This is a genomic window from Maricaulis sp. W15 (assembly GCF_001924955.1).
Lineage (GTDB): Bacteria > Pseudomonadota > Alphaproteobacteria > Caulobacterales > Maricaulaceae > Maricaulis > Maricaulis maris.
In genome coordinates this window covers 57,672-113,313 of record NZ_LQXG01000019.1, presented here as the reverse complement: position 1 = coordinate 113,313, position 55,642 = coordinate 57,672, and the positions used below count along the sequence as shown (strand labels likewise).

The following is a 55,642-nucleotide window of genomic DNA, read 5'->3' as shown; positions in this document are numbered from 1 at the left end:
TGTCGGCTTCGTCGTCAATGGCTGGGGCCAGGACGCGGTGCCGTATTCGCTCGGCTATGTGAACCTGCCCGGCTTCGCCCTGCTGGCCGGCGCCGCTTTCTTCGTTGCCCCGCTCGGCGCCAGGCTGGCGCATTCGCTGCCGGAAAAGACCCTCAAGCGCTGTTTCGCGGTTGGCCTGGTGATTGTCGGCGTCATGCTGGTGCGCGAGGCCTGGCTGGCGGCGGGCTGACAGCGACCGGTTACTCCGACCGCAGGATCAGCTGGTTGCGGCGGATCTCGATGACATCGAAGCGTTCCAGCACAGTCATGCCGAGCAGGGATCGATCGCCACCACGCATCACATGCGCCGATACCCGCTCGAACGTGCGTCCGGGCAGCGCCAGCGAGCGGATCTCGACGGCGGCGGCCATCGACCGGCCGGCGGCGGTCGAGGTCGGGATGGTGAAGTCGAGCCGATCGGTGCGAATGCCGACACGTCGGGCATCGTCCAGCGAGAGGGCGACACCCGTGGCGCCGGTATCGACCAGAAAGGTGACCTCGGTCCCGTTGATCTCGGTATCGATGTAGAAATGCCCGTCGAACTGACGCTCCAGCACGATCGCACCATCGCGCAGCTGCACGCCGCCCTGGCTGCGACGGGCACTGCCGGCGTCGACCGGTGCGGCGCCCCACAGGTCCTCGTATTGCCAGTCCGAATAGTCACGATCGAGAATGGCGACACTGCATGCCGCGACGCTGATTGACACCCAGGCAATGAGATTGCGGTGACGGGTGCGGTCCGCAGCGAGGGCAGAGCCGAGCAGGGCAAGGCCCAAAAGCGTCAGGACGACCGCCATGAAGACGCTTCGGAGCAGTGGCTCGACTTCGGTCCACAAGGGCCAGCTGAGCACACGCAGGACGACCAGCGCGATGGCAAGGACAAGCGCGGGCAGGGCGAAGCGGACGATCAGCTGACGCATCATGTCAATCCCGTGCAGTCTTGCGCGCTGCGGCATAGGCCGCCTCACGCTGCGGCAAAGCCGCCATCACCGCCGCGCGCTCGTCATCACTGTAACGCGTCCAGCGACCCAGCTCCTCCAGGGTCCGGAAACAGCCGACACATAATTGTGCTTTGGGATCAACGAAGCAGACCTGAACACAGGGCGTCTTGATCGGGGTCGGGACGGGCATTTGTGTCATGCGCTGCAGCATTCCGCCTGTGACCGGTTGAGGCAAGTGCTTGCCGCCGCAGGGGCGGGCGGAATATGGTCCCGTTTTGACCGGCCGGGGACTTTCATGGACGACCTTCTCCTGCAGGGGCGCAGCTTTGCGGGCCTGTTTCTTCTTGCAGGCATTGCCTGGCTCCTGGGACCGCGCAAACGCTTTCCTGTCATCCTGCTCGTCGGGGCCATCGGCCTGCAGCTGGTCATCGCCACGCTTCTCTACACGGTCGCGCCCTTCCGCGCCTTCCTGCAATCGCTGACCGGTGTCGTCGCCGTGCTGCAGGAGGTGACTAATGAGGGGGCGCAATTCGTCTTTGGCTATCTCGCTGGCGCCGAAGCCCCGTGGGTGACCGATCCGGCCGGCGGCTCCGGCTTCCTCTTTGCCTTCCAGGCCCTGCCCATGGTCATCGTGCTCTCGGCCCTGTCGGCCCTGCTGTGGCGTTGGCGTGTTCTTGAAGTCCTGGTGCGGGCCTTTGCCTATGCCTTCCAGCGTCTGCTCAACCTGTCCGGCTCGGCCAGTCTCGGCGCCGCCGCCAACATCTTCCTGGGCATGACGGAGAGCCCGGTCCTCATCCGGCCGCGCCTGCCTGATATGAGCCGCTCCGACCTCTTTTTGATCATGACGGTCGGCTTTTCCACCGTCGCCGGCTCGGTGATGGCGCTCTATGTCTCGCAGCTTTCCGGCATCATTGACGGCGCGGCCGGCCATATCTTCACCGCCTCGCTGATCTCGGTGCCTGCTGCGGTTCTGCTGTCGCGCCTGATGATGCCGGCCGAAGCCATGACGCCCGAGGCCGAGGCCAAGGAAAAAGTGCCGACCCAGATCTATCACTCCTCGATGGATGCGCTGACAACCGGCGTGTCGGACGGGATGCGGCTCTATTTCAACATCATCTTCATGCTGCTGGTCTTCACCGCCCTGGTCGCCCTGCTCAACGTTATGCTGGGGCTCTTCCCGGACGTGTTCGGCGCCGGTCTGTCGGTCGACCGCATACTGGGCTGGCTGTTCGCGCCCATCGTCTGGCTGGCCGGCGTGCCGTGGTCGGAAGCAACCCAGGCCGGCTCCCTGATGGGTCTCAAGACGGCCCTGAACGAAGTCTATGCCTATGACCGCCTGGCCCAGATCGGCGATGAGCTCTCGCCGCGCACCGGTCTGATCATGACCTATGCCCTGTGCGGCTTCGCCAATTTCTCCAGCGTCGGCATCCTGACCGGCGGCCTGGTGGCGATTGCCCCCTCACGCCGCGAGGACATCCTCCAGCTGGCACCGAAAGCGCTGATCTCCGGCACGCTGGCAACGCTGATGACGGGCGCCGCGATTGGCGTGCTGCCGCAGGGCTTGTTCGGGTAGTTGGATACCCATTTGTCGTCCCTGTCGAATGTCCGGCCTTCGCCGGGCGTCCATCAGGGATGACAATCGAAGACCGCACCGAACACAGACTCATTTTTCCCGGCCGCAGCCCCGCAAAAGCGGGGCGGAGAGCCGGGACCAACCAATCTGTCCGGCAAGCGATGAGTCTCCCGTCGGTCCCGGATGGCGCGTCGCGCCTCCGGGAAAAATGGGTTGGGATTGGCGCCCGTTTTCTTCCCCACAGCGTGGGGAAGTGGGCTCGGATTCGCATCGCGAAGCCGAGGTCGATGGGGCCGAGCATAGCGAGGAGGGGCCGCATGCTGCCCACGGCGCCACCTCTCCGTCTTGTCGCTCCGCGCCAAGCCACCTCCCCACGATGTGGGGAGGAAAGGCGCGCTCAATCCCCCCGCGTCGGCCGGCGAAATCGAGCGGGTAGCGCTTGCCGGCCAACTGCAGTGTGGTCGCCAGAGGCGGCCGGTCGGTGAGGGGCGCGAGGGACATCAAAACTCAATTATGGGTTGTCTATTGCTGCGGTTTGCAACAAGCTTGCATTCATTCCCTGATCTGGTGGAAAGGGCTGCGCCGTGCGAAATCTTGTGGCACCGACCTTGATCGCCGCCGGCCTTGCCGCGTGCGCGAGCTCTCCCGACGTCGAACAAGACATGATGACGCTTGATTGGGCGCGGACAGTGATCGTCTGCGATGGCCCGGTCATTGATCCGCAGTCGCCGGGTCGGTTTTCCATGCGGACATCTGTTCCCGCGAATTTGCGCGGGCAAATGGAGCTTCCATTCGGCCGTGCCGGCCGCTTGGCGCTGCAGCGTCAGGTGGAAGCAACAGAAAACGTTGACGTCGGCGAGGTGGAGCTTCACCTGAGCCGGTATGATGACGATGGTGACGCAGTTTTTGAGGTCAGCCTGTCCGCCACCACGCCAAGCGGTCGTCAAAGCTGGCTGATGCGTTTTGACGCCTTGCCTATGAACTCAGACGAGGCGCACGCGGAGCGGAGCATGACGGCCTTGGACGCCCCCTATGTGCTGTCCACCGAAGGGGTTCTCACCCGTCTGGACAATGGTCTGGCACACGAGTGGCCAGATGCGGAGGAGATGTTGGTTTCATTCGGAGAAATCTGCGCGGCTCTGTCCCAGAGCCAGGTGGGGTCAGTGGATGCTTCCTAGCTGATCTAATCCCCCCGCGCCGGCCAAAGCCGGCTGCGCAACCAGCCCACCGTCGAATTTCTCGCCAGGGACTGCCGGTAGGCCGTGTCCATGAAGCGGTCGAGGCCTTCCGCGTCGGCGAACAGGTCGGAGCGGGTTTTCATCGGGGCGTCGGGGTCGATGCGTTTGATCACCTTTGCCGGATTGCCGGCGACGATGGTCCAGGGTTCGACGTCCTTGGTCACCACCGAGCGGGCACCGACGACGGAATGATCGCCAATGGTGACGCCCTTGCCGACAAAGGCGCCATCGCCGATCCAGACATTCTTGCCCAGCTTCACCGGTCTGAACTCCGGCTGCGGGTCGACGCGGTCATGGATGGAATGCCAGTCGCAATCGGTGATGGTGACCTTGTTGGCGATCAGGCAGGCATCGCCGATCTCGATCTCGCCGGCCGCCAGAATACGCGTACCCGGTGCCAGGAAGACATGATCGCCCAGGCTGATCCGTCCGGCCTGGGTCTGCGGCGACCAGACCGTGAGGCGGACCTGGTCGGCCTTGTTGGCGATGACGTGGAGATAATCGCCGACGGTGATATTGGGGCCGAAGACTTCCAGCGCCCAGGGCTGGACGATCTTGGGTTCCCTGCCGATTTCAGCAAAGTGCGGCCACACGAAATGGCGTGCCCAGGCGTTCTCGAACTGCTCCCAGGCCTGGTGCATCCAATAAGGGCGATGGTCGCGGCGCATGGCGGTGTCCCGGTTGGGTGGGTCGGAGGCGGGCTGGCATTGCGGCTTGCCGCAGCGGCCCGCGAAGGCAAGTGTTTCGTCGACATGAGACAATAAGGGACCGGCCCTGTCTTGCCTGCGATGCAGGTCGGAGGTCAGGGCCGGAGCGTTGCGGTGACTTACAAGGTTGAATTGGATGCAGCGGCGGTCACCGCCTATCTCGACGCGGTCTTCCCGCAATGGAATCAGGGCGGGATCCGGTTCGGCATTGATGCCATCGAGCCGGGACGGGCGCGGGTGTCGGCCGAGGCCCGGGCCGAGCATTTGCGGCCGGGCGGAACCGTGTCGGGGCCGACCCTCTTCACCCTCGCCGATTTCGCTGCCTACGCTGTCATTCTCGGCCATGTCGGCAAGCAGGCGCTGGCGGTGACGACCAATCTCAACATCAATTTCCTGCGCAAGGCACCGCCCGGCCCGGTCACAGGCGAGTGTCGCCTGCTCAAACTGGGTTCGCGACTGGCGGTGACCGAATGTGATATCATGGCGGACGGTACAGACGACTTGATCGCCCATGCCAGTGCGACCTATTCCCTGCCGCCCAAGACCAGCTGAGGCCCAAGCCCGATGACCGATACGCCTGACACCGAGCCCACCGGCCCCGATCCGATCGAGGATATCATCCTGGCGCTGGTCGCTGCCGCGCCGGAAAACCGCTCGGTCTCGCCCGCCGATGTCGCCAAGGCAGTCGATCCGGAGCGTTTCAATCGCAAATTCGGCCATGTCCGCCAGGCCGCCATTCGTCTGGCCAAGGCTGGCAAGGTGACGATCCTGCGCAAGGGCAAGCCGGTCGAGGATCCGGAGACTTTCAAGGGTGTCTGGCGGATTGGCCGCGCCTGATCTCGACACGCTGCTGGCGGATATCCGCGCCTGCCGGGTCTGTGCGGGAGAGATGCCGCACGAACCACGTCCGGTCATCCAGGCCCATCCGGACGCCCGCATCATGCTGGTCGGGCAAGCGCCGGGCACGCGCGTGCATGCGTCCGGAAAACCCTTCACCGACCCGTCCGGCGACCGTCTTCGTGACTGGCTGCAGATGGACGAGGCGACCTTCTACGACCCCACAAAACTCGCCATCGTTCCTATGGGCTTTTGCTTCCCCGGTCTTGACGCCAAGGGGGGGGACCTGCCGCCGCGCCGCGAATGCGCGCCGCTGTGGCAAAAGCGGGTGCGCGAGCAACTCCCCAATATCGGGCTGACGCTGCTTGTGGGGCAGTACGCGCAGCGCTTCTGGCTGGGTTCGCAGGCGCACAAGACACTCACCGAAACCGTGCGCCATGCGGACCGCTATGCGCCCGATTTTCTGCCGCTCCCGCACCCGTCGTGGCGAAATAGTGCCTGGTTGCGCAAAAACCCCTGGTTTGGGGAAATAATTCTCCCGATGCTGCGATGCCGCATAAAAGATTTGTTACCGTGACCACGTTTCGGGGTGTTTTCGAGCGCTTGTGTGTTGTCGTCTGAAAGGGTATTCCGGCGCCCGAAATCGTGACCCCGTCACAGGTGGTCGCTACAGCTGAATAAAAGGGTTTGCTGCTTATGAGCGTTCTCGAGCATCCGTCTTTCGACAATCACGAGAAAATTCTCTTCGCGACCGACGAAGTGACCGGGCTGAAAGCCGTGATCGGTGTCCATTCCACGGTCAGCGGTCCGGCCTGCGGCGGTTGCCGCATGTGGTCCTATCCCAGCTCCGACGCCGCCCTCCAGGACGTGCTGCGCCTGTCCCAGGGCATGAGCTACAAGAATATCATGGCCGATCTGCCGATCGGAGGTGGCAAATCCGTGATCATGAAGCCGGAAGGCTCGTTTGACCGCCGCGCCCTGTTTGAAGCCTTTGGCCGCGCTGTTGAAAGTCTCAATGGCCAGTACATCACGGCCGAGGATGTCGGCGTAAGTCCTGACGACATGATGGCGGTTCGCGCCTCGACGGCGCATGTGGTTGGCCTGCCGGAAGGCAAGGCCGCCTCGGGTGACCCGTCGCCGGTGACCGCCGAGGGCGTGTTCCGTGGCATGAAGGTCTGCATCGAGCGCGGACTGGGCAAGTCCGACCTCTCCGGCGTCAAGGTCGCCATCCAGGGCGCCTCGGGCCATGTCGCGACCTATCTCGCCGGTCATCTCGCCAAGGCGGGTGCCGAGCTCTTCATCACCGATATCAACCAGGACGGCCTCGAGCGCCTGAAGGCGGAATACGGCGCCACGATTGTCGGTCTCGACGAGATCTACGACCAGAATGTCGACGTTTTTGCCCCGTGTGCGCTGGGCGCGATCATCAATCCGGACACGATTGACCGCATCAAGGCGAAGATCATCGCCGGCGCTGCCAACAATCAGCTCGCAACCCGTGAAATGGGCGCCGAACTGCTCAAACGCGGCATGATCTACGCGCCGGACTATGTCCTCAATGCCGGTGGCATCATCAATGTGATGGGCGAAATTGCCGGCGACTTCAATCCGGAATGGGTCAAGGGCAAGCTGATCGGTCTGGAAAAGACCCTCGGCGAAATCCTCGACCAGTCGGACCGCGAAGGCCGCCCCTCCAACCTCATCGCTGACGAAATTGCCCGTCAGCGCATCGAGGAAAAGCGCGCCGCCAAGCTGGGCAAAGCCGCTTAAGTCACACTGAAAGACGCTTGCGCTGAAACGCCCCTGCCGGATGGTGGGGGCGTTTTGCTGTGTGGGGGGGTATAGAGCCCCTTTGTCGTCCCTGATGGATGCTCGGCGAAGGCCGGGCGCAAGTTGGGGACCTATGTGGTGCTAAGTCGCGCTTAGCGCGGTATCATCCATACATCCCTTGTCAGCCAGCGGGCCGCATCCGGTTCTCTCGGCAAGGGATGTATGGACAGGTCTGCGCCTACGCGCTCGTCGCCACAACCCGCACATAAGCCGGATCCAACTCGACATTCACCCGATCGCCTTCGCGGATCGGCGACGGGGCCGGCGTTTGTGCCGTCCACTCTCCGGCTTCGCTGGCAAAGCGATGCGTCAGGTGCGGCCCGGCAGAGCGGCGGCGGGTAATGGTGCAGGGGCCATCGGGATCAAGGCTCAGCGCGAAGGCGCGCGGGCGGATCAGCACAGCGACCGGCTGGCCTTCGTCGAACCCGTTGGCATCGACGGGTCCGAAGGGTGTTTCGGCCTGACCGGCTGTGACGCGTGCCTCGATAATCTCGACATCACCCAGCAGCTTGGCGGCCGTAGCGCTGACCGGACTCATCCAGACCTCGTCGGGCGGGCCGGTCTGGATGATGCGGCCGCCATCCATCAATGCCAGCTCGTCGGCGACGGCCATCGCCTCTTCAGCGTCATGGGTGACGATGAGGGCGGTGGTGCCGGCGACACGCAGCGTGTCGACCGTGCGTTCGCGCAACTCGCCGCGCAGGCGCCGGTCGAGGCCGGAGAAGGGTTCGTCCAGCAGTACGACAGCCGGTTGCGGCGCGAGGGCGCGGGCCAGGGCAACACGTTGCTGTTCGCCGCCGGAAAGCTCGTGCGGATAGGCCTTGGCCTTGTGGCCGAGTTCGGCGGCCTCCAGTTGGGCCAGGGCTCGCGCCGTCTTGTCCGATCCTATCAGGCCGAAGGCGACATTGGCCAGCGCCGTCATGTGCGGGAAAAGGGCATAGTCCTGGAACACCATCCCGACCCGGCGCGCTTCCGGGGCGACATGGGTGGCCGCGTCATTCCAGATCGTGTCGCCGAGGCAGATCGAACCCGCCTCCAGGCGTTCCAGTCCGGCGATGGCGCGCAGAAGGGTGGATTTGCCGCTGCCTGAGGGACCCAGCAGCGCCGTGATGCGTCCGGCATGCAGGTCGAGGTCGGCGCCAGCCAAAGCGGCGTGGTCGGCCCGGTAGCGGCGTTCTGCGCCGCGAATGCTCAAAACTGTCGGGGCGTCCGTCATGCAGTTTCCCTCGGGCGGCACCCTACCGCGCCTGTCGGGATAGGTAGCGGGCCACGAAGATCATGGGAAGCAGGGCGACCAGCGGAATGAGGAGCGAGGGCAGGGCCGCCTCACCCAGACGTTCATCACTGGCGAAATTATGGGCGATGATGGCCAGTGTGTCGTAGTTGAACGGGCGCAGGATCATGGTCGCCGGCAATTCCTTGAGCACTTCGACGAAGACCAGCAGGCCGGCGGATGTGACCCCGGCGGCGATCAGCGGCCAGTGTACGCTGCCGACCCGGCGGCCGCGACTGGCGCCCAGAGTCCGTGCCGCGCCGTCCAGTGACGGTGTGACACGGGCGAGGGCGGTTTCGGCCGGGCTGATGGCGGCGGCGGCAAAGCGCGAAAGATAGGCAAAGACCAGCGCGCCGCCGGTGGCGGTCAGCAGGATCGGGAAGACCTCGCCGGTCAGGGCGCGCCAGGCCGGGTCGAGCAGGGCTTGTGTACCCGACAGGAGCGCGATCACGCCGACGGCTGCGACGGCACCGGGCACGGCATAGCCGAGGCCGGCGGCGCGCGCGGCCAGTGTGGCGATGGCGGTGCGGCTGCGCAGGGCGTAGGCGGTGGCCAGTCCGAGCGCGGCGGCGATCACGGCGGTGATCAAGGCCAGTGTGAGCGAGTGCAGGCTGGCGGCGGCGAGGCCGGGCGCCGTATCGGTGTGCAGGGCCAGCCAGGCGAGACGGCCGAGCGGGACGACCATGCCCAGCACCAGCGGGGTCAGGCAGGCGAGCAGCGCCAGCAGGCCGTGACCGGCACCCAGTTGCAGGCGCGGTGCCGGCTTGTGGCGGCCGGCCGCATTGACGCTGCGGGCGCGGCGGCGCTGGGCGCGTTCCAGCCCGAACACGAAAATCGCGATGACCACGAGGACCAGCGACAGGCGGGCGGCGTCGACCAGCGAGCCGGCGCCGCTCCAGGCCCGGATCAGCCCGATCGACAGCGTCGGGGCGCCGAGATGCGAAACGGTGCCATAGTCAGCCAGGCTTTCCATCACCACCAGGGCCAGGCCGGCGGCAATGGCCGGCCGCGCCATCGGCAGGGAGGTGCGCCAGAAGGCGGTCAGCGGCCCGGCCCCGAGCGTGCGGGCGGCGTGATAGGCGTCGGCGGACTGGCCGGCGAAGGTGTCGCGCGCCAACAGGAAGACATAGGGGTAGAGCACGAGGGCAAACATCAGCCCGGCGCCCCAGCTGCCACGAATGGTCGGGAAGAGACCACCCGTCATCGCCTGCAGCGGGCCACCGGCATGGCTGAGGTCGAGCCAGGCATAGGCGGCGACATAGGCGGGCACGGCGAGCGGCAGGATCAACACCCAGGCCAGCGTTCTGCGGCCGACAAATTCGGTGCGGGCGATCAGCCAGCCCAGCCCCGTCCCGATCAGCCCGGCTCCGCCGGCCGCGATCAGGGCGACAATGGCGGAGGTGGCCAGATAGATCGGCAGGCGGGTGCCGGCGAGGTGTTGGAGATAATCCCCGGTCTCACCGCTCAGTGCGATCCAGGCGACCGCCAGCACCGGGGCGGCGCAGATAGCAGCCGCCAGCACTGCCAGGCCGACTGTGCGGCCTGGCAGGCGGACATGACTGCGCAGGAAATGCGCCGGTGCCGGCATGCTTATTGCCAGCCGATCCGGTCGAAAATGCGTTGGGCGGTCTCGTTATTGTCGCCCAGTTCCGAGACGTTCAGCGTGTCTTCGTTGAAGGGCAGCATGGCGGCCAGTGTCGGATTGTCCCAGCTGACATCCGTGCGTACCGGGATTTCATTCGTCATCTCGGCAAAGGCGCGCTGGGCGTCATCGCTGAAGAAGAATTCGATCAGCGTCCGGGCTTCCTCAGGATGCGGCGCGTTGACCGCAATGCCGGCGCCGGAAACATTGACGTGGGCGCCGGTCGTGTCCTGGTTCGGGAAGAACAGGGTCACCGCGGCGGCGGCGGCCTGGGCGGCCGGATCGTCGGAATTGACCATCATCGCATAGTAATAATGGTTCAGGATGGCGACGTCGCACTCACCGGCGGCAATGCCGTTGATCTGGGTGCGGTCACCGCCCTGCGGCTCGCGGGCCATGTTGTCGACAATGCCCTGGGCCCAGGCCTGGGCATCCTCTTCGCCCAGATGGGCAACGAGGGATGCGAGCAGCGACTGGTTGTAGGCATTGCCGCTCTCGCGGACGCAGATACGGCCTTCCCAGCGCGGATCGGCGAGGTCTTCATAGGTCGCGATCTCGCCGGGCTGAACGCGGTCGTTCGAGTAGGCGATCACGCGGGAGCGCTTGGCAAAGCTGACCCAATAACCTTCCGGATCGATCAGGTTGGCCGGGATGTCGATGTCCAGATCAGAGAAGTCGGAGGCGGCGAACAGGCCGGCCTGTTCGGCCCGGTGCAGGCGGGCAGCGTCGACGGTGATGATGACATCGGCCGGGCTGCGCTCGCCATCGGCACGAACCCGTTCAATCAGTTGATCGCCACTGGCGGCGACCAGATTGACCTCGATGCCGGTCTGTTCGGTGAATGCGGCATAGATCGCGGCGTCGCTGGAATAATGGCGCGCGCTGTAGACATTGACGACACGGGCCGTGTCGCCGTCTTCAGTGGCCGGTTGGGAACAGGCTGCCAGCGCGGCGCTCGCCGCCAATGCGAGGAATTTCACGGATTTCATATCACACCCATTCTGCTTGGTTGCCGACAGTCTTCTCATCAATGAGAATGCTTCGCAAGAAATCCGTGCAGACTGGGGCAGTGCCAAGGCGGCGCACCCCCCTCCGCAGCGGCGGGAATGGACAGAATCGCACTGCCGCAGTGGCGATCACAAGCGCGATTCCGGAGATCGTGACGGTAGGGAAGGTAGGAAATGGTGGGCGATACTGGGATTGAACCAGTGACCCCCTCGGTGTGAACGAGGTGCTCTCCCGCTGAGCTAATCGCCCGGTGTTTCCGGAAAGCGACCGTATAAGCAGGCACTTCTAACCGGTCAACTACGCGAGGAAGTTGAAGTGCAGATGTGTCTCGCCTCATGTGCGACAACTTGCCACACCGTCATGCTCTCGTCATATGGCCGTCCTGCCTATATCAGCCTCCCCCAAGCTGGAACGCGGCCGCAACGGCCCGTCCCGTCAATCACCAGATTGGACGCAATTCCCGGCCGAGGGAAGCTTCGGTCGAGTAGGAGGTTTTGTTCATGAGTAATGATCTGTGCACGCCTGAAGGTGCGCGTCGTCTCAAAGCGCGTATTGAAGCCTATTGGGCCGAGCGCGGCTATGATGTTTCCGTGGATCTCGTGGAAGCCGGCTTCATGCCTGCCATGCGCTCTGCCCGCACGGATGTGCGCTCCAACCTCGTCAACGGCATGCCGACCCGCGCTGCCAATGATGCCGGTCGCGAGCGCCGCACGGCCTGATCAGGTCGTGGTTCGCCACAGATCGGCGAGCGCCAGCGGTACATCGCTGAAGACATGAATGACCCGGCCGGCTCCCAAGGAGTCGGCCGGTCTTTCACTGTAGCCATAACTCATGACCACGCTGGGCAGGCCGGCTGCCTGCGCTGCCGCGACATCCGGCTCGCTGTCACCTATGAGTGCCGCGCGGCTGTATCCGGCGCCCAGCGCGTCCAGGACATGGTCCGCCGCCGGTTTCTTGGCGCTTGTCCGTTCCGGTCCGATGATGCGGTCGAAATAGCCGCTCAGACCCATCTCCCCGATCAGCATGTCCGACAGGGCTGAAGGTTTGTTGGTGCAGACCGACAGGCGGCTGCCTTGCGTCTTCAACCAGGCCAGCGTTTCCTCAACCCCGTCGAAGACCTTGCTGTGGGCGGCCACGTCCTGGCCGTAGATCTCGATCAACCGGGCGGTTGCGGCATCTGCATCCTCCAGCACCCGGCCCTGACGCGCATGGGCGCGCTCCAGCAGCGCGCGCGCGCCACGTCCCACCATGGCGCGGACTTCGTCCAGGGCCACGGCCTGCAGGCCCAGCGGACGGATGACCGCATTGAGGGCGCGCAGCAGGTCGGGCGCGGTGTCGACCAGGGTGCCGTCCAGGTCAAAGGCGATCGCAGCGTCGGCAAACAGGGCGGCGTCACGGGAGTCGAGCATGATTTCAGGCCTTTGAGCGAGCAAAGCAGGAGAAGCTAGGTTACGCGCGCCGGAGCGATAGGCTATAGCGCTCGACAGGTCGAAACCGTCGATTCCACAGGACAAGGAAGCCGCAATGTCCCGATCCCGCGCCGCCATCATCCTCGCCGCCGGCCAAGGCACGCGGATGAAGTCGAAAACGGTCAAGGTCCTGCACAAGGTGGGTGGCCGCCCGATGCTGGACTGGGCCGTCGCCTTGGCCGCCGATTGCGGCGCCTGCGATATCGTCACGGTCTGGGGGGCTCATTCGCCGGCCGTACGGGATGCCGCCGAAGCGCTGGGGACGCGCACCGCACTGCAGGATCCGCCCAAGGGCACCGGCCATGCCGTGCAAGCCGCGCGCGCCGCCCTGACCGATCTGGCCGGCGATGCCATTGTCCTCTACGCCGACACGCCCCTGATCACCGCCGCGACCGTGGCGCGGGTCTTTGAGGCACTCGAGGGCGGCGCATCGGTTGCCGTCCTGGGCTTCGAGCCGGAGGACCCGGCGGCCTATGGCCGGCTGATCACCAATGCCGATGGCGATCTCGACCGGATCGTCGAATACAAGGACGCCAATGAGGCCGAACGCGCGGTCGGCCTGGTCAATTCCGGCGTTCTGGCGGCGCCGGCGGAACTCCTGTTCGACCTGTTGGCCGAGGTCACCAATGACAATGCCAATGGGGAGTACTATCTCACCGATGTTGTCGGCCTGGCCCGCAAGCGCAATCTGCGCGCCGCGGTGGTGGTCGCCGATGCCGACGAAGTGCTGGGCGTGAATTCCCGCGCCGACCTGGCTGAAGCGGAAGCAGCCTTCCAGGCGCGCATGCGCGCCCAGATGATGGCCGACGGCGTGACCCTGATCGCGCCGGAGACGGTTTTCTTCGCCCATGACACAAAGATTGAACGCGATGTGGTGATCGAACCCAATGTCGTGTTCGGCCCCGGCGTGGTGGTCGAGGAGGACGTGGTCATCCACGCCCATTCCCATGTCGAAGGCGCGCATCTCAAGCGCGGCGCCCATGCCGGACCCTTCGCCCGCCTGCGCCCCGGCGCCGAGCTCGGCGAGGGCTCGAAAGTCGGCAATTTCGTCGAGATCAAGAAATCGCAGCTCGCAGAGGGCGCAAAAGTCTCCCACCTTACCTATATCGGCGATGCGTCGATCGGCGCGAACGCGAATATCGGAGCCGGCACCATCACCTGCAATTACGACGGATATGACAAGCATCGCACGGTGATCGGCGACAATGCCTTCATCGGGTCGAACACCTGTCTCGTCGCGCCGGTCACGGTCGGGGCGGGCGCCTTCACGGCGACCGGAACCATTGTGACCGAGGATGTGCCCGCTGATGCGCTTGCGCTCGCCCGCACGCCGCAAACCCACAAGCCGGGCTGGGCGGCCCGCTTCCACACCGCCAAGCAAGCCCGCAAGGCCAGAAAGGACAGCCAGACATGAGTGTGACGGATCGTTTGAGCGACAAGAGCCTGTATCGCACCGACAGCTTCATTGATGGCCAGTGGGTCAGCGGTGAGGGTGGTGTCGATGTGCTCAACCCGGCCAATAACGAGGTCATCGCGACGGTCGGTGATGTCGGCGAGGCTGGCGCGCGCAACGCGGTTGCGGCCGCGACGCGGGCCTTCGAGACCTGGAAGAAGGTCTCACCCTTCCAGCGCGCTGCCCTGTTGATGAAATGGCACAAGCTGATCCTGGAAAACGCCCAGGACCTGGCGACCCTGATCACCCTGGAAATGGGCAAGGTGAACAAGGAAGCGCAGGGCGAAGTCGTCTATGGTGCTTCATTCGTCGAATGGTCGGCCGAGGAAGCCAAGCGCGTCCATGGCGAAACCCTGTCGACGCCTTTCCCGGGCTCGCGCGGTTGGACCATCCGCCAGCCGATCGGCGTGGTCGGCTGTATTACGCCGTGGAATTTCCCGGTCGCCATGATCACCCGTAAATGTGCGCCGGCCCTGGCGGCGGGCTGCACCATGGTGATCAAGCCGGCACCGGAAACCCCGCTCTCGGCCCTGGCCCTGGCCGAGCTGGCCAAGCGCGCCGGCATTCCCGATGGCGTCTTCAACGTTGTTTGCGGCGACGCGCCGGCGATCGGCGGCGTGCTGACCGGTTCCAGCGATGTTCGTATGGTCGGTTTCACCGGCTCGACCGCGGTCGGGAAATTGTTGATGAGCCAGGCCGCGTCGACGGTGAAACGCGTCGCGCTGGAACTGGGTGGCAATGCGCCCTTCATCGTGATGGATGACGCCGATATCGAGAAGGCGGCCGACGGTGTCATTGCCTCGAAATTCCGCGTCTCCGGCCAGACCTGCGTCTCGGCCAACCGCATCATCGCCCAGCCGGCCATTGCCGACAAACTCGTCGCGGCGCTGGAAGCGCGCGTGTCCCGGCTGAAGGCTGGCGACGGCTTCGACAGCGAGACCACGGTCGGCCCGTTGATCCACATGACCGCCGTCGCCCGCGTCGACAAGCTGGTGCAACAGGCCCGCGAGGCGGGGGCCCGCATCGTCACCGGCGGCAAGCCGCTGACCGAGGAACTGGGCGGATCCTTCTATGCCCCGACCCTGATTGATGGCGGCGACCCGTCCATGGATGTATCCTGCTCGGAAATTTTCGGACCGGTGGCCTCGGTCTATCGCGCCGAAACCGAGGCCGACATCATCAAGCTGGCCAATGACACGCCGTTTGGCCTGGCCGCCTATATCTACACGCAGGATGTCGGCCGGGTGCACCGTCTGACCGAAGGCATTGAATACGGCATGATCGGCGTCAATGCGCCCATGGTCGGGGCTGCCTCGACACCCTTTGGCGGGGTCAAGGAAAGCGGTATTGGTCGCGAAGGCGGCAAATGGGGCGTCGAGGAGTTCACCGAACTCAAATACGTGCTCCTCGGCGGTGTCGACCAATGAGTGCCGAACGCCAGAAGGCCCGCGCCGCAGCGGCTGCTCTCGACTATGTCGAAGATGGCATGACGCTGGGACTCGGCTCGGGCTCGACGGCAGAGATTTTCTTGCGCCTGCTCGGCGAGAAGGTGAAGGACGGCCTCAAGGTGCGCGGTGTTCCGACCTCGCAGCGCACGGCCGAGGTGGCGGTCGAGAATGGCGTGCCGCTGATCGATGTCGACCATGTCAATCAAATCTCGATCACCATTGACGGTGCCGATGAGGTTGATGGCCGTTTCCAGCTGATCAAGGGTGGCGGGGCTTGCCTGTTGCGCGAGAAGATCATCGCCAATGCCTCCGACCTGATGATTGTCATGGTCGACGAGACCAAGCTGGTCTCGACCCTGGGCAAATTCCCGCTGCCGGTGGAGGTGGACCGTTTCGGTTTCTCGTTGACCGCCAAGCAGGTCTATGAGGCGCTGCGCAAGGTCGGCATCACGTCACCGGATGTGCAGCTGCGCCGCAAGGGTGACGGGCTTGAGCCGCTGGTCACCGATGGCGGCAATTACATTCTTGATTGTGCCTGCGAGGCTATCCCGGACGCTGGTGCCGTTGACCTGGCCCTGAAAGCGATCCCCGGTGTGGTCGAGCACGGCCTGTTCATCAATCTGGCTCGTGTCGTCATCGTCGGTGAGGACGGTGACGCCCGGGTGATGGAGCTTTAGGCTCTGTTGCACGCAATAAGGCAATTTGAATGACCCAGTACGACTACGACCTCTTCGTCATCGGCGCCGGTTCCGGCGGTGTGCGCGCGGCCCGGATGGCCAAACAGCATGGCGCGGCGCGGGTCGCCGTGGCCGAGGAATATCGGGTCGGCGGGACCTGTGTGATCCGCGGCTGCGTGCCCAAGAAGCTGCTGGTCTATGCGAGCGAGTTCGCCAAGACGTTCAAACTGGCGGAGAGCTATGGCTGGAGCGTCGGCGAGACCTCGTTCAGCTGGGAAAAGCTGATCAATGCCAAGGATGCGGAGATCGACCGCCTGTCCGGCATCTACAGCCGCAATCTCAACAATTCCGGCGTCGAGGTCATCGAGGAGCGGGCGGTATTCGAGGACGCGCACACGCTCCGTCTGGTGAAGTCTGGCCGGACTGTCACCGCTGACAAGATCCTGATCGCGGTTGGCGGCACGCCCGTCGTGCCGGAGATTGAAGGGGCCGAGCTGGGGATTTCTTCCAATGAGGCCTTTCATCTTGAGACCCTGCCCAAGCATGTCGTGATCGCCGGTGGCGGTTATATCGCCTGCGAGTTCGCGCAGATTTTTGCCGGCATGGGCTCCGAGGTCTGCCAAGTCTATCGCGGCGACACGGTGTTGCGTGGCTTCGACGATGATGTGCGCAGCCATGTCCATGAAGAGCTGGTGCGGTCCGGTGTGCGGGTGATCACGCACACGGTGTTCGAGAAGATCGAAGCCCTGCCGGATGGGCGCAAGCGGGTCCATCTCGACAATGGCAATCATGTCGATACTGATGTCGTGATGTATGCGATCGGCCGCAATCCGCATGTCGACGGGTTGGGCGTGGACAAGGCCGGCGTGGCGCTCGATCCGAAGGGTGCGATCAAGGTCGATGCCTATTCCAAGACCTCGGCAGCCAATATCTACGCCGTCGGAGACGTCACAAACCGGGTCAATCTGACGCCCGTGGCGATCCGCGAGGGCGCGGCCTTTGCGGCGACCGTGTTCGGTGACAAGCCGACGGCCTATGATCACGAAGACATTGCGTCAGCGGTGTTTACACAGCCGCCTGTTGGCTCTGTCGGCCTCTCGGAGGCCGATGCGCGCAAAAAATTTGCACAAGTGGATGTTTACAAGACCTCGTTCCGGCCTATGAAACTATCCCTGACGCCCGATGCCTCGCGGATGTTGATGAAACTCGTCGTCGACGGGGAGACAGAGCGGGTGCTGGGCGTGCATATTGTCGGGCCGGATGCGCCTGAGATGATCCAGCTGGCCGGGATCGCCGTGAAGGCGGGCCTGACCAAGGATCAATACGATGCGGCCTGTGCCGTGCATCCGACCAGTGCGGAAGAGTTGGTGACCATGAAAGAAAAATGGACACCGCCGGAGTTGAAAGCAGCTGAGTGACATGACCTGGTCTCCCCAATCCTGGCGCGCAAAGCCCGTCAGCCAGATGCCCACCTACAAGGATCAAGCGAAGCTGGAGGCGGTACTCGACGAGCTGTCGGCCCGTCCGGCGCTGGTCTTTGCCGGTGAAGCGCGGCGCTTGCGTCGCCAGCTGGCAGACGTCAGCGCGGGCAGGGCTTTCCTGCTTCAGGGCGGCGATTGCGCGGAGAGTTTCAAGGAATTCTCCACCGAGGGCGTGCGCGACACCTTCCGTGTGCTGTTGCAGATGGCGGTGGTGATGACCTTCGCCGCCTCCAAGCCGATCGTGAAAGTCGGCCGGATCGCCGGCCAGTTCGCCAAGCCGCGCTCCTCCGACACCGAGACCATCGATGGGGTGACCTTGCCCAGCTATCGCGGCGACAGCGTCAATGGTCCCGAATTCACGACCGAGGCCCGCGAGCCTGATCCGCAACGCCTGATCCGCTCCTATGACCAGTCAGCCTCGACACTGAACCTGCTGCGGGCCTTTGCGTCCGGCGGTTATGCCGATCTGCACAATGTCCACCAATGGACCCAGGACTTCGTCAGCGACAGTCCGGCTGCCGAACGTTATGCCGAGACCGCGACCCGTATCTCCGAAGCCCTGGCCTTCATGAAGGCCTGTGGCATCGGCCGTGACAGTGCGCCATCGCTGGAAGCGGTCGACTTCTTCACCAGCCACGAAGCGCTGCACCTGCCCTTCGAGCAGGCGCTGACCCGCCGCGATCCCAATACCGGGCAATGGTATGCCACGTCGGCGCACATGATCTGGACCGGTGAGCGCACTCGTCAGCTTGACGGCGCCCATGTCGAATATGCCCGCGGCATTTCCAATCCGGTCGGCGTCAAATGCGGTCCGACCATGCAGCCCGACGATCTGCTGCCGCTGATTGATGCCCTCAATCCGGACAATGAGGCCGGGCGCCTTGTTCTGATCGTGCGCATGGGCGCGGACAATGTCCGCAACAACCTGCCCAAGCTGGCGGCAGCGGTGACCAAGGCCGGCCGCAATGTGGTCTGGTCGTCCGATCCGATGCACGGCAATACCCACAAGACCGGCAATGGCTACAAGACGCGCGATTTCGATCGTATCCTGCTGGAGCTCGAGAGCTTCATGGATGTGCTCTATGCCGAGGGGGCTTATCCCGGTGGCGTGCATTTCGAGATGACCGGTCGCGATGTCACCGAGTGCGTTGGCGGCGCCAAGACGGTCACCGAGGCCGATCTGGCGGCGCGCTATCACACCCATTGCGATCCGCGCCTCAATGCCGACCAGGCCCTCGACATGGCCTTCCGCATCGCCGAGAGCCTCAAGCGGGTGCGCGGCAATAACTCCGCCGCCAACGCGGCCTGAGACGCGTCTTTCCTCCCCACCGGCGTGGGGAGAAACCCCAAAGAAAAACGCCGTCCGGATCGCTCCGGACGGCGTTTCGCTTAATCAGGACCCGATGGACTGATTAGATGTCTTTCAGGGCAGCCGCCGGACGGAAAGCCGCCTGGGTGCGAGCCTTGGACATCATCGTTTCGCCGGTGCGCGGATTGCGCACTTCACGGGCTTCACGGTGCTTCGCATAGAAGGTGCCGAAGCCAGCGATCTGGACGCTGTCGTTTTCCTTGACCGAGCCGACGATGGCTTCGATGGCGGAATCCACAGCTTCACCCGCTTGGGCGCGGGACAGGCCGGTCTTCTCGGAGACGGCTTTGGCGAGATCAGACTTGTTCATAGGGTTCCCCCCAGTTGTTCGCGGTCCGGCAAGCACGGTCATCGTATCCGTCCGGTTGCCGCGTGTTCGTTGACGGTCCATCAAGGCCAAGAACTGCCCATGATTGCAAGCTGCAACAGGCGAATCCGGGCCAAATCGCTGCAATTTCCCCGGTAAATCACGGTTTTTCACAGCTCGGCCCCCAAATTGCGTACATTCCACAGCATGTATCAGGGTGAACCGCATCATAACGCGCCGGTCGCGAATCGTCCGATTCGCATGCTCCCGTTCGCACTTGCAGCAGGTTTGGGCGCGTATGTGCTCGCGCTTCTCGCAGGTGCGGGGGAGACCTGGTCACCGGTTCTGGCCGCCATTGCGGCTGGCTGGACGCTCGGTCGGCTGACCCGGCGCTAGCAATCCCAGGCCGTTGGCGCCTGGCAGGGACGCGGCTCCGAAATCCCGGACACCGCGCCCCCCCCCGTTATCAGATCTTGACCAGCATCTTGCCGGTGTTCTGACCGGTGAAGAGGCCCGAGAAGGCGGCGGGGGCTTGGTCGATCCCCTCCATCACGGTCTCGGCCGGCTTGATCTTGCCGGCGGCTATCCAGGCCCCGAGATCCTTCACGAAGTCCCCGAACATGTCGGCATGGTCCGACACGATGAAGCCGCGAATGGTCAGCGACTTGCCGACGATCTGGGTGAGATTGTCGGGCAGGGTCGCGGCGCCGGTATCATTATAGCGCTGGATCATGCCGCAGGCGGCCATGCGGCCTTTCGGACGCAGGGAGTTGAGCGCTGCGGTGAAATGCGTGCCGCCGATATTCTCGAAATAGCCATCAACCCCATTGGGGGCGACTTCGGCGATGGCAGCGGTGAGATTGTCGGTCGCCTTGTAGTCGACGACATGATCGGCGCCGAGCGATTTGACGAAGGCGCATTTCTCCGCCCCGCCGGCCGTGGCAATGACGGTGGCGCCTATCGCCTTGGCGAACTGCACGCCCGAGGTGCCGACCGCGCCGGCGCCGCCGGACATCCACAGGGTCTCGCCGGCCTGCAGGTCAATCATCCGCTTGATCCCGACATAGGCGGTCAGGCCCGGCATGCCGGCAATGCCCAGGAAGGCCTGCGGCGGCAGCACCGAGGTGTCGATCTTGGTCAGCGCCTGGCCGGGCGCCACATAGCCTTCGCGCCAACCGAACATGGAGGAGACATGATCGCCCGGCTTCAGCCCGTCGAAATTGCTCTCGATGACTTCGCCGACGGCGCCGCCTTCCATCACCTTGCCGAGTTCGAACGGCCCGATATAGGTGCGCACACCGCTCATGCGTCCGCGCATGTAGGGATCAACCGAGATAAACAGATTGCGAACCAGGACTTCGCCCGGGCCCGGTGCGGGGATGTCTGTCTCCACGACGTCGTAGTATTTCGGATCCGGTGCGCCTTTGAGATAGGTATTCAGGTGGATTTCACGCGATTTCATCAACCAACTCCCGTTTCTTTCTTATGATGTGGACATTTCTGCAAAAACTTCCGGCGAAATGAGCGCCATGAAATGCAGGCCGAACTCGTTCTCCAACACCCAGTCGATGGTGATGAAGGTGCCGATCATGGTGATCAACATCGTGATCGGCAAAAGCGCAACCAGCCCGGCGAGGCGCAGGCCCAGTGCGATCATCGACCGGCCGTAGAAATGGGCCAGCATGACACCCGCGATGATGAAGAAGGCGAGCAGCGCGATCAACATGCCGCCCGCAATGCCGAAGGCGCCCAAAGTGTGCAGAGGGATGAGCGCGATCATCACGATGAAGCTGGCATTGGTCGCGACCAGGTAGATTTGCAAATGGCCCCAGAGCGGCGTCGACGGCCGGTAGAGTTTGAGCGCGATCAGGTAGGGCAGGGATGACAGGGCGGTGATGGGCCACAGCGTGATCGACTGGATGGCCTGAAGCTTGTCTTCAACCCGTTGAAAGGTCAGCGGCGTTTCGAAGTCGACGCGGGCCGAGGCGAGCCAGGCCGCAATGTCGAGATCGGCGTCCGACGCCGTCATCGATTCCAGCGTCGCCGTGAGCGGGGTTCCGAACAGGGCGGCGACGACAAACTGGAAAGAGAAGAGGGCGATGAAAACTCGGATCGGCGACAGGTAAAGCGCATAGTCACGTGACATGCCGGCCGTCGCGACCGCGACGGGTTTGAGAAAACAGTCGCGCATGGTCCGGAAAATCCGGGCATCGACGTCAAAGACCGCGATGGACAGGGAATCGAGCGGCGTATCGCTGTCTTTTGCGCGCTTGGCGCCGTCAATCTCTTGTCTGTCTGGCACGCGCATCCCCCGTATTCGCGTCATCCTAGGCCTCGCGCCGGTCGGTGCAAGCCGGGATTGCCGGACCTGATCGGCTTGTCGGCAGTGCCTGCCCTGCAATTGCCCGAAACAAGTGGTGATGCATGTCCCGCTTGATCGTGGCGGCGGCAACGCTATTCACGGCGCCATCAAAAGAGGTGAGTTCATGGCTTCCAAATCCCGCATCCTTCGGACCGGCGTTGTTGGCGCCGGCGTGTTCGGCGGCTTCCACGCGTCGAAATACGCCGCCAATGAGCGGGTCGAGCTGGTTGGGGTCTACGAGCCTGATCTCGAGCGCGCCAAGGCGCTGGCTGAAAAACATGGCGCAAAGGGCTTCGACAATTTTGCCACCTTTCTGGCCGGGGTTGATGCCATTACGGTCGCCAGCCCGGCCGTGCACCATTTCGAGGCCGCCGCCACCGCGCTTGCCATGGGCAAGCATGTCCTCGTGGAAAAGCCGATTGCCTCCTCGGTGGAAGAGGCACGCGAGCTGATCTCGCTGGCCGCCAAACATGGCTGCGTGCTCCAGGTCGGTCACCAGGAGCGCTTCGTGTTTAACGCCATGGGTCTGTTTGCAGTTGACGCGACGCCGAAGAAGATCACCGCCAGCCGCATGGGGCCGGCTTCGGATCGCTGTCTCGATGTCTCGGTCACGCTGGATCTGATGGTGCATGATCTCGATCTGGTGATTGCGCTGTCCGGTAGCGCTGTGAAATCGGTCACCGGCGAAGTGGACAAGGGGCGGTTTGACCATCCCGACATCGCCAAGGCGCATCTGGTGTTCGACAATGGCTGTGAGGCGGAACTCGTCGCGAGCCGTGTCCACCACGAGCGCGACCGCAAGATGAAGGTCGAGTATGAGGCCGGCGTCCTGGAGATCGATTTCGTGGCCAAGACCTTCAGCAACACGACGCCCTACGCGCTCAATCCGGACTTCGCCGAGAGCGCGACCGCGAAGGACAGTCTGGGCGCCAATGTGAACGCTTTCATCGCGTCAGTGCTCGACGGGGCGCCGGTTGCGGTACCGGGGATTGCCGGCCTGCGGGCGCTGGATGCAGCGCGGGCGATCGATGGCGCGCGCACTTACGGGTCTTAGATCCTGTCGCCCGGCCACTTGCAGAGGCCCGCGGCGCGGTCTAAGTCGCGGCCATGACAGATCGCATCATTCTCGTCACCGCCCAGCTCAACCCGGTTGTCGGGGATGTTGCGGGCAATCTGGCCAAGGCCCGCGCGGCCCACGCCGAGGCGCGGACGCGTCGCGGCGACATGGTGATCTTTCCCGAGATGTTCCTGATGGGCTATCCGCCCGAGGACCTCGTGCTCAAACCCTCCGCCGTCGAAGCCTGCCGCGAGGCGCTGGAGACGCTGGCCGCTGCGACGCGCGACGGCCCGGCCATCCTGATCGGTCTGCCCTGGCGCCAGAACAAGCGTCTGCACAATGCGGTGGCGTTGTTGGACAAGGGGCAGCTGGTGGCCCTGCGTTTCAAGCATGAATTGCCCAACTACGCCGTGTTCGACGAAAAGCGTGTCTTCGAGCCCGGGCCGCTGCCCGACATCGTCAAATGGCGCGGCATCAAGCTCGGCCTGCCGATCTGCGAGGATTTGTGGTTGGACGCCGTGCCACAGGCGCTGATCGACAAGGGCGCCGAGATGATCATCACGATCAATGGCTCGCCCTGGCGCCGCACCATTGAACGTGAGCGCAAGCACGCCTTTGCGAGCTGGTTTGATCGTTGGCCCGGCCCCAAAGCCATGGTTTTTGTCAACCAGATCGGCGGCCAGGATGAGCTGGTCTTCGACGGCGCCTCCTTCTCGCGCGACAGCGAAGGCCGCGAGGTCCAGCGCCTGCCAGCCTTCGAGGAATGTCTCGATGCCGTAGAATGGGTGAAGACCGACAAGGGCTGGTTCGGCGCCGGTGGCCAGATCGTGTCCGTCAAGTCGGGCCTCGAGGCGGACTGGAAGGCAATGACTCGGGCCCTGCGGGATTATATCGACAAGAACGGCTTCCCCGGTGTCGTGCTGGGCATGTCCGGCGGCATCGACAGTGCCATTTCGGCGGCGATCGCGGTTGACGCGCTCGGACCGGACAAGGTTTGGGCGGTGATGATGCCGTCGAAATACACCAGCCAGGAAAGCCTTGAGGACGCCAAGGCCTGCGCCGAGGCGCTGGGCATCCGCTATGACATCATCGATGTCGAGCCGACCATTGCCTCCTTCAACGCCATCCTGTCGACACCCTTCAAGGGCACCCAGCCGGACACGACCGAGGAAAACCTGCAATCGCGGGCCCGCGGCGTGGTGCTGATGGCGCTGTCCAACAAGTTCGGCCCGATGGTGCTCTCGACCGGCAACAAGTCGGAAATGGCGGTCGGTTACGCCACCCTCTATGGCGACATGAATGGCGGCTATAACGCCCTCAAGGACATCTATAAGACGGAGGTCTTCGAGCTGGCCTGGTGGCGCAATTCCGCCAATCACCAGGTCGGCCTCGGCCCGGTCGGCCAGGTCATCCCCGAGCGCATCATCACCAAGCCGCCCTCGGCCGAGCTGGCCGAGGACCAGAAAGACCAGGACAGCCTGCCGCCCTATGACGTGCTCGACGCCATTCTCTACGGTCTCGTCGAGGAAGAGCGCTCGGTCCGCGAGCTGGTCGCCGACGGCCATGACGAAGCCGAAGTCAAACGCATTGAAAACCTGCTCTACCGCGCCGAATACAAGCGCCGCCAGGCCCCGCCCGGCGTCAAGATCGGCCCCAAGAATTTCGGGCGTGATCGGCGCTATCCGGTTACCAACCGCTTTCGGAATTAGGCTTCGGCGTGAGGTCCTTCCCCTTGATGGGGAAGGTGCCCCGTAGGGGCGGAAGGGGTGAAACGCGCAGCGTTCTGGACTTACCGCCCATCACCCACTCCGTCTCGCCGCTGAAGCGGCGATCCACCTCGCCCATCAAGGGCGAGGACCTCATAGTCTTTCTGCCCCCGCAAAGCGGGGGAAGTGGCCCGAGGCGCAGCCTCGGGTCGAAGGGGGGGCGAGCGGAGCGAGGAGGCGATGCCCCCCTGCGTCACCCCGCCACATTCGCTTCATCCGTTATTTCTGTCACAACAGAAATAACGGAACAAAGGATTTCAACGCGGGAGCGGGATCATGGAAACGAAAGAGACGACACTCCATCCGGACACGGCCATCGATGACGGCAAGGCGATTGCCGGATGGTTCTATGCCTGTCTCGCAGTGGGCGGTGCGATTGCCGGATTGTTCGCGCCGGGAGTGCTGCAAGACGGCCCTGCAGCGCACACGTTTTTGGTGATGATCGCGTTGATTGCAATCGCCGTGACAATGTTCCTGACCGCGCTGCCAGCCTTTCTCCTCGTTCAGCTTGTTCGCGCTTGGAGATTGCCGCGCGGATTTGCCGACATCTTGATCCCGGCCAGCCTCAGCCCGCTGATCGGGGCCATCTGTTTTGGCGGCCACCCGGCGGTCCTCCTCTTGGCACCGCTCGGTGCGCTCGGCGGCGGCGTCTACTGGTTCGCGGTCGGCAAGCCCCAGGCGCCAAAACAGACAGACGGAGTATAAGTATGACCATGACCCATCGCCCGCCGCTCAGCATCGCTGGCACGCTCCGCAACGCCTTCGCCTGGCTCATCGCCGCGCTTCTCTCCGGCCTGGCCATCATCATCGCCTTCGGTCTTTTCTCGGCACTCGAGTCCGGTCGTTTCGAGCCGGCCGAGAGCGGCTTTCTTGAAGCCCTCATCCCCGGCAGTCTCTTCATCGGCACCTATGTCGCCGTGCTGACAGCGCTGCCGACCGTGATCCTGACCTGGGTGAGGCGCGCGGCCGGCTGGTACGGCCTCGTCTCCCACCTCCTGATGGGCGCGCTCACCGGAGCCGCCACGATCCAGATCTTCGGATTTCCGCTGTCCTACGGGGTCGAGGGTCTGCCGATGACCGGTTTCTTTGCCGCGACCGGACTGGTCGGCGGCGCGGTTTACTGGCGGCTGTCGGTGCGGCCATAAATCGGTCTTGGGCGGTCGCTTGAGTGTGGTCCGTCGCCCTGCAGGAGATCGTCCGCCATGCCCACCGCGCTGAAACGCCTCTTCGGACGCAATCCCTGGCGCGCCATCGGGGCGTGGCTTCTGACCTGTTACCTGGTCTCGGTGGTGGGGATCGCCGGTTTTGCCATACTCGCGGTGCTCGATGCCGGGAATGATGCAGGACGGCAGAACTACTGGGTCACCGTGACCATGGCGCCGGTGTGGGGCCTGTTCGGCGGTGTCGTCACCGCAGTATTTTCCGCCCTGCCGGTCTGGGGGCTGGTCAGCCTGTTCCGGGGCCTGAAATGGCTGCGGCCGCTGAGCGAATTGATCGCGGGTGCGCTGCTCTCCCTTGTTCTGCTGCAACTCCTCGTCGGCACCCTGACCTTCGGTGCGGCTGAGGGACCAAGCCCCTTTCCGTTTTGGCTCTACCTGGTCTTCCTCGCTTTCGGCGCGGCCGCCGGCTGGTGCTATTGGCGCCTCGCCGGGCGTCCCGGACGCCCGACCGATGAAGCCGCGGATGCGGTGAAGGCGCGGGTGTTCGACTAGCTGATCTGGAAACGCCGCCGCAAGGTCAACAGGAAGAGAAAGGCCAGCGGCAGGGCGAGCAGGCGGTGAATGAGGCGCACCAGGGCGAACCAATAGACATGTCCGCCGGCATCGGGGCCTTCAAGGCGCCGCGTCCAGGGATGGTGTCCGCCGGGATTGACCACGGGCACGACGGTCATCTCCAGCCCGTCAAGGGCCGGGCCGAGCAAGCCGGTACGGCCTTCCTGGTGCCAATAGGCGGTCCAGCGATCGTCCGGCGGTGATGCGACCTCCTGCGCCCCGATCAGGCGGGGCGTTTGATGCAGGGCGACAGGAGCTTGCGGCGCAGGTAGCGGCGGCGCGGTGACGGCGAGGGCGAGATCGCTGGCCGCACTGGCGAGCCAGACCACCCCCATCCATCCCAGCACCCGGGTCAGGCTCTGGCCGTAATCGGTGACCGCGCCGTAGAGCCGCGCGAAGACGGCTTCCCAGGCTGTGACGTCGGTATCGCGACTTTTGCCGGGCCCGCGCCTGGTCAAGCGCCGGGCCTGGCGGGCTTTCAGCTCGAGGGCGAAAAAGCGCTGTTCCTCCGTGCTCGCCCCGATCTTCGCTGACAGGCGCTTCAGGGTGCGATAATCGGACTCGTAAAGGTCCGCCTCCAAGCCACGATCATCGAAGCGGGCCTTGGCCCGGTCGTAGGTCGCATCGAACTGCTCTCGGGCTTTATCCGGCAGGGCAGTGTCGCCAGCGCGACGCTCGATTTCGTCCCATAACGCTTCGCGTGACGGGAAGGGGATGTGGTCGGGTGCGTGCGGGGCTTGTCGTCCCAGCCATGATCTGGCGGTGGCAAGGGCTTGGCGCCAGGCCTTGTCCCAAACGGGAAAACGGCGCGGACGCATCGGCGTGCCAAAGCGAAAGCGGGCCATTTTCCAGCGCACGCCTTCATGCAGGCTGACACCGTGAAAGCTCGACCGCCCGAAGAATTTGACCCCCTCGAAATCGGGCTCAGACGAAAATACCCGATCCGAAAAATCCGCAGTGCCGAAAATGCGGGCATTGCCGAGTTTGAAACCGGCAAGTGCGCCCGCTTCGGCCCGGGCCCCGGGTGTGGTCAGCCATATCTGCGAGACATCGTGACCGGATTGCGTTGTCCCTTCGGAGGCGCGGGCAGAGGTGTCGCCTGGCGCGTTGGAATGGCGCAACTCGCCAGCCTCGGTACCCGATAGCTCACCCCGCGCCAAGTTGACATCACCCAAGGCCAGAATGGCGGAGAAGTAAGCGTCTCCGCCGGAGAATTGCGCTTGATAGAAGTTCGCGTATCCGCCGGAGAATTGCGCTTGATTGAAGTAAGCGTCTCCGCCGGAGAATTGCGCTTGATTGAAGTAAGCGTCTCCGCCGGAGAATTGCGCTTGATAGAAGCTAGCGTCTCCGCCGGAGAATTGCGCCTCTGTGAAGTCAGCGTCTCCCTTGAAGAGAGCGGTGGCCATCGACAGCGGCGACGCGCAGTCGATGCGCCTCGCGTCCACGTCGCGCAGCCAGGCACAAAGATCGGCGCAGAGATGGAGCTGCGGCAGGGCCTGTTCGTCTTTTGCGGGGGCGGGCGGGCGCGGGAAGCGGCGAAGGACGGCGCCCGTGAATTGGGCGCGATGATCAGCGCCCTTGAAGCCAGATGTGCCTACCGCCTTGTCTGTGGCGCCGCTATGGGCGAGGCAACGACTGACCTCTGCTTCCAGCACTCCCCACCCGGCCGCATCAAGATCGGCTTTGAAGCTTGCTGTACTGTCGGCATGGGTTTCGGGCAGGTGCAGGATATGGAATTCGGCCTGGCCGGTGTCCTCGATAAGCAGGCCGGCATTGCGAAGCGCTTGGTCTGACCGCAGCTCGCACGTCTCCGGATCCCAGCGAAAATAATCCTGCAGCGTCGCCGGACGCGAGCCATTCGGCGCATCAGCCGTTTCAACGCAGCGCTTGCCCGGTGAAACCGACCAGCCGATCCAGCGGTGCTTCGGCTGCCCACGCGCATCCAGCGCCGCCAGCCCGGCCCAGCTGAAATCCTGTTCCCGCCATTGCGCCCATCAGGCAGCCTCGCGCGCGGCCTTCTCGGCGGCCTTGTCGCTTTGCTGTTTGGCCTGATCGTCCACGCCCGTCTCCCCCGATTGCGCGTCTGGCGTGAGTTAAGCGCAGATGAAGCGCGAAGGCGAGTAATCGACTGACGCCCCCACACCACGCCCCATCCGCACCCCCCGCTTGCCCCTTTGCCCTGACAGCGCTAAGCCCTGCGCCTCTATCTCAGTGAGGCTCCACGTCGATGACCAAAGTCCGTTTTGCGCCCAGCCCGACCGGCAAGCTTCATGTCGGCAATGTCCGCACCGCGATTTTCAACTATCTGTTCGCGCGCAAGGCCGGCGGTACTTTTGTGCTGCGCATTGACGATACCGATGTCGAGCGCTCCACCCAGGCTTATGAGGACGGCATTCGCGCCGACCTGACCTGGCTGGGCATTTCCTGGGACGAGACCTTCAAGCAGTCCGACCGGTTTGACCGCTATGAGGCTGCCGCCGAGACGTTGAAAGCCAAGGGGCTGCTCTATCCCTGTTATGAGACCGGCGAGGATCTCGACCGCAAGCGTCGCCTGCAAATGGCCAATGGCCGGCCGCCGGTCTATGACCGCGCCGCCCTGGACCTGACCGACGCCGAGAAGGCGGCTTACGAGGCTGAAGGGCGCAAGCCGCATTGGCGGTTCAAGCTGTCGGGCAATCCGGTGGAATGGGATGACATGGTGCGCGGCCATGTCGCGATCGAGACCTCCTCCCTGTCCGACCCGATCCTGATCCGTGAGGACGGCTCCTTCCTCTACACATTGCCCAGCGTGCTGGATGATATCGAGTCGGAGATCACCCACATTATCCGCGGCGAGGATCACACCACCAATTCCGGCGCCCAGATCGAGATTTTCGAGGCGCTCGGCGGCAAGGCCCCGATCTTCGGTCACCAGGCGCTGCTGGTCGGCGCCGATGGCGGCAAGCTGTCCAAGCGGACGGGGTCGCTGGGCATTGCCGATCTGCGCGATGTCGACGGGCTGGAGCCGATGGCGATCATGTCGCTGCTGGCCCGTATCGGCACCTCGGATCCGGTCGAGGCGTTTGCCGATGTTGAGGGCATTTTGGAAGGCTTTGACCTCGGCAAGCTGTCACGCTCGCCGGCTCGCTTTGATGATGAAGAATTGAAGCGCGTGAATGCCAAACTGCTGCACGCCATGCCCTATGCAGAGGCCCAGCCGAAGCTGGCAGCGCTGGGCGCCGACAAGGGTGAGGCCGTCTGGGAAGCCGTGCGTCCCAATCTGGAAACCCTCGCCGATGCCAAGGCCTGGGCCGTGCTGATTGACGGTCCGGTCACCCCGGTGATCGAAGACGCAGACTATGCCGCCGCCGCGGCTGAGCATCTGCCCGCTGGTGTGCTGGACAGTGAGAGCTGGTCGGACTGGACGAACGCGCTCAAGGAGGCCACCGGCCGCAAGGGCAAGATGCTCTTCATGCCGCTGCGCCAGATGCTGACCGGTGCCGAGCGTGGTCCGGAAATGGCGGTATTGCTGCCGCTGATCGGCCGCGAGAAAGTGCTCAAGCGCCTGGCGGGTGAGACGGCTTAGGTTCCGATTCGGTCAACGCTTGTCATCCCCGCTGAATGTCCGGCGCAGGCCGGACGCAAGGCGGGGACCTGACTATCTGCCACATATCGGTCCCTGACTTTCGCCCGGCCTTCGCCGGGCGTTCATCAGGGATGACAACCAGAATGAGAGCGTGCCGCCGCACGCGCTCCTGACAATCTGACATGTTTGTATTTCAATTTGTCAGGATCACTTGACACTCGCGCTCTTGAGTGTCAGGTATGCATGACACTAAGTCATGTAGAGCTGATGGAGCAAGCAATGAAGCCTTGTGGTAGCGGGAAGATGAGTATCGGCGGATGGATTGCCATTGCTGTCGCGATTGTAGTTGGCGCAACCGCCGGGCAGGCCGACGGCCAGGGACCGGACGGGGTCATGTCCGGATCGGTGCAGATTGAGCGGTTTGGTTCACCGGCCGGCCGGGATGTCATTCTGGTCCCGGGCCTGGCGACGCCGGGTGAGGTCTGGGCCGATACGGTCGCGGCGCTGGGCGATGATGTGGATGCCCATGTCGTGACCCTGGCCGGATTCGGCGACGTCCCCGCCGTGCCGCGCGGCGAGGCGGGGGTGGTCGGCGGCGCCATCGCTGACCTGACCACCTGGCTTGAAAGCGAGGGGGGGGAGGGCGCCGTTCTGATCGGCCACTCAATGGGCGCCCAGATCGCCCTGCAGGTCGCGGCTGAACTGCCGGACCGGGTCGATGCGGTCATCGTTGTCGACAGCGCGCCCTTCTTTGCCCGCCTGTTCAACCCGGCGATCACAACCGACCAGGCCGCCGCCTATGCCGCTGGCATGTCGGGCCAGATGGCGGCGGCGCCGCGCGAGCAGTTTCTCGCCATGTCGCGGCAGGGGCTGGCGGTCCAGTCGATCACGGCTGACGGTCAGGCGCAGGTGATGGGTTGGATGGAGCAGGCCGACCAGTCCGTCGTCGCAGCGGCGATGGGCGAGGTGATGGGGACGGATTTCAGTCCTGTCCTGCCGCGGGTTTCAGCACCGGTCACCATCCTCTTTGCGACCAGCGAGGGCATGCCGGTCAGCCCTGCCGAGCTCGAATCCCTGTATGCGGATCAATATGGTGCGCTCGCCGATCATGAGCTGCGCCGGATCGACGGGTCGCGGCACTTCATCATGCTGGACCAGCCGGACGCCTTCCAGGCGGTGCTGGCAGATGTCCTTGTCACAACACGATAGGAGGCGGTGATGAACAAGAATGCACGGCAATACACGGTGCGGTTCAGCGCCACGATGGTGCTCTACATGGCCGCCCTGTTCGGCTCGGTCCATCTGCTGCAAAGCGTCGAAATGGTACCGGTCCTGCGCGGCGCGGTCGCACTCTTGCCGGTCCTGCCCGGACTGGCGGCCCTGTGGGTGGTGATGGTGTTTTACCGCTCGCTTGATGAATTCAAGCAACGCATGCTGGCCGAAGCGATGATCATTGCCGCCTTGCTGACCGGCTTTGCCAGTTTCGCCTACGGGTTTCTGGAGGGCGCGCTGGACCTGCCGACCATTCCGTTGATCTGGGTCTTTCCGGTGATGATCGGGCTGTGGGGCCTGGCAGGTTGTTTCCAGAAATACGTGGTGTACCGGTGAGGAACCGTCTCCGCGTCCTGCGCGCCGAGCGGCGCTGGAGCCAGGCCGAGCTGGGTGAACGGGTCGGGGTGTCGCGGCAGGCCATCAATGCCGTCGAGACCGGCAAGCATGACCCGTCACTGACACTGGCCTTCGCGCTGGCCGGTGCCTTTGATCTCACGATCGAAGCGGTGTTTGACCCGAACGGGGAGGCGGACTGATCAGTCCGCCTTGCCGGCCGTCGTCGCGTCCTTCGCGTCGAGCTGGGCGATGATGCGCGCGATCGCGACCTTGGCATCATCGATCAGGTCAACATGGTCGGCGAGGGATTGCGGCGTGAAGCCCTCGCGCACCGTATGGGCGATCAGCTCGATGAAGGGCGACCAGAAGCCTTCCGTGTTGAGAAAGACGATCGGCTTGTCGTGCAGGCCGAGCTGTTGCCGCGAGATGACGTCGAACACTTCCTCCAGCGTGCCGGTGCCGCCGGGCAGGATGATATAGGCGTCGCTTTCGGCAATGAGTTGGCTTTTGCGCTCGCTCATCGTCTCGACAATCTTGATATCGACACCGTCAAGATGGCCTTCGCGGGCAATCAGGAAGCCGGGGATGATGCCATAGACCGACCCGCCTTCAGCGGCCGCGGTCGAAGCGGCAATGCCCATCAGCCCGACATCACCGCCGCCATAGACCAGCCGGCAGTCGGCCCGGGCGATCGCACGGCCGACGGCCTCGGCGGCGTTTGCATAGGTTTCGCGTTCACCCATACGTGATCCGCAGAAGACACCAATCGACCTTAGTTTCGCCATCGTGACATCACTCATATTTGCTTTATCGGATCGGGATGCTATTCGCCGAAGGCTGACGGCGCGAGGTTTGCATCCAGTTCCGGTATGCCGGAGCACATATTCGTGTCCAGCCCAATTGACGACGGGAGAGCCGCCATGACCGCCACGCGGTCGTTTATCATCGCTGCAGCCCTTGCCGCGCTGGCGATTGCCGCCGCGCTGGCTTTCATCATGTATCGTCCGGCTGTCCAGGATGACGGGGCGCCTGCGCCGACCGTCGGCAATCCGGTGTCTCCCGCTGGCACGACGACACAGCCCGATCCGAGTGCTGCCATGCTGGCTGCCCCGGTTTTCGACATCGTCCGCGTCGCCCCGGCCGGGACCGCGGTGATCGCCGGTCGCGGTGAGCCGGGCGCCTCGATCCAGCTTCTGGCCAACGACATCGCCATTGAGTTCGAAGATGCCGGGTCCCGCACCGACGCGATGACCATCAATGAGCGCGGCGAGTGGGTCATCATTCTCAACGACCCGCTGCCCTCGGGCGCGGTCGAGCTGTCCTTGCTGATGACCGCCAGCGATGGACGCCAGCTGCGCTCGGAACAGGTCGTTGTCGTTTCCATACCCGAACAGCGCGGCCCGACCCCGTTGGTCGTCGTCGGACGCCCCGGCGAGGCCAGTCGTGTCTGGCAATGCCCGTCCTGCTCGACCGGTGAAATGGGTCCCCTGGTTCTGGAAACCGTCGATTATGACGAGACCGGCGCCGTGATCTTTTCCGGCCGTGCCGAAGCCGGCACGACGGTGCGCATCTATGCCAATGGCGCCCAGGTCGGCCAGACCACGGTCGGCCGCGATGGCCGCTGGACCTTGCAGGCCGGCGCCTTGTTGGCGCCCGGCATCTACGATCTCCAGATCGACCAGGTCGACGAGGATGGTCATGTCAGCGCCGTCATCGTGCTGCCGTTTGAACGCGTTGCCGCCGAAGACCTCAACATGGGTCCCAATTCGGTCGTCGTGCAGCCCGGCAATTCGCTGTGGCGACTGGCGCGGCGTCTCTATGGCGAAGGCGTCCAGTATACCGTGATCTACGAGGCCAATCGCGAACAGATCCGTGATCCGGACCTGATCTATCCCGGCCAGGTGCTCGAGGCGCCGACGGAAGACGGGTAGGGGCGGACTCCCGGCAAGAGTTGTATGGGGCTCTCTGCGCGACCGAGCGGGTTTTCGAGTGGCGCCGTTTCCAGTACATGCCACCGCTATCCTGCGGATGCTCGCTGCGTGATCTGCGTCGGATGACGTGTTGCGTGACGTGTTGATGGGCGGCGATGGCGTCTGATTGCCTGTCTCAGTCCTCCCCACTGGCGCTTGCCCCTCCAACGCCCTATCTCTGCCCGCAATGAGACCGACAACTCCCGACAATGCGGAAGACGCCAAACAGGCGCCGAAAGGCGCTTTGGGAATCACCATGTGGCGCCTGTTCGCGCTGTTGGCTTCGCCGGACATGGCCAAATGGCGGTTTCGCATGGGGGTGGCACTGGTCCTCACCATCATCGCCAAACTGTTCTCGGTGGCGGCTCCGATCCTGTTCGGCGACGGGATCAACCTCATCGTCGACGCGACCGGCGGGGCGCCGGCTTCGGGCGGCGGGCAGGGCAGCACGCTGTGGCCGGGCTTGCTCACAACCTTCTCACTGGCCTTCATCGCCTATGCCGTGGCGCGCTTCCTGTCGGTCGGGGCGCCGCAGCTGCGCGACGCGATGTTTGCCCCGGTCAGCCAGGACGCCCAGCGCCTGACCGCCGTGCGCGCCTTCGCCCATGTCCAGCGCTTGTCGATCGGTTATCATCAGACCAAGCGCACCGGCGCCCTGCAGCGCATCATCGAACGCGGCGCCCGCGCGGTCGATTTCCTGATGCGCTTCCTGATCTTCAACATCGCCCCGACCCTGTTCGAGCTGACGCTCGCCGCCATCGCTCTGAGTGTCAAATACGGCTGGGAATTCGCCGTGATCGCGGTGATCACTATCGCCGTCTATATGGGGCTCACCTGGTCGCTGACCGAGTGGCGTGTCGGCATTCGTCGGCAGATGAATGATGCTGACAATGAAGCCTCGGCCCGCGCCGTGGACGGGTTGATCAATTTCGAGACGGTGAAGGCTTTCGCCGCCGAGGAACGCGAAAGTGACGCCTATAATGACGCGATGACCCGCTATGCCGGGGCGGCGGCCAAGTCGCAATCCTCGCTCGCCTTGCTCAACGGGCTGCAGGCGCTGGTGATGAATGCCGGCCTTCTGGCGATGGCGCTGACGGCTGGCTGGAAAGCCTATAACGGCGTGCTCATGGCGGGTGACGTGGCAGCAGTGACGCTGGTCCTGATGAATATCTATCAACCGCTCAACATTCTTGGCTGGGCCTATCGCGAGATCAAGCAGGGCGCGGTCGATATGGAGCGGGTCTATGAGACGCTGGCCCTCAAGCCCGATGTCGCCGACAGCGCTGATGCGCAGCCGCTGGTCCTGTCCGGCGGGGCGGTGAGGTTCGAGGATGTCGGCTTCACCCACGATGGCCGCTCGCGCTCGCTGGGCGGCGTATCGATGGATATCCCGGCCGGCAGTTTCGTCGGCATTTGCGGTCCGTCCGGGGCTGGCAAGTCGACCGTGCTGCGGTTGCTTTTCCGCTTTTACGATCCCGAACAGGGGCGGGTGCTGATCGATGGGCAGGACCTGCGCGGCATCGCGCAGGCCAGCCTGCGTGATGCGCTCGGCCTGGTGCCGCAGGACGTCGTCCTGTTCAACGATACGCTGCGCGCCAATGTGATCTACGGCAAGCCGGAGGCCAGCGAGGCCGAGATCATGGCGGTGCTCGAACGCGCCCACCTGGCTGATTTCGTGCGCGGCCTGCCGGACGGGCTGGAGACGCGGGTCGGCGAACGCGGGTTGAAACTGTCCGGCGGCGAGAAACAGCGCGTCGGCGTCGCGCGTGCCATCCTCAAGGATCCGGCCGTGCTGATTCTCGACGAAGCCACCTCGGCGCTCGACAGCCAGACCGAGGGCGAGGTCCAGGCGGCTCTGGCCGACGCCGCCGAAGGCCGCACCACGATCGCCGTCGCCCACCGCCTCTCAACCATTGCCGGTGCCGACCGGATTTTCGTGCTCGATGCCGGACGCGTGGCCGAATCCGGCACGCATGACGAACTGCTCGCCCGCGGCGGCCTCTATGCCGATATGTGGCGGCGCCAGAGCGAGGCGGTGTCGGCGGCGACGCCCCTGGTCGCGGATATCGCTGAATAGGCCCGATTGCGCCCGATCAGGCATTGTCTTTGCGCACCGCCCGCCTAGTCTGGCGGCAGCAGCGCGGGGGCGTCTCATGGATGTGATTGTGGAGGGGTGGCAGGCTTTCCGGGCCAGCGGCTTCGGGACGGTCGTGACCTCAATCGGGGCGCAACGCATTTATGCGTGGATCGCGTTGGCGCTGGTCTTCGGGGCCAGTCTCTGGTTTGCACGGCGACAGCTCAACCTGTTGCGCAGCGTCAGCGCCGCCGAGTTGGACAGTGATCTGCGCCTGCCGGGCCCGGTGCCGAAAAAGCCGGCCAGCATCCAGCGCCGGATTGACTGGTTCGAGGCGCGGCGCGATGAGGTCGTTCACGGCGTCTGGCGGGCGCTCGGTCTTTTGCTGGTGCTGGGGATGATCCTGCCTGGCGCCGTCGTTTTCATGGCGGTTTGGCAACATGACTGGTTATTGCCGGATTACGCGGCGCCGATCGTGATTGGCGAGGGCGAGCCGGTCGCTGCGGTCGGCGATGTCGTCATCTTCCTCGCCGACCAGGTCTTTCGCGGCGCATTCGCGGACATCCCCGAGGTCTTCCGTCTGGGGCTGACCCCGGTCAGCAATAATCCGGACAATGCCGTCATTTCCTGGCTGGTGGTGATCTACCGCTTTGCCGCCGGGATCGTCAGCGGCTCGGCAATCTACATGCTGTATCGGGTCTGGCGCGGTGTACCCCGCATCGACAGGCGGATCGCCGACTATCGCGAGCGGCTGAAACAGGCTCAACTGCCCGGGGCATAGTCAGGGAGTCCGGCATGAAGACGGTTTTGGTGGCATTGGCGTCAGGTGTGGTGTTGGCCGCGTCCGCGATGGCCCAGCCCGGCATGCCGGGTGAGGCGTTGGCGGATCCGGGCGTTGATGCGGAGGGTTACCCGATCCTGCCGGACATGCGCGCCGTCCTGCGTCAGGGGAGCTCTGCCGCAGCCCTCGCCAGCGCGATTTCCATGGTCGATGATTGCGCCGCGCCGCTGGTGTTCGATGAGGCCTGGCAGGATGACGTCTATTCGATCTCTGTGCATTGCACCGATCATCGCGGCGAGACATCCGCGACCGTGGACTATCGCGTCGCCCCCCGTAGCGGTGATTTCGCCTATCTCGAACCGGTCGTTATCCGCACCCATCCCGAGCCGCGTTACTGATGGCGCAGGTCGGTCTTATCGGTCTGGGCGCTTTCGGCCAACTTGCCGCGACCCATCTTTCGCCGCATCTCGATCTTGTCGCCCATGATCCGGCGGTTGCCGCGATGGATGGTGTGGCCTGTGTGCCGCTCGCCGAGGCGGCATCGCGACCCGTCGTCATTCTCGCGGTGCCGGTTCAATTGATCGCCGAAGTCTGCCAACAGGTTGCTCCGTTCTTGTCGCCTGGAGCGCTGGTGCTTGACGTCGCGTCGGTCAAGCTCAAGCCGATGGCCGCGATGCGTGCGCATTTGCCGGCCGGGACACGCATTCTCGGCACGCATCCCCTGTTCGGGCCGCAAAGTGCGGCTGACGGGCTGGGCGGGCAGTCCATCGTGCTGTGTCCGGAGCCGGGCGTTGATCCGGCCTGCGTCGCCGGGTTTCTGCGCGATGATCTGCGCCTGGATGTTCATATCTCCGACGCTGATACCCATGACCGCACCATGGCCAGCGTCCAGGCGCTGACCCATCTGGTGTCGAAGGTCATCACCGATCTCGACCTGCCGGCAGCGCCCTATACGACGCGCAGCTATGACTTGTTGAAACAGGCAGCGGATCTGGTCGCCGGTGACAGCGACGAGCTCTTCCGCGCCATCGAGCGCCACAATCCCTATGCGGGTGAGTTGCGGGACAGGTTTTTCGAGGCGGCCCGGGCGCTGGACGCGCGGCTGGAGTAGGGGCGTGCAGACACGAAAAAACCCGCCTTGCGGCGGGCTGTTCGACCCCTTCGTCAGGGATGTCTCTTGAGAGTGGCTCCTCGGGACGGGCTCGAACCGCCGACCCGGTGATTAACAGTCACCTGCTCTACCAACTGAGCTACCGAGGAATACCGTCTCTCAAGCGAGGCCCGGCTTTTATCAGAGCTTCGCCGCGCCGCGCAAGCACTCTGCTGCGCAAGAAGCGCAAACTGTGTGCAAAAAAAATCGGGAGCCGCAAAGGCTCCCGAAAAGGCATTGGGTGGATGGTGGGGTGTCTTCACGGGAAGACGCACTCAAATTCGCCTCCGAACCCTTAAAGCCGGGTTAACGGGATCGGGAGAATTAGGGAATTGGTTTATCGTCCTTGCCGAAATTCTAATGGAATCATGGAAATGCGTGGATAACTGCGCAGGTTTCATTCACCATGATTTTTGCCTGTTTTTGGGGCGGCAAACCGCCGTGTTACTGATTCGGCGGGCGAATCACCGGAGTTGACCATGCGCGACCACGCTACATTCGAATCATTTTGGCCGTTTTATCTGCGTGAACACGCCAAGCCGTGGACGCGGACCTGGCACTTCGTTGGTTCGACCCTGGCGATCGCGGTTCTTATTTATGCGCTCGTCTCGCAGACCTGGTGGCTGCTGCTGGCCGTGCCGGTGTCCGGCTATTTCTTCGCCTGGGTCAGCCATGCCTTTGTCGAGCGCAACAAGCCGGCCACCTTCACCTATCCGCTGTGGTCGCTGATCGCCGACTATCGGATGTATGGCTTCTTCCTGGTCGGAAAGCTCGACGCCGAGCTCGACAAGGCCGGGGTGCCGACCGGCCGCCAGGCCAATGAAGGCTGACATTCGGGTGCCAGGCTAACCGATTACGGGTAAGGGAAATTCGCTGAAGGGTTGGAGGCACCGCCCGGAATCGAACCGGGGTACACGGATTTGCAATCCGCTGCGTCACCACTCCGCCACGGTGCCACGCCTTGCGAGCCGGGAGCTATAGCGCTGTCGCGCGGCGCGAGCAATCCGGCTTTCTCAGCTTTACCGCAGGTCGGCCGGGTCCGGCCTTGCGATGGCACGATGCGAGGCAATTCGACGCGCGCGCAGTGGCGTGCTTGCGGCACTGCGCGATGCCGGGATATATCAGCGCCGAACCGTATCCCAACAGGGCCTGGTCAGGGAGAGCCTCGTGAGCGAATTCGAAACGGCGCGCAAGCAGATGGTCGATTGCCAGATCCGTCCGTCCGATGTCACCGACCGGCGTCTGATCGCCGCCTTCCTTGATATTCCCCGCCATATCTTCGTGCCGCGCGCCCGCCGGGCCTCAGCCTATTCCGACGGCCAGGTTCCGGTCGGTGAGGCGCGCACGCTGATGCGGCCGCGCGACTTTGCCAAACTGGTCCATGCTGCCGATATCCAGCCGGATGAGCTGGTTCTCGATATCGCCTGTGCCCGCGGTTATTCCACGGCGGTTCTGGCGCGCATGGCTGGCACGGTTGTCGGGCTGGAATCCGACGAGGACAGCCTGTCCCGCGCCTCCGGCCTGCTGTCTGATGTCGGCGCGGACAATGCGGTGGTGATCGAGGGCGATCTCGCTGCCGGTGTTGCCAAACAGGGCCCGTTCGACGTGATCGTCGTCAATGGCGCCGTCGATGCCGTGCCAAAGGCCTGGCTCGACCAATTGGCGCCGGGCGGTCGGCTGGCGGCGGTTATCCGCCGTGGACCGATCGGCAAGGCAACCATCTTCACGCGCTCGGCTGCGGGTATCGGCGAGCGCGTCGTGTTCGACGCCAACGTCGCGCCATTGGCTGGTTTTCAGGCCGAGGCCGGCTTCGTTCTCTGAATTTTTCAGGCTTGGCGGGAACGGAATCGGCGGTCTCATCCGTTTCACACCGACATTGCCGTGTATCCCGGCTGCCGGTTGGCGCGGCAGACAGCCGGATTATTACGGAAATATCAGAGTGAACAGTGTTCACTTTTAATCATGGCGTGCCTATATGCTGACGTGGTATGCGCGTGAGCAGAAATAGCCCGTGTCCGGTCGGTAAGACTGGATCGGGTGCGATGACGCGTTAGTATGAGGCGAGGCGGCGGACACGGTTTCGGCGCTGCAAGAGGGGTTCGTAATGTCGCGATTGAAGAATTTGGCGCTCGTATTGGCCGCCGGTGCATCGGCGCTGGCGCTTGCCAGTGCCAGCCAGGCGCAGACTCTCGAAGAGACGCTGGCGCTGGCTTACAACTCCAACCCGACCTTGCAGGCGGAACGGGCGCGGCTTCGCGCCACCGATGAGGGTCGGGTCCAGGCCCGGGCGGCGCGCTTGCCGACCGTCTCGGCGTCCGCCTCGATTTCGCGCAACCACTCGGAAGGCGAAAGCTTTTCCCAAGTCAACAATACCACAAGCAGCTTCGACTCCGACTCGACACCGAAGAATTACGGCCTGTCGGCCAGCCAGCCGATTTATCGCGGCGGCCGGATTGATGGCGCCATCGACCAGGCGACCGCCGTCGTCATGGCCGGCCGGGAGAATCTGCGCGCCACCGAGCAGACCGTGCTTGTCAGCGCAGTGACCGCCTTCATGGATGTGCGCCGGGACAGCAATGTCGTCGAGATCCGCCAGAACAATGTCGAAGTCCTGGCCCAGCAATTGCGCGCGGCGCGTGACCGTTTCGAGGTCGGCGAGATCACCCGTACCGACGTCTCGCAAGCCGAGGCCCGCCTGTCGCTGGCGCAGACCCAGCTTTCCGCCGCCCAGGCCCAGCTGGCCGCCAGCCGCGCTGCCTATGAGCGTGTGACCGGGCAGCCGGCGGCCTCGCTGAGCGAACCGCCGGCGCTGCCGGCCTTGCCCGACAATCTCGCCGACGCGGCGGAGTATGCCTTTGACAACAGCCCGCAATTGTTGGCGGCCCGTTATAGCGAAGAAGCCGCCCAGCACGCGATCCGGATCGCCCGCGGCGCGCTGCGCCCGGAAGTCTCGCTGACCGCGTCGGCCTCGTCGGCGCGTGATTCGAGTTTTTCCGGCGATGTCCGCGACAGCGCCTCCATCATGGGCCAGGTCTCGGTGCCGCTGTTTACCGGTGGCCTCAACCGGTCGCGCGTGCGCGCGGCGGTCGCCCAGGAAGAACAGGCCCGCTTTCAGGTCCGTGACGCCCGGCGCCAGGTGACCGAGGCGGTGACCAATGCCTGGTATTCCTATGTCGCCTCGCTGGCTGTCATCGAATCGAGCCGCCAAGCCGTGCGAGCCAACGAGATTGCGCTCGACGGCGTGCAGCAGGAAGCCTTTGTCGGCATCCGCACCACGCTGGACGTCCTCAATGCCGAACAGGAATTGCTGGAATCACGCCTGACCTTCGTGACCGCCGAGCGTGACAGCTTCGTCGCCGGCTATCGCTTGTTGCAGGCAATGGGGCTGGCGTCGGCGACCAGTCTCGGTCTGGACGTGGAAATCTATGATGCGGCTGCAGGAGATTCGCGCGAATCGCGTTTCCCTAACCTTGACTTAACGCCCTGGGACTAGGGTTTTCGCAGAGTCGCGGGCTGGACAGGCGAGTTCCGGCCCGGTTTATTCGCGTAATACGGGAAGCTGACACGCTGACCGACGACGCAGACCGAAGACAAGGACTTGGGCGCTCATGGCCGATGCCGCTGAAAACGAACCGTCGATGGAGGAAATCCTCTCCTCGATCCGCCGCATCATCAATGAAGACGATGATGATGCACCGGCGGAAGCCGAGGCCGAGGCCGCCGACGAGGCTCCAAAGAGCCAGGATGATGTCGATGCCCTGTTCGACGAGCCGGCCGCCGATGAAGGTGCCGGGGACGTGCTGGAGCTTACCGAGCGCGTCGATGATCTCGACGAAGGCACCGAGCCGATGGCGGTTGATGATGATCTGATGATCGTTGATCGCGAGGAGGCGATTGAGGACGAGCCGGTGATGGCCGAGCCCGAGCCTGAGCCCGAAATCGATTTCGACGCCCTCGCCGACGAAACCGCCGACGGCATCATGAGCGAGCCGGCTGCCGCCGCCGCCATGGGGTCCTTCCATACGCTGGCCGAGAATATCCGCATTTCCGACGAGGAAGGCCGTACGCTGGAAGGCGTTGTCCGGGCCCTGCTGCGTCCGATGCTGAAGGAATGGCTCGACGCCAACCTGCCGTCCATCGTTGATGAAAAGGTGCAGGCCGAGATCGATCGCGTAGCGCGCCGCCGCCGTTAGGCCGAACCGACCAATCCAAGGCCACAGGAAAAGGGGCGCGTCCGGTTGGTCGCGCCCCTTTACCTTGGCGGTTGCTTGTGGATCGAAACCAGCGGCCGCGATCAGAGGCCTTGGGCCGCCAGCATGGCCCGGTATTCGCGGATCTTGGCGACATAGCGCACCGGCTCGTGGCCGCGGGCATAGCCATAGCGCAGCGTCGAGTAATATTGCGGATCGGAGAGCAAGGGCAGGGTCTCGGCGAGGTCATCCCAGCTATTCTTGTCGCGGCCGAGACGTTCCGCCAGCCGGCGGGCATCATACATGTGGCCCATGCCGACATTGTAGGCGGCGAGCGCGAACCACAGCCGGTCCTCGCCGACCACGCCATCGGGCACCCGGGCATACAGGTCATCCAGATAGGCCGCGCCGCCGCGAATGCTCTGAAGCGGATCGGTGCGGTCTTCAATACCCACACGCTCCGCGGTCGACAGGGTCAGCATCATCAGGCCGCGCACCCCGGTGGCGCTGACCGCCTCCGGATCCCAATGCGATTCCTGATAGGCCTGAGCCGCCAGCAAGTCCCATTCGAATGGCAGATCCTCGGCTGCCGCCTCGAACCAGCGCCGGTATCGCGGCAGGCGGTTGTCGACCCGGCGGACAAAGCGCGCGATGTCGACATAGTCATAATCACCGAACTGACCGAACCAGGTCTCGTCGAGGGCTTCCAGAAGCCCGTTGTCATGGGCTTCGGCGAACCAGGCGGTGAGGGCAGGGGCGAGGCCGTCCACTCGCGCATCATAGGCCCAGGCGAGCGGTTGCTCATTGCTCAGGTTTTGCGCCACGACCAGTTCGGGATGGCGTCGCCGCGCGAAGTCCGTCAAGTGGGAATCGGCGACGGTACAGTCGGCATCGCCGCGCTCGACCGCGTCCAGCAGCGGCATGGCGGAGCCGGCCGGCATGGTCCGCCAGCGAAGCGCGGGCAGTGTGGCCTGCAGGGTCCGCAATGTCTCCTCGTAACTCGACCCTTCAAGCACCAGGATATCGGTGTCGGCCAGCGCGTTGCGGCGGGTCGGTGTCGGGCCGTCACGGCGGCAGACCAGTTGCTCGGTCACTGATTTATACGCCGGCGCGAAGGCCAGGAGCGCTGATCGTTCCGTGGTCTGGGTCAGGCCGGCAGCGGCGAGATGCCCGGCGCCTGCAGTCAGCGCGTTGAGCAGGTCGGGGATGGAGTCGGCGACTTCGAAACGCGCCGTGACACCGAGACTGTCGGCGAAGGCGCGGGCCAGATCCACTTCATAGCCCGTCGGCCCGTCCGGTCCGGCCTCATAGCTGGTCGGGCCGGCCAGGGTCAGCACGACCAGTTCGCCGCGTTCGCGAATCACGGCCAGCGTGTCGGGTTCGGCCGGCGGCGTTTCAGAGGGTTGGCTGCAGCTGGCCAAAACCGGCGCCAGGAGGGCGACCGGGACGACGGCCGCGCGGAGCGGTTTGAAGAATGATCCGATAAGGCGAGTGATATCCGTCATCTGATCAAGTTAGGGGGGCGGTGTCCGGATTTCAAATACTCATTGTGACAGTCGATCGGGATTTGTTCCGTTTTGTTAACCATAGATGTTCCGCTTGTGTTCCCGGAACAAACTTGGTACATCGGTGCTCGGTTGCCCATACCTGAGGGGCGTGAAATAAGGGATGAAGGCTATGAGCAAGGGCGCGATTCGACTCGTGAAAAACGAAAAGAACATGGACAAGGAAAAGGCGATCGAGGCGGCGCTGAGCCAGATCGACAAGGCCTTCGGCAAGGGTTCGGTCATGAAGCTGGGCCAGAAACCGGCCATGGAGATCGAGGCGATCTCGACCGGTTCGCTGGGCCTGGATATCGCGCTGGGCATTGGCGGTCTGCCCAAGGGCCGGATCATCGAGATTTACGGTCCGGAGAGTTCCGGCAAGACGACGCTCGCCCTGCATACCGTGGCGGAAGCCCAGAAAGCGGGCGGGGTTGCCGCTTTCGTTGATGCCGAACATGCGCTCGACCCGGTCTATGCCGGCAAGCTGGGTGTCGATGTCGGCGAGCTTCTGGTGTCACAGCCCGATGCCGGTGAACAGGCATTGGAAATTGCCGACACGCTGGTCCGGTCCGGCGCCGTCGACATTCTGGTCATCGACTCCGTGGCCGCTCTGACGCCGCGGGCCGAGCTGGAAGGTGAGATGGGCGACAGCCTTCCCGGCCTTCAGGCCCGCTTGATGAGCCAGGCGCTGCGCAAGTTGACCGGCTCGATCTCGAAGTCGAAATGCCTGGTGATCTTCATCAACCAGATCCGCATGAAGATCGGCGTCATGTTCGGCTCGCCGGAAACGACGACCGGCGGCAATGCGCTGAAATTCTATTCCTCGGTCCGTCTCGACATCCGGCGCATCGGCGCGATCAAGAATCGCGACGAAGTGATCGGCAACCAGACCCGGGTCAAAGTCGTCAAGAACAAGGTCGCGCCGCCTTTCCGCGAAGTCGAGTTCGACATTCTCTACGGTGAGGGTATTTCCAAGATGGGCGAGCTCATCGATCTCGGCGTCAAGGGCGATGTGATCGAGAAGTCCGGCTCCTGGTATTCCTATAATTCCGAACGGATTGGTCAGGGGCGTGAGAATGCCCGCCAATTCATGCTCGGCAATCCGGATATTGCCAGTGAGATCGAAGCCAAGGTGCGCGCCAATGCCGGCCTGATCGCTGACGAGATGCTCACTGGTCCCGATCTGCCCGAGGAAGACGCCGCAGCGGGGTAGCGGGGTCGGAGCGCTACGATATCGGGCAGTCCAAGCGCAGGCTTGTTGGATGATGTGTGCGGTGTAGGGTCTTGATCATGGACCGACACCCGCACACGTCCGGCAATTCAATTTTTCGCCAGAATATTGCTCTTCTGGCGCTTGTCTCTCTGGCGTTGTTGCTGGTGGACATGGTGTTCGGGTTTCTGGGGGTGCTTGGTGGCGCCATGCTGGCTCTGGTTTCCATGACCAGCTGGCTGGTACTGGCGGGTTATTGGCTGAACACGCTCAAACCCCCAAGCCAGACCTGGATCCGCTTTCTCATGCGGGGCGTGGTCCGCATCCTGATGATGTACTTGGTCCTGCCCATGGTTTTGATGCTGTTTGTCGTGACGTTGGTCGAATTCGGTCGGTTTCTGCCGGGTTGAGGTGAGTCGGGCGGGAACACGGCAGCTTGCCCGTCCGCCGCACTTGCCGAAGAATCGCAGCTTGATTGTGAACGGGTGCTTGGCTAGGCCGGGCACCCGTTTCTATATGTCAGTCTACAGAAACCGGTTTGTGCCAGTCCTTCGGGCCGGCGCGCGACACTCCAGCCGACGGGATCGGACATCATGGCCAGCCTGCGCGACATCCGTGCGACTTTCCTCGACTATTTCGCCAAGCATGAGCACGAGGTGGTTCAATCGGCCCCGCTCGTGCCGCAGGACGATCCGACGCTGTTGTTCGTCAATGCCGGCATGGTGCCGTTCAAGAACGCCTTCACCGGTCAGGAAAGACGCGCCACGCCGCGCGCCACCTCGTCGCAGAAATGCGTTCGGGCCGGCGGCAAGCATAATGATCTCGACAATGTCGGCTATACCGCCCGCCACCACACCTTCTTTGAAATGCTGGGGAATTTCTCCTTCGGCGATTATTTCAAGGAAGAGGCGATTGCCCATGCCTGGCAGCTGGTCACCCAGGAATTCGCGCTTCCGGCCGACAAGCTTCTGGTCACTGTCTATGCCGAGGATGACGAGGCGCGGGCGCTGTGGCGCAAAATCGCCGGCCTGCCGGACGAGCGCATTATCGGCATCGCCACGTCCGACAATTTCTGGTCGATGGGCGATACCGGCCCGTGTGGCCCGTGTTCGGAAATCTTCTTTGATCACGGTCCCGGTGTCGCCGGTGGCCCGCCCGGCTCGCCGGACGAGGATGGTGATCGTTTCATCGAGATCTGGAACCTCGTCTTCATGCAGTTCGAGCAGCTCGGTCCGGATGAGCGCATCGACCTGCCCAAACCCTCGATCGACACCGGCATGGGTCTTGAGCGCATCGCCGCCATCCTGCAGGGCAAGCACAATAATTACGACACCGATCTGTTCCGCAGCCTGATCGCCGCCGGCGAGCACGTTCTGGGTGTGAAGGCGACCGGCGATGCCCTGGCCAGCCATCGTGTCATCGCCGACCATTTGCGCTCGACCTGCTTCCTGATGGCCGACGGGGTCAGCCCGTCCAATGAAGGCCGTGGCTATGTGCTGCGCCGGATCATGCGTCGCGCCATGCGCCACGCTCATTTGCTCGGTGCCAGCGAACCGGTCATGTGGCGGCTTGTCGAGGCGCTGAAGACCGAGATGGGCGACGCCTATCCTGAATTGGTGCGCGCCCAGCCGCTGCTGGAAGAAACCCTGCAGGTCGAGGAAGAGCGTTTCCAGCGCACGCTGGGCCGCGGTCTTTCCCTGCTCGAAGAGGCGACCGCTGACATGGCCGAGGGTGATGCCCTGGCCGGCGCGACCGCCTTCAAACTCTACGACACCTACGGTTTTCCCCTCGACCTGACGCAGGACGCGCTGCGCGCCAAGGGCATGACGGTTGACGAGGCCGGTTTCGATACCGCGATGGCCAAACAGCGCGCTGATGCCCGGGCCAGTAAATTTTCCTCCGGTGATGCCGCGCCGGATGCGGTCTGGTTCCAGGTCCGCGACAAGGCGGGGCCGACCGTATTCACCGGCTATGCCGGCACCGGTGGCCAGGGTCGTCTGTTGGCGATTGTATCCGGCGGCCAGGACGCCGAGGCGCTCGGCACCGGCCAACGCGGCGAACTGGTGTTCGACCAGACCCCGTTTTACGGCGAAAGCGGTGGCCAGTGCGGCGATAGCGGCGAAATCCGGTTTGATGACGGCGCCGTCTTCACGGTCGAGGACACGCAAAGGCGCGGCGGTGACCTGCACGCCCATATCGGTGTTCTCACCAAGGGCGAGATCACGCTCGGCGACAGTGCGGCGCTGGATGCCGATGCCCCACGCCGGGCCGCCATTCGCGCCAATCACTCGGCCACGCATTTGGTCCATGCTGCCCTGCGCGATGTGCTCGGCGGTCATGTCACCCAGAAGGGATCGCATGTCGGACCCGAGAGGCTGCGCTTTGACTTCTCGCACAACAAGGCCATCACGGCAGAACAGCTCGCGGCCATCGAGGCGCAGGTCAATGCGGTCATTCGGCAGAATGTCGAGGTCTCAACCCGTGAAATGACGCCGGACGCCGCCATCGAGGCCGGTGCCCTGGCGCTGTTTGGCGAGAAATACGGCGACAAGGTTCGCGTCCTGACCATGGGGCAGGCTCTGGCGGATCATGAAAAACCCTATTCTGTGGAATTGTGTGGCGGCACCCATGTTGCGCGCACCGGCGATATCGCCCTGTTCAAGATCGTTTCCGAAGGCGCGGTTTCGTCGGGTATCCGTCGTCTCGAAGCGATGACCGCCGAGGGCGCACGCCTGTACATGGAAGAGCAGATCGGCTTTGGCCGCGCCGCCGCCGATGCCCTGAAAATCCCCACCGGCGACCTTGCCGGCCGGGTGGTCAGCCTGATGGAGGACCGCAAGAAGCTCGAACGTCAGCTCGCCGAAGCCAAGAAGCAATTGGCCATGGGTGGCGGCGCGGCCGGGGCTCCGGCCGGACCGGAGGTGGTCAATGGCATCAACTTCATTGGCCGGGTGGTTGAGGGGGTCGGCGGCAAGGATTTACGCGGCCTGATCGACGAAGCCAAGGCGCAGATGGGGTCCGGCATCGCTGCCTTCATCGGTGTCAATGAGGGCAAGGCGGCGCTGGCGGTCGGCGTCACGGATGATCTCAGGGACCGGTTTGGTGCGGTCGACCTCGTGAAGGTCGGCGCGGCAGCAGTTGGTGGCAAGGGCGGCGGTGGCCGGCCCGATTTCGCCCAGGCCGGTGGTCCGGACGGTGCCAGGGCCGAGGACGGCATCAAGGCCATCCGCGATACGCTGGCCGGCTGATGCGCAAATCGGCCAAGTCGGACATCCAGCTCTTGGGCGACAAACCGGCGGCCCGCGCCATCGCAGCGGCGCGCGCCGGTTTCAACGCCGCGCTGGAGGCACGATCACTCAAGGCGATCGCGGACGTGCTGGTCGAGGAGGTCGTCCTGATCCCCGGTGACGAGGCGCAATTGATCACCGGCCGGGACGCCCAGCTGGAGGCCTGGTCATCCATTTTCAGCCAGATGCCGGATGTCAGCTATGTCCGCACCCCGTCCCGCATCGAGGTCTGTGAGGACAGCCAGCTGGCCGCCGAGACCGGCCGCTGGAAAGGCGCCTGGTCGACTGACGGTTTCGCCATCCGTTATTCCGGGCGCTATTTCGCCAAATGGCGCTGCGTTGAGGGCCAATGGAAGCTCGAGGCGGAAACCTTCGTTACGATGAAGCGCAGTGGCGGTCGCGCCGCATAACACCGGCTCGCAGCCGGCGATCAGCGGCCGGTGCGGACCTGCGTCGGGCGATCCTTGCCCAGGCCGTAAAGATTGACCTCGAGGCTTGAGATCGCATGGACCAGCGTGTTCGGCGCAATGGTCTGCCGACCGGTCCAGGCAATGTTCGGAAAGCGCTCGAATATCTTCCTGAACGCCGATTGCAACTGCATCTGGGCGATGCGATTGCCGAGGCATTTGTGCGGCCCGTGTCCGAAGGCAATATGCTTGTCGACATTCTCGCGCGTCAGGTCGAAACGGTCAGGATCGGCGAAGACCTCCGGGTCCCGGTTGGCAGCGGGATACCAGAGGATGACTTTCTCGTCCTTGGCGATGCGCTGGCCATTGAGCTCGGTATCGGCCAGTGCGGTCCGGCGCATGTGCTGGACCGGCGAAATCATGCGCAGCGCCTCGTTCGACATCGCCGGGACAAGTTCCGGGTCCGCCAACACTTTCTGACGTTGATCCTCGAACTGAGTCATCAGGCGGATGGTACCCGACAGCGAATTGCGGGTCGTGTCATTGCCGGCAAAGATGATCAGCAACCAGGACCCGTCGAGATATTCCTGGGGCAGGGGCTTGCCGGCCATTTGTGTATTGGCAATCGCCGTCATCAAGTCCTTGCGCGGATTGATCCGGCGCTCGGCCATGACGCGCTCGCCATAGGCGAACATCTCGTTGACGTAATGGTAGAATTTGATCGGGAACCAGGGCCGCCGCGACAACAGGCTCCACGGATTGACGAAATACTGGTTTGCCAGTTCCAGATAATGCATCCAGCGGATGATTTTGGGTCGGTCCGGCTCGTCGATCCCGAGCATTTCGCACAGCGTGTAGAGCGGCAATTCCTGGGAGAAGAGTTTGACGAAATCGACGACCGGACCCTGGCGCTCCATCTCGTCGAGCAGGCTGTCAATTTTCACGTCGATCCGGGTCCGCAATTCCTCGACGAAGCGCGGAATGAAGAAATCCTTTTGCTGGATGCGCATCTGCATGTGATGCGGCTGGTCCAGATTGATGATCGAGTTGAAGGCGGCCGGGATCAGCTTCTTCGGCTTCCACTCCTTACGCGGCATGACGAACATGTTGATGCTGCCACGTTCCGAGGAATAGACGTCCGGGGCGAGTTCGACGGTCTTGATGTCCTCATAGCGTGTCACCGACCAGAAGCCGGCCCGCTTCGGATCCGCCGATGACCACATCACCGGGGCGGTTTCGCGCATGCGGCGGAAAAATTCATGCGGATGGCCCTGGGTCCAGGCCGCCGGATCCCACAGGTCAAATCCGTCCAGTGACGGATATCGCATGCCCAGATGCGGCGCGGTTTGCGCCTGGTCCTCGAGGATCACATCACTGACTAGCTGCATCGAATTCCCGCCCGCCGCAAAAAGTGAACATTGTTCATATTGGACGCTAGGCCAGGCCGGCCGGGCTTGGCAAGTGATGATCGGGGCGTTTGGGGCGAGGGCGCCGCCGGGCTATGGTCAGCGCGGTTCTGCCAGCCAGGCGCGCGCTTCGGCCTCGGTGGTGAAGACCCGCTCATGCGTGGTCAGGTGTTCGCCGGCGATCATTTCCCAATAGGTCAGCATCGCGCGCGACAATTCATCATCGCAGACGATGGCGGCGCGTCGGCGCGGGCCTTGTGTGACCGGATCGGCTTTTGCCATGTCCTCCTGCAACTGCGTCAGGGCCTCGGCCGGCAGCTCGGCCAAATATGCATTGGTGAGCAGGGTCAGGAAATCATACTGGTCCGACCAGTCCGGATGCGCCCGGGCGCTCGCAAATGTCTGCATCAGGGCCACGCCGTTGACCCGGCCGGAAATCCTGTAGATGCAGAGCTGATTTTCAGGGTCGAACTCAAATTCCATTATCACATCCGGCGCGCGGGGAAGCGGCACCGTGCGGAGGCGCGGGCCTTTTCAATCCCGTCAATATCGTCTTGCGGAGGCGCGTTTCAAGCGGTTTCGAAATGCGTCTGCATGTGGCGAGCATAAGCCGGTCACACCGAGGATGCCGATGGGATGTCGCGCTTTATCATTGTGTGTCCCCCGATTCTGAGAAGCTTGTTAGCGGAACGGGCGGCAGCATGGCGCGACTGGGACGGGATCGGGGTGAGTCGTCACTCAGCGCCACGCGCGGAGCCGTCCATAGATCCCTTGTCAGCCAGCGGGCCGTATCCGGTTCTTGAGGTCAAGGGCGGCACAGCCGCCGCTTCGCGGGCAAGCCCCTTGAGCTCAAGAACCGGATACGGCTTTCTCACGGCAAGTGATGTATGGCGGGTGTACGCGTAGCGCTATCCGTAAATAGCCGCGCAGCGGCTCCACCAAGAAAAAGGGCGACCCCGTCGGAGCCGCCCCTGTTCAGTCTCGCGCGGGTGTTGGCGCTTATTTCATGTTCGCCATGGCGACCTGGAAGCGCTCATCGACCTTGTCGAGGAATCCTTCGGTCGACAGCCAGCCCTGGCTTTCACCAACGAGGAGGGCGAGGTCCTTGGTCATGAAGCCGGCTTCCACCGTCTTGATGATCGTGTCTTCCAGCGTCGCGGCAAACTTCATCACGTCCTCATTGCCGTCCATGCGGCCGCGATGGGAGAGGCCCTGCGTCCAAGCGAAGATGGAGGCGATCGAGTTGGTCGAGGTCTGCTCGCCACGCTGATGCTGGCGATAGTGGCGGGTGACGGTGCCGTGGGCGGCTTCCGCTTCGACCGTCTTGCCATCCGGGCTCATCAGCACCGACGTCATCAGGCCAAGCGAACCGAAGCCCTGGGCCACGGTGTCGGACTGGACGTCGCCGTCATAGTTTTTGCAGGCCCAGACGAAACCGCCGGACCATTTCATCGCAGCGGCGACCATGTCGTCGATCAGGCGGTGCTCATAGGAGATGCCCTTCTCGGCGAAGGCGTCCTTGAACTCGGCCTGGTAGATTTCCTCGAACAGATCCTTGAAGCGGCCATCATAGGCTTTCAGGATGGTGTTCTTGGTCGAGAGATAGACCGGCCAGCCGCGCTGCAGGCCGTAATTCAGCGAGGCGCGGGCGAAGTCGCGGATCGAGTCGTCGAGATTATACATGCCCATGGCAACGCCCGGGGACGGGAAGTCGAAGACTTCGCGGGTGACCGGATCGGAACCGTCGGACGGTTCGAAGGTCATGGTCAGCTTGCCCGGACGGTCGACCAGGAAATCGGTGGCGCGATACTGGTCACCAAAGGCGTGGCGGCCGATGACCATCGGCTGCTGCCAACCCGGCACCAGGCGCGGCACGTTGGAGATGACGATCGGCTCGCGGAAGACGACGCCGCCGAGAATGTTGCGGATCGTGCCGTTGGGCGAACGCCACATCTTCTTCAGGCCGAATTCCTCGACGCGGGCTTCGTCCGGCGTGATGGTGGCGCATTTCACGCCCACGCCGTAATGCTTGATCGCCTCGGCGGCCTCGACGGTGATCTGGTCATCCGTCTCGTCGCGCTTGGTGACCGAGAGATCGTAATACTTCAGATCAATGTCGAGATAGGGCAGGATCAGCTTGTCCTTGATCAGCTGCCAGATGATGCGGGTCATCTCATCGCCGTCGAGTTCGACGACCGGGGTATCGACTTTGATCTTCGCCATGGGTGTTCTGCTTTCTTTTCGGACGGGTGATCCCGGTGCCTCGAAGACACCGGTGACAGATTTTCCCGCTCTCTAGCACCGGTCTTTGACGCAAGGAAGGGCTGGCCTGAAAAAGCGGCCCGCCTGTCTGCACCGTCACTTTCCTCCGCCAGGACCGCCGTGTTTAGTGTTGGCGGTACTACGATAACAGGCAGGGGATGATGTGATCATGACACGATTGGTCCGGATCGCGCTTATTGTGGTCGCGGCCGCTGCGTGCAGTCCGGCCGGTCCGCGCGGGGCAGCGGCCAACGACGCCGGGCCCGGTTCCAACGGGATGATGGACGGCGCCGGCTACACAGTCACCGTCCGGGATCTTGGCGATGGGCGTTTTGGCGTCGATTATCTGCTTGCGGACGCACAATCCGCCCTGATCTTTTCACGGTCGTCCGGCGACTATCGCGTCGGCGCATGGTCGCCGGTCGGCAGCGGCGTGCAGCTGGAGCGATTGCACGGGTTTGATGCCCTTCTTTTCGACGCGCCACGGACCGAATTTTCCCTGATCGTTGAGCCTCGCTTCGTTAGTCCGCCGGGCGATTACAGTCCCTATGTCGGCTTCTCTGATGGCAGTCTGGCAATCTATACCGGCCAGTTCGAGGTGCTGGCGGTTGCCGATACCGGATCGATTGCGGCGCTCGACGGCAATCTTGGCGCCTGGCAGGGCGAGCAATACACGATGGGCGTCCGCATCCTGTCGGATCGGCGCATGGTGTTTGACGGCGAGATCGTTGACGGTTCGGTTGAGCATACGGCCCGTGGCAATGGCGCTTTTGTCTATCTCGGCGATGGCGAGATCACTGCGCGCCGCAGCTATGTCGGCGTGCTGGATCGTGGACTGCCGACCTGGGTGCTCGAGGCGATGGACGACGACATGGAGTCGATTTTCGAAACCTACGAGACCCGCTGGCAGCATCCGCTTGAAGAGCGGGCCGTGCTTTATTTTGCCTATGGCGGGGGCGAGCAGGGCGGATATTCCAACAAGGGCAGTGTGATCGACCGCTCGATCCTGATGTCGAGTTCCGGGCAGGCCATGTCCGAGCCTTCGCCGGACTTGCGAACCTATCTGCGCTGGTTTTTCGCCCATGAAGTCGCGCACCAGTTCCAGAACCTGCGTGGCCAGGGAAGTGGGACTATCGGTGAGAGCTGGATTCATGAAGGCGGTGCCAACACGATGGCCACAGGGCTTGTCGCACAGATGCTCGGCGAGGCGGGGCCGGACTATCTGTCGGCGACCTATGCTCGCGAGTATGCGCAATGCCTGCCGGTCCTGGCTGCCGGCCCGCTCGAGACCGCGCATCTTCGCGACCAGAGCGGCGGCTTCTATGCTTGCGGTGCGCTGATTGGCCTGGTCATCGATGAGGCAACGCCAGACGGTGATATCTACACGGTGTGGCTTGCGATGCAGGCGCTGTCCGAACAGCGGGACGAACAGCGATCCCGGGCGCTCTTCTTCGAAGCCGCAGGCCAGGCCGGCGTGGATGCGGACCTGATTGCCCATCTCGACCGGTTGATTGATGGCGGGGCTGATGATCCCGCTGCCCAACTGCGGCGCGCGATGGACATGGCGGGGCTGGCAGCCGAATTCGATGGTAACAACCAGCTCATCACCCTGCAGCAGCCTTGAAGTCCGAAATGCCCTATACCCCCGCATTCATCCTCCACACGCCGCAACTCGGTGAGAATATTGGCGCGGCGGCCCGTGTGATGGGGAATTTCGGCCTGCCTGAGCTGGTGATTGTCGATCCGCGCGATGGCTGGCCCAATGACAAGGCGGTGACCATGTCGGCCGGCTCGCCGGTGCTGGGCAATGCCCGCGTGGAATATCGTCTCGGTGATGCGATCCATGATCGCACCCGGCTCTACGCCACCACGGCGCGGCCGCGCGGCATGGAAAAGCCGGTGATGACGGCGCGCGAAGCGGTCAGTGACATGAAGGCGGCCATTGAGGCGGGCGAAAAGGTCGCCGTGATGTTCGGCGGCGAGAAGTCCGGCCTGCCCAATGAGGCGGTCAACCTGGCCGATGTCATCATCACCCTGCCGGTGGACCGCTCCTTCTCCTCACTCAACCTGGCCCAGGCCGTCGCCGTGATCGCCTATGAATGGACCGCCGGCGAGGGCGCGCCGGCCGAGTTTGAACCGGTCTCCGATGTCGCCACGCGGGAAGACCTGGAGCGCATGTTCGAGCATTTCGAATACGAGCTCGACCGTGCCGGCTTCTTCCACCCGCCGTCAAAGACGCCGCTGATGGTCCAGAACCTGCGCAATGCCTTCATCCGCGGTCGCTGGACCGAGCAAGAGGTGCGCACCTTCCGCGGCGCGGTGAAGGCGCTGGCGCTGGGCCGCGGAAAAGCGCGGGTGGTGCGGGAGGACTGACGGACAGGGACGCGAACTGCGGTAACTGTCCCTCTATTGCGACACCGCCTGCCAGAGCTCGTAATTGAAGCCGGGCGCCTCGAAATCCTTTGCGTTGCCCTGGCTAGCGAGCGTGAGGCCGGTGGCGCTGTCATGGAGGACGGCCGAGCGGTAGCCGCCGAAATCGCCACCATGGGAGATGCGGTACGTCCCCTCGCCAGTGACACGGACATAGAGGCCGAGCCCGTAGCCGGCGGCCCCGCCAGGCTCGAAGGCATTGTAGTCCGCACGCATGGTCCGGCCCTCGGCCTCAAACATCCCGCCCGCGCCGAGCGCGCGGTAGAGCGTGACAAGGTCCTGCGGCGTGGTCACCCAGCCGCCGGCGGTCCATTCATGGTCGAGATTGCGCCGCAGGCGACCGTTGCGGGCGGTCGGCGAAAGTCCGAACCAGCCGCGTCGATGGCCGTTGGCGAGGCGTGCAAAGTCGCGGCTCTGCAAGGGCTCGGTCTGCGACAGGCCGAGCGGGGCAATGATGCGGCTTTGTGCCAGATCGTAGAATGCCTCCCCGGTCGCTGCCTCGATGACCAGGCCAACAAGGATATAGTCGGTATCGGAATAGGAAAAATGCTGGCCGAGCGGACCTTCGGCGCCGTCGCCGGCAATAAAGCCGACGGTCTCATTCGGCGTGAAACCGCGTTGACCGCGTGTCAGGCCGGCCAGGAAGAAGTCGATATCTTCCAGATAGTCCGGCACACCGGCCGAGTGATTGAGCAGGTGGCGCAGCGTCATCCCGTCATGATTGGCCAGTGCCGGCCACCAGTCCCGCCCGGACAGCCAGGGCTCCACCGGGGCATCGAGATCGAGCACGCCTTCATCGGCGAGTTGGACCGCGACCAGGGCAGTGATCGTCTTGCCGACGCTGCCGGACAGGAAGCGGGTTTCCGGCTCGACCGGTGCGTTGTTGCGCTGATCCGTCAATCCGGCCTGGTGATCGATGCGCGTGCCATCGGCAAGCAACAGGCTGGCGGAAAGGCCGGGGGTGAGACCGTCGGCAATCGCGGCATCAATCCGCGCGCGCATGATCGTCTCGGTGTCGGACTGCGCCAAGGCGCCGGCGGAAATGAGCAAGGCCACAAGGCCGGTAAGAATCTGTCGCATGGCGCTCCCGTAAAATAGCCGGCCAGGTAAGGCAAGTCTCTGCCTGGCGCGCGTCGGCCGGGTGAGGTCGAGCGGTGCGGCGCGGAAGGCAAAGCGGTCGCGATGTTCGCTGGCGAGACGTCCGGCCTGCCCGATGGGGCGGTCAACATGGCCGATATCATCATCACCCAGCCGCGCGTCGGTCGAGGGCGCCGAAACCCTGCCAAGCACGGCCCCGACCTCACCGTCGGCGCGCTTGTCACGGCGCTTCTCGCCAGCGTCTTCTGGCCGGGAACGCTGGAGCCAATCGAGGTCCGCTCACACCGCCGGTGGGGGCGGAGTAGGGCCGAGCGCCTTTGGCAGGTGTCCGCGGCAGCGCATGCTTTCCCGCCCGCCCCCCCTTTGAAGGGGGCCAGGGCGCGGGGACATCTCGATGAAGCCGGAAAAGCC

General features: G+C 63.9%; 55 protein-coding genes and 3 tRNA genes (1 of these 58 running past the window's edge). 38 read left to right on the top strand and 20 right to left on the bottom strand.

Annotated features, from left to right (window positions below):
- Positions 1–229, top strand: the end of a protein-coding gene (locus AWH62_RS13350; RefSeq protein ID WP_075190992.1) for a sulfite exporter TauE/SafE family protein. It extends 590 nt beyond the left edge of the window; the window shows 229 of its 819 coding nt (coding positions 591–819); the start codon falls outside the window, past its left edge; its stop codon occupies positions 227–229.
- Between the two features lie 10 nt (positions 230–239).
- Here AWH62_RS13350 and AWH62_RS13345 read toward each other — a convergent pair whose 3' ends face one another.
- Together AWH62_RS13345 and AWH62_RS13340 are read right to left on the bottom strand one after the other, a co-directional pair.
- The gene (locus AWH62_RS13345) at positions 240–959 is read right to left on the bottom strand and encodes a TIGR02281 family clan AA aspartic protease (RefSeq protein WP_158025632.1); all 720 of its coding nucleotides are present in this window, start codon (positions 957–959) and stop codon (positions 240–242) included.
- Between the two features lie 4 nt (positions 960–963).
- The gene (locus tag AWH62_RS13340) at positions 964–1,179 is read right to left on the bottom strand and encodes a DUF1289 domain-containing protein (protein ID WP_083635216.1); all 216 of its coding nucleotides are present in this window, start codon (positions 1,177–1,179) and stop codon (positions 964–966) included.
- Positions 1,180–1,275: 96 nt separating this feature from the next.
- Here AWH62_RS13340 and AWH62_RS13335 point away from each other — a divergent pair, with 96 nt between their 5' ends.
- The gene (locus tag AWH62_RS13335; RefSeq protein ID WP_075190990.1) at positions 1,276–2,553 is read left to right on the top strand and encodes a NupC/NupG family nucleoside CNT transporter; all 1,278 of its coding nucleotides are present in this window, start codon (positions 1,276–1,278) and stop codon (positions 2,551–2,553) included.
- 584 nt (positions 2,554–3,137) lie between these two features.
- Entirely contained in the window at positions 3,138–3,731 is a 594-nt protein-coding gene (locus tag AWH62_RS13330; protein ID WP_143743057.1) for a hypothetical protein, read from the top strand.
- A gap of 5 nt (positions 3,732–3,736) precedes the next feature.
- Here AWH62_RS13330 and AWH62_RS17225 read toward each other — a convergent pair whose 3' ends face one another.
- A complete protein-coding gene (locus AWH62_RS17225; RefSeq protein ID WP_075191150.1) occupies positions 3,737–4,459 on the bottom strand; it encodes a DapH/DapD/GlmU-related protein in 723 nt (240 codons plus the stop codon).
- Positions 4,460–4,579: 120 nt separating this feature from the next.
- On the opposite strand from AWH62_RS17225, the gene AWH62_RS13320 reads away from it, so the two are divergent.
- From AWH62_RS13320 to AWH62_RS13305, 4 genes are all read left to right on the top strand, one after another.
- Positions 4,580–5,050, top strand: coding sequence for a PaaI family thioesterase (locus tag AWH62_RS13320; protein ID WP_198928902.1), 471 nt, complete (start codon positions 4,580–4,582; stop codon positions 5,048–5,050).
- 12 nt (positions 5,051–5,062) lie between these two features.
- Positions 5,063–5,335, top strand: coding sequence for a DUF3253 domain-containing protein (locus tag AWH62_RS13315; RefSeq protein ID WP_075190988.1), 273 nt, complete (start codon positions 5,063–5,065; stop codon positions 5,333–5,335).
- A gap of 52 nt (positions 5,336–5,387) precedes the next feature.
- Positions 5,388–5,912 (top strand): uracil-DNA glycosylase family protein, encoded by a 525-nt coding sequence (locus tag AWH62_RS13310; protein WP_369823724.1) that lies wholly within the window; start codon positions 5,388–5,390, stop codon positions 5,910–5,912.
- A 119-nt stretch (positions 5,913–6,031) separates the two neighbouring features.
- Positions 6,032–7,105, top strand: a complete 1,074-nt coding sequence (locus AWH62_RS13305; protein WP_075190986.1) for a Glu/Leu/Phe/Val dehydrogenase dimerization domain-containing protein — start codon at positions 6,032–6,034, stop codon at positions 7,103–7,105.
- Between the two features lie 238 nt (positions 7,106–7,343).
- On the opposite strand, the gene AWH62_RS13300 is transcribed toward AWH62_RS13305, so the two are convergent.
- The 4 genes from AWH62_RS13300 to AWH62_RS13285 all read right to left on the bottom strand — a co-directional run bounded on the left by AWH62_RS13300 (position 7,344) and on the right by AWH62_RS13285 (position 11,337).
- Positions 7,344–8,381, bottom strand: a complete 1,038-nt coding sequence (locus AWH62_RS13300) for an ABC transporter ATP-binding protein (protein WP_075190985.1) — start codon at positions 8,379–8,381, stop codon at positions 7,344–7,346.
- 22 nt (positions 8,382–8,403) lie between these two features.
- Positions 8,404–10,026: an iron ABC transporter permease gene (locus AWH62_RS13295; RefSeq protein WP_075190984.1), complete on the bottom strand. Its 1,623-nt coding sequence runs from the start codon at positions 10,024–10,026 to the stop codon at positions 8,404–8,406.
- A 2-nt stretch (positions 10,027–10,028) separates the two neighbouring features.
- A complete protein-coding gene (locus AWH62_RS13290; RefSeq protein WP_075190983.1) occupies positions 10,029–11,069 on the bottom strand; it encodes an extracellular solute-binding protein in 1,041 nt (346 codons plus the stop codon).
- 193 nt (positions 11,070–11,262) lie between these two features.
- Positions 11,263–11,337: transfer RNA gene (locus tag AWH62_RS13285), tRNA-Val, on the bottom strand.
- A 251-nt stretch (positions 11,338–11,588) separates the two neighbouring features.
- Between AWH62_RS13285 and AWH62_RS13280 the strand changes: the two genes are divergently transcribed.
- The gene (locus AWH62_RS13280) at positions 11,589–11,807 is read left to right on the top strand and encodes a phosphoglycolate phosphatase (RefSeq protein ID WP_075190982.1); all 219 of its coding nucleotides are present in this window, start codon (positions 11,589–11,591) and stop codon (positions 11,805–11,807) included.
- Here AWH62_RS13280 and AWH62_RS13275 read toward each other — a convergent pair whose 3' ends face one another.
- The gene (locus tag AWH62_RS13275) at positions 11,808–12,497 is read right to left on the bottom strand and encodes an HAD hydrolase-like protein (protein ID WP_075190981.1); all 690 of its coding nucleotides are present in this window, start codon (positions 12,495–12,497) and stop codon (positions 11,808–11,810) included.
- A 115-nt stretch (positions 12,498–12,612) separates the two neighbouring features.
- Here AWH62_RS13275 and glmU point away from each other — a divergent pair, with 115 nt between their 5' ends.
- From glmU to AWH62_RS13250, 5 genes are read left to right on the top strand one after another with little or no spacing between them, the layout of a single operon-like run.
- A complete protein-coding gene (gene glmU / locus AWH62_RS13270) occupies positions 12,613–13,971 on the top strand; it encodes a bifunctional UDP-N-acetylglucosamine diphosphorylase/glucosamine-1-phosphate N-acetyltransferase GlmU (RefSeq protein ID WP_075190980.1) in 1,359 nt (452 codons plus the stop codon).
- A complete protein-coding gene (locus AWH62_RS13265; RefSeq protein WP_075190979.1) occupies positions 13,968–15,437 on the top strand; it encodes an NAD-dependent succinate-semialdehyde dehydrogenase in 1,470 nt (489 codons plus the stop codon). Before glmU ends, AWH62_RS13265 begins: the two co-directional genes overlap by 4 nt.
- On the top strand, positions 15,434–16,135 hold the full coding sequence (gene rpiA / locus AWH62_RS13260; protein ID WP_075190978.1) for a ribose-5-phosphate isomerase RpiA: 702 nt from the start codon (positions 15,434–15,436) through the stop codon (positions 16,133–16,135). The genes AWH62_RS13265 and rpiA overlap by 4 nt, the downstream gene beginning before the upstream one ends.
- A gap of 29 nt (positions 16,136–16,164) precedes the next feature.
- The gene (gor, locus tag AWH62_RS13255) at positions 16,165–17,553 is read left to right on the top strand and encodes a glutathione-disulfide reductase (RefSeq protein WP_075190977.1); all 1,389 of its coding nucleotides are present in this window, start codon (positions 16,165–16,167) and stop codon (positions 17,551–17,553) included.
- Between the two features lies 1 nt (position 17,554).
- Positions 17,555–18,925: a class II 3-deoxy-7-phosphoheptulonate synthase gene (locus tag AWH62_RS13250; protein ID WP_075190976.1), complete on the top strand. Its 1,371-nt coding sequence runs from the start codon at positions 17,555–17,557 to the stop codon at positions 18,923–18,925.
- Positions 18,926–19,028: 103 nt separating this feature from the next.
- Here AWH62_RS13250 and AWH62_RS13245 read toward each other — a convergent pair whose 3' ends face one another.
- The 3 genes from AWH62_RS13245 to AWH62_RS13230 form a co-directional block, all read right to left on the bottom strand.
- Positions 19,029–19,295 (bottom strand): HU family DNA-binding protein, encoded by a 267-nt coding sequence (locus AWH62_RS13245; protein WP_075190975.1) that lies wholly within the window; start codon positions 19,293–19,295, stop codon positions 19,029–19,031.
- Between the two features lie 463 nt (positions 19,296–19,758).
- Positions 19,759–20,754, bottom strand: coding sequence for an NADP-dependent oxidoreductase (locus tag AWH62_RS13235; protein WP_075190973.1), 996 nt, complete (start codon positions 20,752–20,754; stop codon positions 19,759–19,761).
- 21 nt (positions 20,755–20,775) lie between these two features.
- Positions 20,776–21,594, bottom strand: coding sequence for a DUF3667 domain-containing protein (locus tag AWH62_RS13230; protein ID WP_158025631.1), 819 nt, complete (start codon positions 21,592–21,594; stop codon positions 20,776–20,778).
- A 184-nt stretch (positions 21,595–21,778) separates the two neighbouring features.
- Here AWH62_RS13230 and AWH62_RS13225 point away from each other — a divergent pair, with 184 nt between their 5' ends.
- The 5 genes from AWH62_RS13225 (at position 21,779) to AWH62_RS13205 (ending at position 26,189) form a co-directional block, all read left to right on the top strand.
- Positions 21,779–22,708, top strand: coding sequence for a Gfo/Idh/MocA family protein (locus tag AWH62_RS13225; RefSeq protein ID WP_075191148.1), 930 nt, complete (start codon positions 21,779–21,781; stop codon positions 22,706–22,708).
- Positions 22,709–22,761: 53 nt separating this feature from the next.
- Positions 22,762–24,420 (top strand): NAD+ synthase, encoded by a 1,659-nt coding sequence (locus AWH62_RS13220; protein ID WP_075190971.1) that lies wholly within the window; start codon positions 22,762–22,764, stop codon positions 24,418–24,420.
- A 333-nt stretch (positions 24,421–24,753) separates the two neighbouring features.
- Entirely contained in the window at positions 24,754–25,182 is a 429-nt protein-coding gene (locus AWH62_RS13215; protein WP_075190970.1) for a hypothetical protein, read from the top strand.
- A 2-nt stretch (positions 25,183–25,184) separates the two neighbouring features.
- Positions 25,185–25,622, top strand: a complete 438-nt coding sequence (locus AWH62_RS13210; RefSeq protein ID WP_075190969.1) for a hypothetical protein — start codon at positions 25,185–25,187, stop codon at positions 25,620–25,622.
- 57 nt (positions 25,623–25,679) lie between these two features.
- The gene (locus tag AWH62_RS13205) at positions 25,680–26,189 is read left to right on the top strand and encodes a hypothetical protein (protein WP_075190968.1); all 510 of its coding nucleotides are present in this window, start codon (positions 25,680–25,682) and stop codon (positions 26,187–26,189) included.
- Here AWH62_RS13205 and AWH62_RS13200 read toward each other — a convergent pair.
- A complete protein-coding gene (locus tag AWH62_RS13200; protein ID WP_143743056.1) occupies positions 26,186–27,655 on the bottom strand; it encodes a pentapeptide repeat-containing protein in 1,470 nt (489 codons plus the stop codon). The two genes, AWH62_RS13205 and AWH62_RS13200, sit on opposite strands and share 4 nt — an antisense overlap.
- 72 nt (positions 27,656–27,727) lie before the next feature.
- Here AWH62_RS13200 and AWH62_RS13195 point away from each other — a divergent pair, with 72 nt between their 5' ends.
- From AWH62_RS13195 to AWH62_RS13175, 5 genes are all read left to right on the top strand, one after another.
- On the top strand, positions 27,728–28,042 hold the full coding sequence (locus AWH62_RS13195; RefSeq protein ID WP_075190966.1) for a hypothetical protein: 315 nt from the start codon (positions 27,728–27,730) through the stop codon (positions 28,040–28,042).
- Positions 28,043–28,476: 434 nt separating this feature from the next.
- Positions 28,477–29,814 carry a glutamate--tRNA ligase gene (gltX, locus tag AWH62_RS13190; RefSeq protein ID WP_075190965.1) on the top strand — a complete coding sequence of 446 codons (1,338 nt, stop codon included), beginning with the start codon at positions 28,477–28,479 and terminating at the stop codon, positions 29,812–29,814.
- Between the two features lie 303 nt (positions 29,815–30,117).
- Positions 30,118–31,023, top strand: a complete 906-nt coding sequence (locus tag AWH62_RS13185) for an alpha/beta fold hydrolase (RefSeq protein ID WP_158025630.1) — start codon at positions 30,118–30,120, stop codon at positions 31,021–31,023.
- Between the two features lie 9 nt (positions 31,024–31,032).
- Positions 31,033–31,422 carry a hypothetical protein gene (locus AWH62_RS13180; protein ID WP_075190964.1) on the top strand — a complete coding sequence of 130 codons (390 nt, stop codon included), beginning with the start codon at positions 31,033–31,035 and terminating at the stop codon, positions 31,420–31,422.
- Positions 31,419–31,622, top strand: a complete 204-nt coding sequence (locus AWH62_RS13175; RefSeq protein WP_075190963.1) for a helix-turn-helix transcriptional regulator — start codon at positions 31,419–31,421, stop codon at positions 31,620–31,622. Before AWH62_RS13180 ends, AWH62_RS13175 begins: the two co-directional genes overlap by 4 nt.
- On the opposite strand, the gene AWH62_RS13170 is transcribed toward AWH62_RS13175, so the two are convergent.
- Positions 31,623–32,207, bottom strand: coding sequence for a TIGR00730 family Rossman fold protein (locus AWH62_RS13170; RefSeq protein WP_075191146.1), 585 nt, complete (start codon positions 32,205–32,207; stop codon positions 31,623–31,625).
- A 135-nt stretch (positions 32,208–32,342) separates the two neighbouring features.
- Here AWH62_RS13170 and AWH62_RS13165 point away from each other — a divergent pair, with 135 nt between their 5' ends.
- The 5 genes from AWH62_RS13165 (at position 32,343) to AWH62_RS13145 (ending at position 37,358) form a co-directional block, all read left to right on the top strand.
- Positions 32,343–33,353, top strand: a complete 1,011-nt coding sequence (locus AWH62_RS13165; RefSeq protein ID WP_075190962.1) for a LysM peptidoglycan-binding domain-containing protein — start codon at positions 32,343–32,345, stop codon at positions 33,351–33,353.
- Between the two features lie 226 nt (positions 33,354–33,579).
- Complete coding sequence (locus tag AWH62_RS13160; RefSeq protein ID WP_075190961.1) at positions 33,580–35,469, top strand: ABC transporter ATP-binding protein/permease; 1,890 nt, start codon at positions 33,580–33,582, stop codon at positions 35,467–35,469.
- Between the two features lie 76 nt (positions 35,470–35,545).
- Positions 35,546–36,247, top strand: a complete 702-nt coding sequence (locus tag AWH62_RS13155) for a hypothetical protein (RefSeq protein ID WP_075190960.1) — start codon at positions 35,546–35,548, stop codon at positions 36,245–36,247.
- A gap of 14 nt (positions 36,248–36,261) precedes the next feature.
- Positions 36,262–36,645 carry a hypothetical protein gene (locus tag AWH62_RS13150; protein ID WP_143743055.1) on the top strand — a complete coding sequence of 128 codons (384 nt, stop codon included), beginning with the start codon at positions 36,262–36,264 and terminating at the stop codon, positions 36,643–36,645.
- Positions 36,645–37,358: a prephenate dehydrogenase gene (locus AWH62_RS13145; protein WP_075190958.1), complete on the top strand. Its 714-nt coding sequence runs from the start codon at positions 36,645–36,647 to the stop codon at positions 37,356–37,358. The genes AWH62_RS13150 and AWH62_RS13145 overlap by 1 nt, the downstream gene beginning before the upstream one ends.
- Positions 37,359–37,431: 73 nt before the next feature.
- On the opposite strand, the gene AWH62_RS13140 is transcribed toward AWH62_RS13145, so the two are convergent.
- Positions 37,432–37,507: transfer RNA gene (locus AWH62_RS13140), tRNA-Asn, on the bottom strand.
- Between the two features lie 369 nt (positions 37,508–37,876).
- On the opposite strand from AWH62_RS13140, the gene AWH62_RS13135 reads away from it, so the two are divergent.
- A complete protein-coding gene (locus AWH62_RS13135; protein ID WP_075190957.1) occupies positions 37,877–38,227 on the top strand; it encodes a DUF962 domain-containing protein in 351 nt (116 codons plus the stop codon).
- A gap of 52 nt (positions 38,228–38,279) precedes the next feature.
- On the opposite strand, the gene AWH62_RS13130 is transcribed toward AWH62_RS13135, so the two are convergent.
- Positions 38,280–38,353: transfer RNA gene (locus AWH62_RS13130), tRNA-Cys, on the bottom strand.
- A gap of 211 nt (positions 38,354–38,564) precedes the next feature.
- Here AWH62_RS13130 and AWH62_RS13125 point away from each other — a divergent pair.
- From AWH62_RS13125 to AWH62_RS13115, 3 genes are all read left to right on the top strand, one after another.
- Complete coding sequence (locus AWH62_RS13125) at positions 38,565–39,218, top strand: protein-L-isoaspartate O-methyltransferase (RefSeq protein WP_075191145.1); 654 nt, start codon at positions 38,565–38,567, stop codon at positions 39,216–39,218.
- A gap of 283 nt (positions 39,219–39,501) precedes the next feature.
- Positions 39,502–40,890 carry a TolC family outer membrane protein gene (locus tag AWH62_RS13120; RefSeq protein WP_075190956.1) on the top strand — a complete coding sequence of 463 codons (1,389 nt, stop codon included), beginning with the start codon at positions 39,502–39,504 and terminating at the stop codon, positions 40,888–40,890.
- Between the two features lie 115 nt (positions 40,891–41,005).
- Entirely contained in the window at positions 41,006–41,590 is a 585-nt protein-coding gene (locus AWH62_RS13115) for a DUF2497 domain-containing protein (protein WP_075190955.1), read from the top strand.
- A gap of 101 nt (positions 41,591–41,691) precedes the next feature.
- Here the strand turns inward: AWH62_RS13115 and mltF are convergent, their stop codons facing one another.
- A complete protein-coding gene (gene mltF, locus AWH62_RS13110) occupies positions 41,692–43,092 on the bottom strand; it encodes a membrane-bound lytic murein transglycosylase MltF (RefSeq protein WP_075190954.1) in 1,401 nt (466 codons plus the stop codon).
- Between the two features lie 172 nt (positions 43,093–43,264).
- On the opposite strand from mltF, the gene recA reads away from it, so the two are divergent.
- The 4 genes from recA (at position 43,265) to AWH62_RS13090 (ending at position 48,038) form a co-directional block, all read left to right on the top strand.
- A complete protein-coding gene (gene recA / locus AWH62_RS13105; RefSeq protein WP_075190953.1) occupies positions 43,265–44,344 on the top strand; it encodes a recombinase RecA in 1,080 nt (359 codons plus the stop codon).
- Positions 44,345–44,421: 77 nt separating this feature from the next.
- Positions 44,422–44,751 (top strand): hypothetical protein, encoded by a 330-nt coding sequence (locus AWH62_RS13100; protein ID WP_075190952.1) that lies wholly within the window; start codon positions 44,422–44,424, stop codon positions 44,749–44,751.
- A gap of 183 nt (positions 44,752–44,934) precedes the next feature.
- Positions 44,935–47,589, top strand: a complete 2,655-nt coding sequence (gene alaS, locus AWH62_RS13095) for an alanine--tRNA ligase (RefSeq protein WP_075190951.1) — start codon at positions 44,935–44,937, stop codon at positions 47,587–47,589.
- On the top strand, positions 47,589–48,038 hold the full coding sequence (locus AWH62_RS13090; protein ID WP_075190950.1) for a nuclear transport factor 2 family protein: 450 nt from the start codon (positions 47,589–47,591) through the stop codon (positions 48,036–48,038). The genes alaS and AWH62_RS13090 overlap by 1 nt, the downstream gene beginning before the upstream one ends.
- Positions 48,039–48,058: 20 nt before the next feature.
- On the opposite strand, the gene AWH62_RS13085 is transcribed toward AWH62_RS13090, so the two are convergent.
- The 3 genes from AWH62_RS13085 to AWH62_RS13075 form a co-directional block, all read right to left on the bottom strand.
- On the bottom strand, positions 48,059–49,423 hold the full coding sequence (locus AWH62_RS13085; RefSeq protein ID WP_075190949.1) for a cytochrome P450: 1,365 nt from the start codon (positions 49,421–49,423) through the stop codon (positions 48,059–48,061).
- Between the two features lie 117 nt (positions 49,424–49,540).
- Positions 49,541–49,924: an STAS/SEC14 domain-containing protein gene (locus tag AWH62_RS13080; RefSeq protein WP_075190948.1), complete on the bottom strand. Its 384-nt coding sequence runs from the start codon at positions 49,922–49,924 to the stop codon at positions 49,541–49,543.
- Positions 49,925–50,440: 516 nt separating this feature from the next.
- The gene (locus tag AWH62_RS13075; protein WP_075190947.1) at positions 50,441–51,664 is read right to left on the bottom strand and encodes an NADP-dependent isocitrate dehydrogenase; all 1,224 of its coding nucleotides are present in this window, start codon (positions 51,662–51,664) and stop codon (positions 50,441–50,443) included.
- Positions 51,665–51,872: 208 nt separating this feature from the next.
- On the opposite strand from AWH62_RS13075, the gene AWH62_RS13070 reads away from it, so the two are divergent.
- Positions 51,873–53,327: a hypothetical protein gene (locus AWH62_RS13070; RefSeq protein ID WP_075190946.1), complete on the top strand. Its 1,455-nt coding sequence runs from the start codon at positions 51,873–51,875 to the stop codon at positions 53,325–53,327.
- A gap of 8 nt (positions 53,328–53,335) precedes the next feature.
- The gene (locus AWH62_RS13065) at positions 53,336–54,076 is read left to right on the top strand and encodes an RNA methyltransferase (RefSeq protein WP_075191144.1); all 741 of its coding nucleotides are present in this window, start codon (positions 53,336–53,338) and stop codon (positions 54,074–54,076) included.
- 33 nt (positions 54,077–54,109) lie between these two features.
- Here the strand turns inward: AWH62_RS13065 and AWH62_RS13060 are convergent, their stop codons facing one another.
- Entirely contained in the window at positions 54,110–55,423 is a 1,314-nt protein-coding gene (locus AWH62_RS13060) for a serine hydrolase (RefSeq protein WP_075190945.1), read from the bottom strand.
- Positions 55,424–55,642 lie beyond the last annotated feature (219 nt).

Bases quoted from the DNA above. Each gene is read 5' to 3' on its own strand.
- AWH62_RS13180 (WP_075190964.1), top strand. From the start codon at position 31,033: ATGAACAAGAATGCACGGCAATACACGGTGCGGTTCAGCGCCACGATG.
- gor (WP_075190977.1), top strand. From the start codon at position 16,165: ATGACCCAGTACGACTACGACCTCTTCGTCATCGGCGCCGGTTCCGGC.
- AWH62_RS13205 (WP_075190968.1), top strand. From the start codon at position 25,680: ATGCCCACCGCGCTGAAACGCCTCTTCGGACGCAATCCCTGGCGCGCC.
- AWH62_RS13225 (WP_075191148.1), top strand. From the start codon at position 21,779: ATGGCTTCCAAATCCCGCATCCTTCGGACCGGCGTTGTTGGCGCCGGC.
- AWH62_RS13160 (WP_075190961.1), top strand. From the start codon at position 33,580: ATGAGACCGACAACTCCCGACAATGCGGAAGACGCCAAACAGGCGCCG.
- AWH62_RS13245 (WP_075190975.1), bottom strand. From the start codon at position 19,295: ATGAACAAGTCTGATCTCGCCAAAGCCGTCTCCGAGAAGACCGGCCTG.
- AWH62_RS13120 (WP_075190956.1), top strand. From the start codon at position 39,502: ATGTCGCGATTGAAGAATTTGGCGCTCGTATTGGCCGCCGGTGCATCG.
- AWH62_RS13320 (WP_198928902.1), top strand. From the start codon at position 4,580: ATGCAGGTCGGAGGTCAGGGCCGGAGCGTTGCGGTGACTTACAAGGTT.
- AWH62_RS13135 (WP_075190957.1), top strand. From the start codon at position 37,877: ATGCGCGACCACGCTACATTCGAATCATTTTGGCCGTTTTATCTGCGT.
- AWH62_RS13195 (WP_075190966.1), top strand. From the start codon at position 27,728: ATGGAGCTGCGGCAGGGCCTGTTCGTCTTTTGCGGGGGCGGGCGGGCG.
- AWH62_RS13275 (WP_075190981.1), bottom strand. From the start codon at position 12,497: ATGCTCGACTCCCGTGACGCCGCCCTGTTTGCCGACGCTGCGATCGCC.
- AWH62_RS13250 (WP_075190976.1), top strand. From the start codon at position 17,555: ATGACCTGGTCTCCCCAATCCTGGCGCGCAAAGCCCGTCAGCCAGATG.
- AWH62_RS13305 (WP_075190986.1), top strand. From the start codon at position 6,032: ATGAGCGTTCTCGAGCATCCGTCTTTCGACAATCACGAGAAAATTCTC.
- AWH62_RS13300 (WP_075190985.1), bottom strand. From the start codon at position 8,381: ATGACGGACGCCCCGACAGTTTTGAGCATTCGCGGCGCAGAACGCCGC.
- AWH62_RS17225 (WP_075191150.1), bottom strand. From the start codon at position 4,459: ATGCGCCGCGACCATCGCCCTTATTGGATGCACCAGGCCTGGGAGCAG.
- AWH62_RS13200 (WP_143743056.1), bottom strand. From the start codon at position 27,655: ATGGCCACCGCTCTCTTCAAGGGAGACGCTGACTTCACAGAGGCGCAA.
- AWH62_RS13310 (WP_369823724.1), top strand. From the start codon at position 5,388: ATGCCGCACGAACCACGTCCGGTCATCCAGGCCCATCCGGACGCCCGC.
- AWH62_RS13235 (WP_075190973.1), bottom strand. From the start codon at position 20,754: ATGAAATCGCGTGAAATCCACCTGAATACCTATCTCAAAGGCGCACCG.
- alaS (WP_075190951.1), top strand. From the start codon at position 44,935: ATGGCCAGCCTGCGCGACATCCGTGCGACTTTCCTCGACTATTTCGCC.
- mltF (WP_075190954.1), bottom strand. From the start codon at position 43,092: ATGACGGATATCACTCGCCTTATCGGATCATTCTTCAAACCGCTCCGC.
- AWH62_RS13185 (WP_158025630.1), top strand. From the start codon at position 30,118: ATGAGTATCGGCGGATGGATTGCCATTGCTGTCGCGATTGTAGTTGGC.
- AWH62_RS13215 (WP_075190970.1), top strand. From the start codon at position 24,754: ATGGAAACGAAAGAGACGACACTCCATCCGGACACGGCCATCGATGAC.
- AWH62_RS13170 (WP_075191146.1), bottom strand. From the start codon at position 32,207: ATGGCGAAACTAAGGTCGATTGGTGTCTTCTGCGGATCACGTATGGGT.
- AWH62_RS13265 (WP_075190979.1), top strand. From the start codon at position 13,968: ATGAGTGTGACGGATCGTTTGAGCGACAAGAGCCTGTATCGCACCGAC.
- AWH62_RS13070 (WP_075190946.1), top strand. From the start codon at position 51,873: ATGACACGATTGGTCCGGATCGCGCTTATTGTGGTCGCGGCCGCTGCG.
- AWH62_RS13315 (WP_075190988.1), top strand. From the start codon at position 5,063: ATGACCGATACGCCTGACACCGAGCCCACCGGCCCCGATCCGATCGAG.
- AWH62_RS13145 (WP_075190958.1), top strand. From the start codon at position 36,645: ATGGCGCAGGTCGGTCTTATCGGTCTGGGCGCTTTCGGCCAACTTGCC.
- AWH62_RS13085 (WP_075190949.1), bottom strand. From the start codon at position 49,423: ATGCAGCTAGTCAGTGATGTGATCCTCGAGGACCAGGCGCAAACCGCG.
- glmU (WP_075190980.1), top strand. From the start codon at position 12,613: ATGTCCCGATCCCGCGCCGCCATCATCCTCGCCGCCGGCCAAGGCACG.
- AWH62_RS13090 (WP_075190950.1), top strand. From the start codon at position 47,589: ATGCGCAAATCGGCCAAGTCGGACATCCAGCTCTTGGGCGACAAACCG.
- AWH62_RS13075 (WP_075190947.1), bottom strand. From the start codon at position 51,664: ATGGCGAAGATCAAAGTCGATACCCCGGTCGTCGAACTCGACGGCGAT.
- AWH62_RS13290 (WP_075190983.1), bottom strand. From the start codon at position 11,069: ATGAAATCCGTGAAATTCCTCGCATTGGCGGCGAGCGCCGCGCTGGCA.
- recA (WP_075190953.1), top strand. From the start codon at position 43,265: ATGAGCAAGGGCGCGATTCGACTCGTGAAAAACGAAAAGAACATGGAC.
- AWH62_RS13100 (WP_075190952.1), top strand. From the start codon at position 44,422: ATGGACCGACACCCGCACACGTCCGGCAATTCAATTTTTCGCCAGAAT.
- AWH62_RS13115 (WP_075190955.1), top strand. From the start codon at position 41,006: ATGGCCGATGCCGCTGAAAACGAACCGTCGATGGAGGAAATCCTCTCC.
- AWH62_RS13345 (WP_158025632.1), bottom strand. From the start codon at position 959: ATGCGTCAGCTGATCGTCCGCTTCGCCCTGCCCGCGCTTGTCCTTGCC.
- AWH62_RS13210 (WP_075190969.1), top strand. From the start codon at position 25,185: ATGACCATGACCCATCGCCCGCCGCTCAGCATCGCTGGCACGCTCCGC.
- AWH62_RS13080 (WP_075190948.1), bottom strand. From the start codon at position 49,924: ATGGAATTTGAGTTCGACCCTGAAAATCAGCTCTGCATCTACAGGATT.
- AWH62_RS13220 (WP_075190971.1), top strand. From the start codon at position 22,762: ATGACAGATCGCATCATTCTCGTCACCGCCCAGCTCAACCCGGTTGTC.
- AWH62_RS13155 (WP_075190960.1), top strand. From the start codon at position 35,546: ATGGATGTGATTGTGGAGGGGTGGCAGGCTTTCCGGGCCAGCGGCTTC.
- AWH62_RS13065 (WP_075191144.1), top strand. From the start codon at position 53,336: ATGCCCTATACCCCCGCATTCATCCTCCACACGCCGCAACTCGGTGAG.
- AWH62_RS13295 (WP_075190984.1), bottom strand. From the start codon at position 10,026: ATGCCGGCACCGGCGCATTTCCTGCGCAGTCATGTCCGCCTGCCAGGC.
- gltX (WP_075190965.1), top strand. From the start codon at position 28,477: ATGACCAAAGTCCGTTTTGCGCCCAGCCCGACCGGCAAGCTTCATGTC.
- AWH62_RS13340 (WP_083635216.1), bottom strand. From the start codon at position 1,179: ATGACACAAATGCCCGTCCCGACCCCGATCAAGACGCCCTGTGTTCAG.
- AWH62_RS13335 (WP_075190990.1), top strand. From the start codon at position 1,276: ATGGACGACCTTCTCCTGCAGGGGCGCAGCTTTGCGGGCCTGTTTCTT.
- rpiA (WP_075190978.1), top strand. From the start codon at position 15,434: ATGAGTGCCGAACGCCAGAAGGCCCGCGCCGCAGCGGCTGCTCTCGAC.
- AWH62_RS13150 (WP_143743055.1), top strand. From the start codon at position 36,262: ATGAAGACGGTTTTGGTGGCATTGGCGTCAGGTGTGGTGTTGGCCGCG.
- AWH62_RS13280 (WP_075190982.1), top strand. From the start codon at position 11,589: ATGAGTAATGATCTGTGCACGCCTGAAGGTGCGCGTCGTCTCAAAGCG.
- AWH62_RS13165 (WP_075190962.1), top strand. From the start codon at position 32,343: ATGACCGCCACGCGGTCGTTTATCATCGCTGCAGCCCTTGCCGCGCTG.